General features: G+C 40.6%; 51 protein-coding genes, 1 tRNA gene and 1 pseudogene. 5 read left to right on the forward strand and 48 right to left on the reverse strand.

Going from position 1 to position 41166, the window contains the following annotated elements; genetic code table 11:
• Window positions 1–275 precede the first annotated feature (275 nt).
• On the reverse strand, window positions 276–635 hold the full coding sequence (locus AC2JF7_RS07810) for a hypothetical protein (RefSeq protein ID WP_500728129.1): 360 nt from the start codon (window positions 633–635) through the stop codon (window positions 276–278).
• 150 nt (window positions 636–785) lie between these two features.
• Between AC2JF7_RS07810 and AC2JF7_RS07815 the strand changes: the two genes are divergently transcribed.
• Complete coding sequence (locus tag AC2JF7_RS07815) at window positions 786–1550, forward strand: hypothetical protein (protein ID WP_500728130.1); 765 nt, start codon at window positions 786–788, stop codon at window positions 1548–1550.
• A 40-nt stretch (window positions 1551–1590) separates the two neighbouring features.
• Here AC2JF7_RS07815 and AC2JF7_RS07820 read toward each other — a convergent pair whose 3' ends face one another.
• The 47 genes and pseudogenes from AC2JF7_RS07820 to AC2JF7_RS08050 all read right to left on the reverse strand — a co-directional run bounded on the left by AC2JF7_RS07820 (window position 1591) and on the right by AC2JF7_RS08050 (window position 37056).
• Window positions 1591–2670 carry a GH25 family lysozyme gene (locus AC2JF7_RS07820; RefSeq protein ID WP_500728131.1) on the reverse strand — a complete coding sequence of 360 codons (1080 nt, stop codon included), beginning with the start codon at window positions 2668–2670 and terminating at the stop codon, window positions 1591–1593.
• Window positions 2657–3118 carry a hypothetical protein gene (locus AC2JF7_RS07825; protein WP_500728132.1) on the reverse strand — a complete coding sequence of 154 codons (462 nt, stop codon included), beginning with the start codon at window positions 3116–3118 and terminating at the stop codon, window positions 2657–2659. The genes AC2JF7_RS07820 and AC2JF7_RS07825 overlap by 14 nt, the downstream gene beginning before the upstream one ends.
• A 41-nt stretch (window positions 3119–3159) precedes the next feature.
• Window positions 3160–3411 carry a hypothetical protein gene (locus AC2JF7_RS07830; RefSeq protein WP_500728133.1) on the reverse strand — a complete coding sequence of 84 codons (252 nt, stop codon included), beginning with the start codon at window positions 3409–3411 and terminating at the stop codon, window positions 3160–3162.
• Window positions 3386–3790 (reverse strand): hypothetical protein, encoded by a 405-nt coding sequence (locus AC2JF7_RS07835; protein ID WP_500728134.1) that lies wholly within the window; start codon window positions 3788–3790, stop codon window positions 3386–3388. The genes AC2JF7_RS07830 and AC2JF7_RS07835 overlap by 26 nt, the downstream gene beginning before the upstream one ends.
• A complete protein-coding gene (locus AC2JF7_RS07840) occupies window positions 3768–3926 on the reverse strand; it encodes an XkdX family protein (RefSeq protein ID WP_500728135.1) in 159 nt (52 codons plus the stop codon). The genes AC2JF7_RS07835 and AC2JF7_RS07840 overlap by 23 nt, the downstream gene beginning before the upstream one ends.
• Window positions 3926–4309 carry a hypothetical protein gene (locus AC2JF7_RS07845; protein WP_500728136.1) on the reverse strand — a complete coding sequence of 128 codons (384 nt, stop codon included), beginning with the start codon at window positions 4307–4309 and terminating at the stop codon, window positions 3926–3928. Before AC2JF7_RS07845 ends, AC2JF7_RS07840 begins: the two co-directional genes overlap by 1 nt.
• A gap of 15 nt (window positions 4310–4324) precedes the next feature.
• A complete protein-coding gene (locus AC2JF7_RS07850) occupies window positions 4325–4669 on the reverse strand; it encodes a hypothetical protein (protein ID WP_500728137.1) in 345 nt (114 codons plus the stop codon).
• A 14-nt stretch (window positions 4670–4683) separates the two neighbouring features.
• Window positions 4684–6354: a hypothetical protein gene (locus tag AC2JF7_RS07855; protein WP_500728138.1), complete on the reverse strand. Its 1671-nt coding sequence runs from the start codon at window positions 6352–6354 to the stop codon at window positions 4684–4686.
• Between the two features lie 3 nt (window positions 6355–6357).
• On the reverse strand, window positions 6358–7053 hold the full coding sequence (locus AC2JF7_RS07860; protein ID WP_500728139.1) for a hypothetical protein: 696 nt from the start codon (window positions 7051–7053) through the stop codon (window positions 6358–6360).
• Complete coding sequence (locus tag AC2JF7_RS07865; RefSeq protein ID WP_500728140.1) at window positions 7046–8206, reverse strand: baseplate J/gp47 family protein; 1161 nt, start codon at window positions 8204–8206, stop codon at window positions 7046–7048. The genes AC2JF7_RS07860 and AC2JF7_RS07865 overlap by 8 nt, the downstream gene beginning before the upstream one ends.
• A complete protein-coding gene (locus AC2JF7_RS07870; protein WP_500728141.1) occupies window positions 8190–8564 on the reverse strand; it encodes a hypothetical protein in 375 nt (124 codons plus the stop codon). The genes AC2JF7_RS07865 and AC2JF7_RS07870 overlap by 17 nt, the downstream gene beginning before the upstream one ends.
• Window positions 8565–8939 (reverse strand): hypothetical protein, encoded by a 375-nt coding sequence (locus tag AC2JF7_RS07875; protein WP_500728142.1) that lies wholly within the window; start codon window positions 8937–8939, stop codon window positions 8565–8567.
• Entirely contained in the window at window positions 8936–9862 is a 927-nt protein-coding gene (locus AC2JF7_RS07880; RefSeq protein WP_500728143.1) for a hypothetical protein, read from the reverse strand. The genes AC2JF7_RS07875 and AC2JF7_RS07880 overlap by 4 nt, the downstream gene beginning before the upstream one ends.
• Window positions 9862–10191: a phage baseplate plug family protein gene (locus tag AC2JF7_RS07885; RefSeq protein WP_500728144.1), complete on the reverse strand. Its 330-nt coding sequence runs from the start codon at window positions 10189–10191 to the stop codon at window positions 9862–9864. The genes AC2JF7_RS07880 and AC2JF7_RS07885 overlap by 1 nt, the downstream gene beginning before the upstream one ends.
• The gene (locus AC2JF7_RS07890) at window positions 10188–11144 is read right to left on the reverse strand and encodes a LysM peptidoglycan-binding domain-containing protein (protein WP_500728145.1); all 957 of its coding nucleotides are present in this window, start codon (window positions 11142–11144) and stop codon (window positions 10188–10190) included. The genes AC2JF7_RS07885 and AC2JF7_RS07890 overlap by 4 nt, the downstream gene beginning before the upstream one ends.
• Window positions 11144–16057 carry a phage tail tip lysozyme gene (locus AC2JF7_RS07895; RefSeq protein WP_500728146.1) on the reverse strand — a complete coding sequence of 1638 codons (4914 nt, stop codon included), beginning with the start codon at window positions 16055–16057 and terminating at the stop codon, window positions 11144–11146. The genes AC2JF7_RS07890 and AC2JF7_RS07895 overlap by 1 nt, the downstream gene beginning before the upstream one ends.
• 302 nt (window positions 16058–16359) lie before the next feature.
• Window positions 16360–16974 carry a hypothetical protein gene (locus tag AC2JF7_RS07900; protein WP_500728147.1) on the reverse strand — a complete coding sequence of 205 codons (615 nt, stop codon included), beginning with the start codon at window positions 16972–16974 and terminating at the stop codon, window positions 16360–16362.
• 12 nt (window positions 16975–16986) lie between these two features.
• Window positions 16987–17487: a hypothetical protein gene (locus tag AC2JF7_RS07905; protein WP_500728148.1), complete on the reverse strand. Its 501-nt coding sequence runs from the start codon at window positions 17485–17487 to the stop codon at window positions 16987–16989.
• Window positions 17488–17503: 16 nt separating this feature from the next.
• Window positions 17504–18703, reverse strand: coding sequence for a hypothetical protein (locus tag AC2JF7_RS07910; protein ID WP_500728149.1), 1200 nt, complete (start codon window positions 18701–18703; stop codon window positions 17504–17506).
• A gap of 12 nt (window positions 18704–18715) precedes the next feature.
• A complete protein-coding gene (locus tag AC2JF7_RS07915; RefSeq protein ID WP_500728150.1) occupies window positions 18716–19204 on the reverse strand; it encodes a phage neck terminator protein in 489 nt (162 codons plus the stop codon).
• Entirely contained in the window at window positions 19158–19505 is a 348-nt protein-coding gene (locus AC2JF7_RS07920) for a hypothetical protein (protein ID WP_500728151.1), read from the reverse strand. The genes AC2JF7_RS07915 and AC2JF7_RS07920 overlap by 47 nt, the downstream gene beginning before the upstream one ends.
• Window positions 19506–19533: 28 nt before the next feature.
• Window positions 19534–19806, reverse strand: coding sequence for a PDZ domain-containing protein (locus AC2JF7_RS07925; protein WP_500728152.1), 273 nt, complete (start codon window positions 19804–19806; stop codon window positions 19534–19536).
• Between the two features lie 4 nt (window positions 19807–19810).
• Window positions 19811–20311: a phage virion morphogenesis protein gene (locus tag AC2JF7_RS07930; RefSeq protein WP_500728153.1), complete on the reverse strand. Its 501-nt coding sequence runs from the start codon at window positions 20309–20311 to the stop codon at window positions 19811–19813.
• Window positions 20301–20660, reverse strand: a complete 360-nt coding sequence (locus AC2JF7_RS07935; protein WP_500728154.1) for a hypothetical protein — start codon at window positions 20658–20660, stop codon at window positions 20301–20303. The genes AC2JF7_RS07930 and AC2JF7_RS07935 overlap by 11 nt, the downstream gene beginning before the upstream one ends.
• 8 nt (window positions 20661–20668) lie before the next feature.
• Window positions 20669–21694, reverse strand: coding sequence for a phage capsid protein (locus AC2JF7_RS07940; RefSeq protein WP_500728155.1), 1026 nt, complete (start codon window positions 21692–21694; stop codon window positions 20669–20671).
• A gap of 4 nt (window positions 21695–21698) precedes the next feature.
• On the reverse strand, window positions 21699–22298 hold the full coding sequence (locus AC2JF7_RS07945; protein WP_500728156.1) for a capsid assembly scaffolding protein Gp46 family protein: 600 nt from the start codon (window positions 22296–22298) through the stop codon (window positions 21699–21701).
• A gap of 68 nt (window positions 22299–22366) precedes the next feature.
• Window positions 22367–23248, reverse strand: a complete 882-nt coding sequence (locus AC2JF7_RS07950) for a hypothetical protein (RefSeq protein ID WP_500728157.1) — start codon at window positions 23246–23248, stop codon at window positions 22367–22369.
• The gene (locus tag AC2JF7_RS07955; RefSeq protein WP_500728158.1) at window positions 23190–24881 is read right to left on the reverse strand and encodes a phage portal protein; all 1692 of its coding nucleotides are present in this window, start codon (window positions 24879–24881) and stop codon (window positions 23190–23192) included. The genes AC2JF7_RS07950 and AC2JF7_RS07955 overlap by 59 nt, the downstream gene beginning before the upstream one ends.
• 4 nt (window positions 24882–24885) lie before the next feature.
• Window positions 24886–26187, reverse strand: a complete 1302-nt coding sequence (locus AC2JF7_RS07960) for a PBSX family phage terminase large subunit (protein ID WP_500728179.1) — start codon at window positions 26185–26187, stop codon at window positions 24886–24888.
• Entirely contained in the window at window positions 26153–26710 is a 558-nt protein-coding gene (locus AC2JF7_RS07965) for a hypothetical protein (RefSeq protein ID WP_500728159.1), read from the reverse strand. The genes AC2JF7_RS07960 and AC2JF7_RS07965 overlap by 35 nt, the downstream gene beginning before the upstream one ends.
• A 34-nt stretch (window positions 26711–26744) precedes the next feature.
• Window positions 26745–27959 carry a DNA modification methylase gene (locus AC2JF7_RS07970; RefSeq protein ID WP_500728160.1) on the reverse strand — a complete coding sequence of 405 codons (1215 nt, stop codon included), beginning with the start codon at window positions 27957–27959 and terminating at the stop codon, window positions 26745–26747.
• Between the two features lie 629 nt (window positions 27960–28588).
• Window positions 28589–28659, reverse strand: a tRNA-Trp gene (locus tag AC2JF7_RS07975).
• A gap of 397 nt (window positions 28660–29056) precedes the next feature.
• Window positions 29057–29539: an ArpU family phage packaging/lysis transcriptional regulator gene (locus tag AC2JF7_RS07980; protein ID WP_500728161.1), complete on the reverse strand. Its 483-nt coding sequence runs from the start codon at window positions 29537–29539 to the stop codon at window positions 29057–29059.
• Window positions 29540–29892: 353 nt separating this feature from the next.
• Window positions 29893–30096 (reverse strand): annotated as a pseudogene (ssb, locus tag AC2JF7_RS07985) (single-stranded DNA-binding protein); the annotation flags it as partial.
• Entirely contained in the window at window positions 30084–30281 is a 198-nt protein-coding gene (locus AC2JF7_RS07990) for a hypothetical protein (RefSeq protein ID WP_500728162.1), read from the reverse strand. The pseudogene ssb and the gene AC2JF7_RS07990, both read right to left, overlap by 13 nt.
• A gap of 1 nt (window position 30282) precedes the next feature.
• Window positions 30283–30885, reverse strand: a complete 603-nt coding sequence (locus AC2JF7_RS07995) for a hypothetical protein (RefSeq protein ID WP_500728163.1) — start codon at window positions 30883–30885, stop codon at window positions 30283–30285.
• 14 nt (window positions 30886–30899) lie between these two features.
• Window positions 30900–31058, reverse strand: coding sequence for a hypothetical protein (locus AC2JF7_RS08000; protein ID WP_500728164.1), 159 nt, complete (start codon window positions 31056–31058; stop codon window positions 30900–30902).
• A gap of 19 nt (window positions 31059–31077) precedes the next feature.
• The gene (locus AC2JF7_RS08005) at window positions 31078–31833 is read right to left on the reverse strand and encodes a DNA-methyltransferase (protein ID WP_500728165.1); all 756 of its coding nucleotides are present in this window, start codon (window positions 31831–31833) and stop codon (window positions 31078–31080) included.
• Entirely contained in the window at window positions 31833–32138 is a 306-nt protein-coding gene (locus tag AC2JF7_RS08010) for a nucleotide modification associated domain-containing protein (RefSeq protein ID WP_500728166.1), read from the reverse strand. Before AC2JF7_RS08010 ends, AC2JF7_RS08005 begins: the two co-directional genes overlap by 1 nt.
• Complete coding sequence (locus AC2JF7_RS08015) at window positions 32128–32913, reverse strand: phage antirepressor (protein ID WP_500728167.1); 786 nt, start codon at window positions 32911–32913, stop codon at window positions 32128–32130. The genes AC2JF7_RS08010 and AC2JF7_RS08015 overlap by 11 nt, the downstream gene beginning before the upstream one ends.
• Before the next feature lie 2 nt (window positions 32914–32915).
• Window positions 32916–33881, reverse strand: coding sequence for a conserved phage C-terminal domain-containing protein (locus tag AC2JF7_RS08020; RefSeq protein ID WP_500728168.1), 966 nt, complete (start codon window positions 33879–33881; stop codon window positions 32916–32918).
• Window positions 33882–33895: 14 nt separating this feature from the next.
• Complete coding sequence (locus tag AC2JF7_RS08025; RefSeq protein ID WP_500728169.1) at window positions 33896–34744, reverse strand: ERF family protein; 849 nt, start codon at window positions 34742–34744, stop codon at window positions 33896–33898.
• A 3-nt stretch (window positions 34745–34747) separates the two neighbouring features.
• A complete protein-coding gene (locus AC2JF7_RS08030; RefSeq protein WP_500728170.1) occupies window positions 34748–35629 on the reverse strand; it encodes a DUF1351 domain-containing protein in 882 nt (293 codons plus the stop codon).
• A complete protein-coding gene (locus AC2JF7_RS08035; RefSeq protein WP_500728171.1) occupies window positions 35629–35955 on the reverse strand; it encodes a hypothetical protein in 327 nt (108 codons plus the stop codon). Before AC2JF7_RS08035 ends, AC2JF7_RS08030 begins: the two co-directional genes overlap by 1 nt.
• 258 nt (window positions 35956–36213) lie before the next feature.
• Window positions 36214–36429, reverse strand: a complete 216-nt coding sequence (locus AC2JF7_RS08040) for a hypothetical protein (protein ID WP_500728172.1) — start codon at window positions 36427–36429, stop codon at window positions 36214–36216.
• A gap of 253 nt (window positions 36430–36682) precedes the next feature.
• Window positions 36683–36832: a hypothetical protein gene (locus tag AC2JF7_RS08045; RefSeq protein WP_500728173.1), complete on the reverse strand. Its 150-nt coding sequence runs from the start codon at window positions 36830–36832 to the stop codon at window positions 36683–36685.
• A 2-nt stretch (window positions 36833–36834) separates the two neighbouring features.
• Window positions 36835–37056 (reverse strand): helix-turn-helix transcriptional regulator, encoded by a 222-nt coding sequence (locus AC2JF7_RS08050; RefSeq protein ID WP_500728174.1) that lies wholly within the window; start codon window positions 37054–37056, stop codon window positions 36835–36837.
• A 170-nt stretch (window positions 37057–37226) separates the two neighbouring features.
• On the opposite strand from AC2JF7_RS08050, the gene AC2JF7_RS08055 reads away from it, so the two are divergent.
• From AC2JF7_RS08055 to AC2JF7_RS08070, 4 genes are all read left to right on the forward strand, one after another.
• Window positions 37227–37607: a helix-turn-helix domain-containing protein gene (locus tag AC2JF7_RS08055; protein ID WP_500728175.1), complete on the forward strand. Its 381-nt coding sequence runs from the start codon at window positions 37227–37229 to the stop codon at window positions 37605–37607.
• 2 nt (window positions 37608–37609) lie between these two features.
• Window positions 37610–38026 carry a M48 family metalloprotease gene (locus AC2JF7_RS08060; protein WP_500728176.1) on the forward strand — a complete coding sequence of 139 codons (417 nt, stop codon included), beginning with the start codon at window positions 37610–37612 and terminating at the stop codon, window positions 38024–38026.
• A gap of 91 nt (window positions 38027–38117) precedes the next feature.
• Complete coding sequence (locus AC2JF7_RS08065) at window positions 38118–39773, forward strand: SHOCT domain-containing protein (RefSeq protein ID WP_500728177.1); 1656 nt, start codon at window positions 38118–38120, stop codon at window positions 39771–39773.
• Between the two features lie 115 nt (window positions 39774–39888).
• Window positions 39889–41037 (forward strand): tyrosine-type recombinase/integrase, encoded by a 1149-nt coding sequence (locus AC2JF7_RS08070; protein WP_500728178.1) that lies wholly within the window; start codon window positions 39889–39891, stop codon window positions 41035–41037.
• Window positions 41038–41166 lie beyond the last annotated feature (129 nt).

Consider the following 41166-nt stretch of genomic DNA (forward strand, 5'->3'; position numbering starts at 1 on the left):
ACAAACTCAAATTATGAACTGGTTTTAGTTTGTCCTTTTTGTGTCCCTTTTCAGATTTATCCAAATCAAAGTTTGCCTTTACATCAAGCTTTACAGGCAATACTTGCACTATTGTCAAAATAAATCATTTAATTAAATCATCCCCATGTATAACTGCACTTTACGCTTAACAGCAGTGATTTTTCTTGTTTCTTAATTCGCTTAAATTCACTTTAATTCGTGAAAATCTGAAATTTTTGTCCCTTTTTTGTCCCCAAAATTGTTAATTAATGCGTCTATTCAAATTCAACATGATTAATGTTTTCGAGTTCAACAAATTTATTGCCAACAATTATCTTATCACCATTATACCCTTTTACAAATCCAGAAATCTCGGGCTGCACATTACCATTGTTATCTACCTCTTTAAGTTGCAAATTAGCTATTTTGCCATTCGCATATGCTTGTAGCATAGCCTTACTGATAGCTTCCTGGGTCATTGTTGGTTTCTTATGGTAGACCTTTGCACGCTCCCGTCCATCACGATTAAGCTCTGCTGTGTGGTCACTCAGCATCATACCTTGCCACTTCTTCATACCTCTATCCTGATAGGTTCTGAAAAAATCATCTAGCCGTTGATCGAATTCTTTGCTCATATTATCCCCTTTAACAAACGTGTGTTTGATTAAATATTGTAAAACCAAAGATTGATTAACACAACTTTATTCATTGCTGTAAAATAAAAGTATTTATGATTAGATATGCCAGTAACTGGTTATAGGTTTTAAAGACGAGAGGTAATGCATGTGAACAATGATAATGTGAACAATGATAATGTAAACCAGTATAATGAAAAAACAAATTTAGTTACATCTTCCGAGAAAGTTGAACATTTCTGTGATTGGATGATAACTTGCTCAACGATATTTGGTATTTTTATTACAGCTATAAAACCAGCAATTCCAGAAGTTAACTATTATTACACGATACACCGAATTAAAAATCGGTATTTTTTGCATTTAATCCCAGATACAAAACATGTATCCAAAGAAATATTATTAACTTACGGTATTATAATTGGATTGTTATTTATATCTGGGATAATCAAATATAGATCAAGTAATAATTATAATGTTGACTTATTTAGAGGAATAAACACTATAGCTAATAAAAAGAAAAATAAAATATGGTCTATAGCTATTACATTGGGTATATTCATAGCAGTAGCTATAATTTTGACTTCGTTGGGATTTACAAGTAGTGACAACATTTCAAGTAGACTCTGTTTATTGGTAGGATCTTCCATATTAGTAGCATTTATATTTTTAATCGTTATAGCAGAAATAGCAAATAACTATAAAAGCAAATGGGACTATCTTTTTTCAACATTGTTGTTCGTCATCACTGTGTCGTTATTGACTTTTCCATATATTATAAAGTACGTATTCATTCTTTATCTTATTTTTTACCCTGGATGGGAAGCTATAAATTTTTTAATATTATACTTAAACAAAAAAGTTGAAAACATATTTGAGTTAGAAGATAAGAAAAATTTTGATTCACAAAAATAAGCCACCCCAGAGAAACCAATCTCCAGAGTGGCTTATTTACTTATAGAATGATTTTTACTTTTGCTGCATTAGCCCAGGCGTTATTGCCCGTACAAACCTGCAGGTAACCGTCCTGCATCTTACTTACTTTGAGCTTTTCACCTTTCTTGAATTGCCGTCCCGTCACTGGCCCATTAGGGACAGCATGACCAGCAGCGGGTGCAACCACCTCAACTACTGCATGCATGTTGGGATTAGCAGCTAGCGGGTTGAGCTTCAAGACACCTGTCCGACTATCCACCCACTGGTCCTTACCTAGCTTCAGAAAACCGTCCTTAATTGCCAGCACACGCCAGTTGGTGCCGTACTTAATCATCTTGACCTTCTTATCATTGTTGGGACCACTCCAAACCGTAGCTCCAGCTTTCTTTGTTACTAGGAAACCACCGGTATCTGTTGGATTAACCTTTACACTCCAAACCATTTCATCATCTACTTTCTCTGTCAAATTGTCCGTATGCTTTGACCAGTCATTCTTGCTGCCGTAATAGACGTTCAAGTCCAAATAGCCGCCATATCCTGCCAACTTGCCCGTGGCGGAATACTGAAAGATAGCCAGCTTCTTATTGCCGTTTTTGCCCCAGTGGTTCAAGTGACCATACAGACTGCGCGGATTGTAACCGTACTGCGCATTCATATTGTTGTACTGAGCCACCCACAGGCCATACTTCTTGGCCACCGGGTCCCAGTTATACCGTTTTTCGTCAGCTAGTCCCATGTAGATCAGTGGTTTAATCCCGGTCTTTTGGTAGACGTAGTCAAGCCAAGAATTGGCCCAGCTGACACCACAAACGGCCACCGGCGAACCCTCATAGTCAAGGACTAGAATGCTGCCCTTTAAGTATGGCTTGGCAATCCGGAGGAATTTATCAGCCTCTGCCTTGTAACTGCCGCCACTCGCAAAATGGTACAGGCCGATTAGCTTGCCTGCCTGCCTGGCCGTACCAATTTGATTGGTAAGACAAGGGTTGACATAGCCTATGCCTTCGGTCAGTTTGTCGATGACAAAGGCCCCAGCGATGCGGCGATTGTCCACACCAGCATTGTTGCTGGACTCATCAGTCCCATTAAGCATGGTCATCAGCCCCTACTTCTGTAGTCGTGTCTTGTGCGGGTTCCTGGACTGCCTCTGGGTCAAAGTCCTCGACAGCTTCGGCTGTGCCCTGATCCGTTGCTTCCTTAGTCTTGTCAGTCTTGTCGGCATTGATTTTGGCCACTTCTTGCTCGGCAAATGCCCGGATAATCTTGTCGATGTAGTCCGGCACCTTCAGGCCCTGCTTCTGCAAAGCTTCCTCGACCATGCTGATGACCTTTTCCATCTTCTCGTTGCCCTTTAGACCAGTAGTCTCTGCCAGGTGGACAAAGCCCAGTGTCAGGGTCTTTACGGCTTCAATGTAGTCGTTAGCTGTCTTGATCACTTTATTAGTTGTGGGATGCTTCTTATACCATACCGACCACAAGCCGGACAGCAGCAAGATGACCACTACGGCTCCTGCAAAGCCGATGTACAACATATCTAATTTCATCATTTTAAAATTCCTTTCTGCAAAAAAGACACTAGCTTAACTGCTTAGTGTCCTCTTAGTCTTTCATTTTCTGCTTTCAACTCTTCGATTTGCTTTGCTGCTTCATGATAGCTGCGTTTAAACTCATCCCTTTCACTCTTCAGCTCCTTTATGATGTCGTTGTAGTCAGCACGGTGCGTCTTATGCGAGACTGCAAAGGCGGTAGCCAAGGCCCCGACAAAGACGCCCAGCACTTGGATGAAGTTGGACCAATCGTGCAAGCGACCACCCCTAACTCTGATATGCTGATCTGACAATCAATGCAAAAATAATCAAATCCCCAATTACGCTGTGGGCCATTTGACCTTGCCCAGCATAAATTGCGTGCCAAATCTGTGTTGCTGCAAGCATGCAAATAGCTGCACCGCACAAGATTAACAGCAGGTGTTGCCACAATTTACTATGATTATCTGTCATGGCACAAATTAGCAGTCCTAAGCCAAAAATAAAAACGACCACATCTAAACGTTGGTCGTTCATCGTATTTACTAGCTCGGGTGGCCATAAAAAATAATTACGGTCAATCCAAAGGGATGCACCGATTGCCATTACTCCAAGGCCGGCAAGGGACTGCTCAAAGTTGGCATTGATACTGTTTAATACCCAATTAGTTTTATTCCTTAGCTGGTTCAACATAATCATCACCTGTAATTCTTTTATAAGCATCCTCATCTATAGTTTTATTGACGTAACTCGCGACAACTTCCTTGGTATATACCCCCGTATCAAAGAGATACTTATATGAAGCCTCAAAAAAAGCGGCAAATTTCATTATTTGTCGCCTCCCTTCGTATCAGTCGATTCTGTTGGTACCTCAGTCGATGCAACGGCTGCTTCTGACAGCATACCCACAATCGACCCGATCTGTCGATTTATCCCATTGATTTCTTCTTGAGATAGCTTACTATCTTTTACTTGCTTTTCTAAGTTATCAATTTGGTCTTTCAATTCTCCAATTTGTTGGCCCTGCACGGTGCCATCACCGTCATACCAGCGGTACTTATCCCAGTCGTACATCGGCGTCTTAAAGCTCGGGTCAGGTGCTTCTTCAACATACGGGAAGTTAACCGCTGACTCTTTTGGTGCAAACCAAACTTCATACGGTTCTCCTGGCTTTGATTTATATACTTGTCTAAATTTATTTTCATCTGTCATTTTATTTCTCCTTTGTTAAATTATTGGCTCAGCAGCTCCAAATTCATCCATCTTTATCCATTGCTTACCACGCGTTCCAACTCTTCCTGAGCTGTCACTTACCCACAGCATGCAGTCAACTAGAGCATATTTTTGACCTTTACTAGATGAAATTTGATAAACTAAAGTCTTTTCGGGTAGCTCAACATATGTATTATTAGATTTAACAGTAAATACGAGTTTGTTGTCATCTAATACAAGTTCATAGCAATTTCCTCCCGTATCCTTGCTAAACTTAAAATATTTTGGTAAAAAATCGGACGCTATAAAAGTTTCGCCTCTTACCATCAAGTAATTAACTTTTTTTCCAGTAACTAGCATTATTTATCCCCTTTCTACGATACTGTTACTAATACATCTGGATGAGCTTTTGAGTATGCTAGTCCAGTCTCATAGTCATCAGCATGGTGTACCAATTCGCGATTTTCTACTTGGCCAATGTGGCTATTAATATCAGTGACCTTCTTATCAATCTCGGCTTTAGTGTAGTGATCTGTTTGGACGTTGCCAGCTTTGTCTGACTTGATTCCGTCAACAGATATAACGGCTTTAGCCACCTTTTCAGACAACGCATCATGTGCAGTTTTTGCATCTGCCTTGGTTTCAAGAGTATCTAATACCTTGCTGTCCGCCTTAGTAGCAATTTTGGTTTCTAAAGCATCATGAGCAGATTTTGCTTCTGCCTTGGTTTCAAGGCCTGATAAATCAGGGGCAGGAACCACAATGTTAGCTACTCCTTTACCATCTGGGCTAACTGGAGCGCCATTAACGCTTATCTGCTTTAATTTGCTTAGGTCATCTTTTATGTTGACCCAGTTGACAAACCATGTTGAAGTTGAGCTGACGTTATACCCAGCTCTATACCAGATAGTATAGTCAAACTTGGTTGCCTGAAAGAGAAACTGTTGGTGATACGTCAAGGATCCGCCATTGTTGTCGCCTTGCAAAACAATCATGTAACTTCTGCCGGTATGATACCCTGCTGGAGTCGCTTTAGAAGTGAAATTGAACCCTGTTGCGGAATAATAGACACCCGGTGTGGTCAGTAAGTCAGGATTGGCCTGGCTGTCTACAGCTATTGGATTTGAGATTGTGCTTATATTGGAGATATCCCTATCTGTTAAGACTTTTTCAAAGTCGACCTTTTTGCCACTGCTGTCAGCTCGGCTCCTGACATAGGTCCGCGTGCCCTGGCCGTAGTCATCGATGTAGACGATTTGTTGAAATTCAGTTGCTCCATTCCATTTTGGCACGTTAAAAATCCAACCATAAAGACCACCTGTTGCTTGATCAAAGCTGGGCATTTGTCCGGCTGATTGCACTTTACAGTTTAAAAACTTTGTGATGCCCACGGTTGAGTATGTGTCCAGGTTAATCGTTGTATCATAGATGTTGTTGCCGTCTGGAGTATTAAGTGGGTACAGCGTCTTAGCTTCATCCCTAAGCTTTTTTTGAGCATCGGTCAGATTTTGATTAACATTATCGTTTAATTTCCCTAAATCTTCTTTTGAAGGTAAGGACTTTAGTGCTTCTTTAAATTCATCATGTGACACGCTTTCCGTGTCATTAGTCTTAATTACAACATTTTCAACTGTACCCACTGTGAGATAGGCATAAAGCTTAACTACACCACTATCATCAGTATGCTGCATATACTGTGGGTACTTCAAAGAGCCGAATGCATACAGTACTTCTTCACCTTTGTATAAGACATAAATTCCGACCGTGTTAAGCAAGTAGTCTTCCGTAATTTCATTCTTTTTAAATGGAATTGGAATCTTAACTACATTGTCTTTTACGGCAACTGTCTTTGTGATATCAACGATTTGCTTCTTATTGTCTAAATCAACGATATTAGCAACATCTGCATCCGTGTCGTTGTAATGGACATCGATACTTGAAGCTGCTTTAGTAAATTCAATTTTCTCCTGTCCCCCTAAGGTCGCAACAGAAATCTGTTGTCCTTTGGGGGTGAATCTAAATTTCATCTCTGATTGTTCTGCCATTGTTTATCCTCCCATCGTCCCAAATATCACCGAACTGGTTATTACTCCAGCAGCCAGTCGATATTTTCCTATATATTTCTTTTCTAGCGATAGTTGTGTCTCTGATACACCATCAATAGAATTAGTTGCAGTTAACCCAGCCTCAATGTAAATATTAGCATTGTACTTTTCATTAAATTCTATCGTGTAGAGGCGAACCTCGTCGCCTAAAATGTCAATCAACATCTTATAGAGAATTTCTTCTCTTTTTTTGTTGTCCAAGTATTTGCGCGGCAGGTTGTAAATCCCTAGGCGTTCAGGTTCGCCATCGTTCTTGTCCCTGCGCGTTTCCACGGTGAACTCATTGACATCTGCACCCAACGTAGTAGCAATCAACTTAATAATTGAATTTTCATCATTACCCAGGTGCCGCTTCATCATCATTATGGCAATTTCAAACTTTAAAAAGTCCTCATCACTTTCAGAGGGCGAAACACCCCAGTCCTTGGCAATTTTGCGCAAATCATCTCCAGTCGCATGCCGAAAGTTTTGTGCATCGTAGCTGACCATGATGCGGTCAATAAATTCAATCATGATATCAGCCACGATCTGCAGCCACTTCTGGTTGTTGCTGTCTTCATTCTGCGACATGAAGGCTGGAAACATGTTCCTAATATACTTCGAATAATCGCGGTGATTGTACTCGTTAAAATCATACATTGACTAGCACCTCGATGTTGTTATCGTCGATAACGGCCAGCTCGAACTCATTAACCGGGACATCTTTCAACTCTTTGTTGTCATGGTCTGCACCCAGCTTAATATCGATTGACTTTAAGCCCTCAACCTGCCAGATGTATTCATACAGCTTGCTGAAAAGCACGGTGTCACCCATTTCCAGCAGGGCAAAGTAATCACGGATTTGCTTCCTGATTGCTTGTGGGCCATTTTCGGAGCTGAAGTTCAGATTAGTGTTGACAGTGACCCTGACATAGATTGGTTTAGTTGATGCACGGTCAAAATAGACATCACGCCTGTCGCCGGACAAGTTAGTGACTACTTCGTGAATTTGGCCAACCGTGTAAGCTGGTGCGGGTACAATATTAAAAATACCTTGAGCAATAGCTTGATTAGTTCCACCAAGTGCGTATATGTGCGTCGACTTTGGTGGATTGCCATATTTATCGGTTACCATTGTCCGGTTGGGAATAACCTTAACCTGCTTAACTCCTGGCACTTCATTTTCAAGATAAGACTTGATGCCATCCTCCGAACCGTTCTTCGGGTGGATTCGTTCATTGTAAAGCCGCGCTCGGTAGGCGACATCTGTCTCTTCATCTGCTCCGCCTTGAGCAGCTTTCGGATTAGTGACGCTCTCAACACCGTCAATCACATCCACCTCTAGCGTGATTGTGTTAGGCAGGACGTTGTTTTCGCTGCCTTCTGTATCACTAACCGAACTAATCAGAACAGACCCGTCAGAGCCAATTTCAGCGTTCTCAATGGTATAAAAAAGAAGGTTCTCTTCGGTTGAAAATTGAGAACCTTCTGGCACTTCTGTGCCTGCTTCGCCCGTAACTTTGAGCTTGACCACTGCCGGCGCTGAACTCTTTCTTGGAATGCCATCATCTTGGCCAAACCGGTCCAGATCTTTACCACTTGCACTTAGCAGGTGATTAGCCCAGTCAGTAGCCTGCAGTAATTCCATAAAATCATGCGCTAGTGTGGTCAGTACGCCATTGTCCATGCCAACAATCGAATTATCATCGGTGTTGACGTTATCGCCGTATACCTTACGTGCATTGTCATTAAGACGTTCTCTGATTTCATCTTCGGTTAGTGCCTGGAATTGTCCATTAGTAAGTAATGTCACTACTCTCCCTCCTTTCATTTCCTGTATCTACTGTGACAATGCTGCCATCTGCCATTGCCACTTCAAGTTTTAAATTGAGTAACCTATCGTCAATATCATGGTCAACTGACAGAATTTTTACATGCTCAAAGCTGTCAAAATGTGCTGCTAGGCAGTCTTCGATTTGCTTAAGAATGTAATCTCGATTGGTAATGTTATCTAGAATATCTTGATGAGATAGACCGAAAGCCTTATTCCACTCAAGCTCAGCCAAGTTGGTCGCCAGAGTTAACTTAATTGCCTGGGCCAATTCTTCGTCACTAGTAACCATTTCATCAACAATCGCACGGTCATTATCTTCATTTAATTTAATATCCATCTACAACCTCCCAAGAACGATGCCATCATTTAGACTGTGCATCCTTCTAGTTGCTAGTTTATAGGTCTTTTGGCCCCGATAGTTTTCCAAATCTCGGTCATGAAATCCTAGCAATATTTTATCGCCCGACTTTAACTTCTTATAAATTGGCTTACCGTCTTCAATAACAATTAAACTACTTTGCAGGACCGGACATTCAGTAATAACCGGCCTCTTGCTGTCGTCTGACTGCAAGGGTGCAGGCTGTACATCGGCTACCTTATTGCTACTGTCGTACTTTGTAACCGTTCCAATCATCATGCAGTAGATTCGTGACAGCAGCAGCTGCGGTAGTAACTCATCCATAAATTTAAGGTCAATATTGCGCTTATTCATTTATAAACCTCACAGCTCGTAATCATAGATTCCAAATCATGGCTGCCTGATTTGATGCGATAGAGGTCATCGATCCCCATCGCCTTATCAACCAAACGAACTACTGATCCAGTAGAAATTCTCGGGTCAAGATACATCTGAAAGGATATCCGGTCATCATCATCAAAGGAAGGATGGCCAACTAGCCCAGTTAATTTGGAAATGGTCAAGTTCTCATTGTAAGGATTAGGCTTGTCCCAATTGTCGATATATAACTTGCCTTTGCGGAAATAGATGTGAGCCTTGCATTGCTTGACGATTGACTTAATGGCTGCCAGAGGCTTATTAGAAACCGTATAGCCTTTCTTGTAGACATAGTCATGAGTAAACTTGATATTACTAATCGGAATACCAGCTTTTTTGCTGATTTTCTTAACAATAGTGGACGCCTTTGTTCCTTTTTTGAAGGTTAGATTAACCTTCTTGCGGACTGTCTTTTTAACAATCGTGTACTTGCCATTAGGCTTCTTAATTCGCTTTTTAACAGTTTTGGCTCCACTCCATACTGATATTTTTTTCTTGTCGCCATAATCAGTATCATCTGTAAACTCAACGTCAAGTGTCTTAGTAGCACCTTCATCAACCAACTTATGAACCTTAGTAATCTTGCCTTCTGAAATAACAGCAAATAGGTCATCAGAGCCAGCTTTAACAACAATATGTTCTTTTTCCTTAAAGAGTTTTTGACTTTCTGGAGATAAGTTATTAATGGTAATGGTGTTTTTTTCAACATCACCATCGTCATTAAAATTGATCGTGCCAGTGATAGTAAAGCCATATCCTACTGGTGACCAGTTATTAAAAGAAGGCTTCCTGGACAGATTTGGTAGTATGACCTCGATCTTCTTTCCATAAAAACTAGGTCCATCAACATTTGCTGCCATTAATCATCACCTTCTAAATCATCAATTGAAATAAACACTGTGCTGTTAAAATTGAGCTCGTTAAGCTCAGTCTCATGTCCTGACTCGTCATAGGGGACTAACTGCCAAGCTGGCAGTCTAGGGTCTTCGATACCGAACCACAGTGGCTGATTAAGAACTAATTTATAGTTTAGATAAATCGGTGTGCCGTCTTCGGTAAATAAGTCAACAGAGTATTCACGACTAATCTTGTTGTAGTTAATTGCAATATTGTAGGTCTGGTCTTCAACGTCCAAGTCGAAGTTGTACGGAATACTGTCATTATCAATCTCAATTACATCACGAATCATACTTTGATCACCTTACCTTTTCTGGTCTTGGCTTTTGGATTATCCGCATATAATTTGCTGACTGAGACACCATATTTCTTTGCCACCCGATAAATATTGTCGCCCACTTTCATGTGGTGCACCTTATTTCTTCTTGGGTCACGCTTACTTGCGCTTCCTGACTTGGGAGTCTTTTTACCTTTAGATTTCTTTTTGCTGTAAGTGACCTTGGCAATCTTACGATAACTAAAAGTTAGGTTAAGCTTCAAAACGTTCTGGTCTTTATTCTCAGTAGTCTTTGAAATTGATTGGATGTAGACGTGTTTCCAGTAACTAGAACCGCGCAAGGTTAATTCCTTACCCCACAACTGCCACTTCTGGAAAATGTTGAACTGTGCCTCAAGATCAGCCCTACGAGCTTCTTTACTTGAATTGTCCTCAGCATACAGATAAGCCGTGCAAGAGACGGTCTTATCAGTTCGCCTGGAGTAGTTTGTTCTTGGGTCTGAGTTATCCACTGCTTGGCTTGGTGTCTCTGCCGTATTGGTCTCAGTAGCATCGAATTCACCAAAGAAAATAATTTGGTCAGAACTTAAGTCCGCTAAGTATAAAGCACTCTTAGGTTGACCTAGGACTTGATTAGCTTCTGAAATCTTAGAATTGATACTGCTTAAATTCTTATCCATATTGTCATATGCTTTTTGTTTAGCTAACAACTTGTTTTTGGCTTTATAGGTCTTTTTGACTTTGGCCAATTTTTTATTCTGCGCCTTTAAAGTTTTTTGATACTTACCATACTTCTTTTTGTTCTTTTCCGGAACAACCCTCTTTTTGATTGTCTTGCTACCCTTTTTGACCTTAACTACAGTCTCAAGTTTCTTCATTGACTTTTTAGTTTTGCTTACTGCTTTTAGCTGTTTGGTATATGCCTTCTTAGCTTTAGCAGCATCCCTTGCAATCGTTGGTGCTAGCATTAAATAATCACACCTCCATCATCATTGAAACCCATTAATTCTTGTAGCTTTTCGAACATCTTTTCATTAGCCTGTTCGGCAGCTGCTTTTACATCAGCTTTGATTGCACTGGTATTGCCACCTTCAGCATGCACCTCAATCGTTTGATTGAGTGTGATGTTGCCGGCCTTTTTTGAGTTATTTTTGATGTTCTTGACCGTTTTAGCGTGTGGAATAACCGTGCCACTTACGTCAGGCCGGAACATCTCAATACCATCTTCATTAACACGGACGGTTTCGCCTGCCTTAACATGGCCACCAGTCTTAAGACCACGTAGCGACTTAGCAATCTGCATCGCACCATTGACGTGTGAAGCGTTGTAGCCGCCACGTTCCCATTGACTAGAGAACTTGTTGGCCAAGTTTGCAACCGATCCTTTGCCCTCTAGCACGCTCTTAAAAATTGCGCTGTCTGAACCTTCGCCACTAAGGGCAAACTTCACTTGAACAGCTGGATCGGTCCAACTCTTGCCATTTTTCTTAGCAAAAGATTTCAAGTTAGTTAGCCGGCCGCCTAGCCATTGACCTAAGCCACTTGCACCACCACTGGCATTTCTTGCACCAGTATCAAGGCGAGATTCAAAGAACCAGTTACCTAAGATTGCGGCAATACCGTTCTTAGTGGCTGAATGATCTAGGCCCATTAACGCCTTAGCTAGTGATCTGGCCCGTTGACCAATATCGCCAGTCAGGTTGACGCTACCACCAAGTGCATCTTCACTTAGGTTGTGCTTAATCCAGTTAATAGCCCTAGGGCCTAACTGACTCTTGACTAATTTAGTTAAGTTGCCCGGAATTGAAGACTTGTTGCTATTAGCATTGTGCAAGCCCTTAACTCTGAAGTATTCGTAGCCCATGCTCTTCGGCGTGTCAATTGATGTGACTCGGGCTGATGGTGGCGTTTCGTTGAACATCGTATTATTAGCTTTGTTGTTAATAATACCGACGTGTCCAGCCGCTCCACCGCCATGGCCGTAGATGACTAGGTCACCTGGGACCGTCTTAGCAAAATCATGACCTAGACTTTGAACGCCGCTGCTTTCCTGCATGGCAACCGTGGTTCGACCAATGTTGAGACCGAAGTGGTTTAACGCTGCGGAGACCATACCTGAGCAGTCGTATGCATCAGGGCCCGTTGCGCCCATGACATACTTCTTGCCAGTAAAGTGCTCTTTAGCGTAATTCAAGAAGGCCTCACGTGTACCACCTGCACCGTCGTTAATTAACGAATTAATGTAGCTGTACATCGCTTGATACCACTTGTATCCAGTTGGCTTGGCAGCATTCTTATTAAGACCTGTTAAGCCTTTTTGCAGCTGACTGCTTACTTCTTTGAGCTTACTGGTAAAGTCAGAATTAAAGCCGCTCTTGTAATTAGTTGCATTGCTCTTGGCCAGTTTTGCTAATGCTCCATGAGAGTTCTTACCATTGGCATAGAATGGCAGTAACCCTTGTTGCTGTGCCTGGTAAGTATCTTCACCATTAAGAACACTGTCTCCTTTATGAAGCAGCTTAACCACATTGTTGCCCTTAGGCAGCTCAAAACTGCCGTTAGCGTGGACAATTGCCTCTTGGCGCAATCCTCTAGGGCTGTCATTTAAAACAGCCATATGGGCACGTTCTACGGGGCCATCAGTACCGTTAGCATAATGAACCATGCTTAACACGTGATCGTTACCACCGAATTGGCCTAAGGCCGTATTTATTCCCTTAAAGCCGTGGTTAATCTGTCCGATTACGCCGTTCATAGCATCAGAAGTATAATCGGTCAGACGATTAAGTATCTTGCGGAAATCGTGAGTGATATCCGTCCAAGACTTTGACCACTGTTTCTTTAATTTCTTAAATGAGCTTCCGGTGTCCCCTTCTAACTGGCTAAATTGCTTCTTGTTAGCCTTAACCCTTGAATTAAAGGATTTCTTAGAGTCATTAACAATTGACTTGTTGAATTTCTTGTTTTGACTGATTGCATCATTATGGTACTTATCGCTAACACCTCTGGTGCCACCGAGTGTTGTATTACCTTTGGCAAAGCCCTGAAGAACTAAGCCTTGACCCAGTCCACCACGCATTAATTTCTGCGTGTCTCGAGCATTCAGAATGTGCTCGCCGGCGTGAACCTTGGTAATCTCTGGACCATTGGCACCTAGTAGACGAGCATGACTCCCGTTCACCTTGTAGGCTAACTCAGCACCACCTTCGCCAACTAATGCCATAGCGTTATTGCTGATGTGCCCACCAGCAGCATGAGCAGCTAACTTGGTTGACTTCGGCTTAAAGGCATTTTGAACGTTTTTACCAATATCTGAAATCCAATGTTGAGCGCCAGAAAAATGTTTGCCAAACCATTGATTCATTCCGTCCCATTTTTTGTGGAACCAATCCAGTACATCTCTGACACCTTTTTTAAATCCGTCAAACATGTTTTTAGCGGACCAACCCAAATTCTCTAGACTCCAGAAATTTTTAGGCGGTTTGTTGGAAGTCCAACCTTTCTTTAAAGCCCCCATACCATGGATGACTGTGCCAGTAATGCTGTTATCCCAGATTTTGTGAGACACCCAACCGAGGTTTTCAATCGACCAAAATTTCTTAGGTGGCTTCTTTGACATCCAACCTTTTTGCAGGTTTTTCTGTGCACCTTGAGCGGCTTTGCCAACTTTGTTGAACATGTCATGAGTTGACCAACCCAAATTCTCTAGCGACCAGAATTTTTTAGGTGGCTTCTTTGATTGCCAACCTTTGGTGAACTTGTTGACGGCTTGACCGCCCCACTTGCCGACCACGCCGCCAATTTTAGCGCCAACGGCAGCACCTAGTGGGCCACCGAAAAATAGTCCGATACCACCACCAATGCCTGAGCCGACACCTTTACCGATGTCCTCGCTGCGCTTATCGGCATCATGCCGATTCTTAAAAGCATCTAGAAAACTAGCACCAGCATCAATAGCTACACCTGCACCTGCTGCTACAGTGCCAATTTGACCAGCCTTGGATAATCCTTTAAAACCACCTGCACTGTGTGCCGATTGAAGTAAGCCACTTAAATTACCGGCACCACTACTATCTTTATTAAATAGGCTTTGACCGAATTCCTTAGCGCCTCCATACAAGCCTCTAACCTTGCCAGGCAGCTCTTTGCTAAACTCTACAGTCTTGCTAAATCCTTTAGATAAAGAACTCCCTAACTTTGAGCCAGCGTCATATATTTTAGAACCAAAACCTTTAAGGTTCTTAATAATATCAGGTCCAAACTTGGTGACATTATCAATCATCTTCGAATAGCCCTTACTTACTAGCTCTATAGCTTCGCTAGAACCTTTACCTATTAATTTAACAGCTCCTTTAACACCTTTACCAAGAGTCCTGGTAAAATTGCTGGCTTTTAAGAACCCAGCTGATTTCCCAGTTACACCTTCAATCTCTTTAGTTCCTTTGAGGCCTTTGCCAAAAATGCCAATATTTTTAAATAAATCGACCCCGCCCTTGGCTAATCCTACGAATGGGGAAACTACTGCTTTTGTAGCCTTAACTGTCATCATTGCCACAATTGCACCAGAGATTGCTTCTATTGCCGTTTTATTCTTGGCCAGGTTGTTAATCCCTTCAGCTAGTGCATGGAATGTGCCGCCATGCTTGTCGGCATCTTTACCAATCAAGCCAAATTGTTTACCAATTGTGACAAAGATTCCTGAAAAATCTTTCCAAACTCCTTTACCAACCGCAACAGTCAGATCAAGTATTCCTTTAACGGCAGATGAAATTTCTGTTTTATGCTTATCAAGAGTTCCAACTATATCTGCAATACCGTTACCAATAGCTGTTGCCCCAGCTTTTAATTCGTCTGATTTCAGTAAATCATTCAATGCCTGTAGTCCCGAAGACTTAGCAGTAAATAGCGGGGCTGTCATAGTACCTTTTAGATCCATCCAACGTTCGGCCATTTGCTTCTTCGCACCACCCTGAGTTTTGTCAAACTTTTTAAAAGCAGTGTCGGAGTATTTACTTGCGGCAGACATCCATTCTTGGAACTGACTTTGCGTAACCTTACCTGTCCTTAAAACATTTTTAAGTTGTGTTTCAGTCATACCAGCACCCTTGGCTAATTGAGCATAAAACGACGGTGCGGATTTAGTAACACGGTTTAAGGCTGAATAGGACACCTTACCGTTAGCACCTACACGCATTAGACTAGACGCCAAATTCTCTACCTGAGCACCATCTAGTTTTGAACTATCACCAACGCCAGCAATCATTTTGGTGATATCCATTGCGCCTTTTTTGCCGATAGTTGACCAGTTAAGCATCTTTGCTTGCACGTTAGAGGCTTCCTCGCCCGTCAAATTAGTGTGGTATCTTAAAGACTTAATCTGTTTATCTAGTTTACCGATAACTTTGTCCGACAAACCCATGTTTTGAAAACGGGAATCTATCTTTCCCAACAGACCGTTATATTCCATACCATCAGCGTAGATAGATTTAAACTGTGTACTAATATTACTGAGACCGGTGGTCACGACATTGCCGATTGCTGAAGCTGCGAACGCTTCTCTAAAAGTGTGATGTGTTTTTTTAGCAGCTCCATCGATTTTGTTCAACTTGTTTTCGATTTTATCAAGAGGATTAGCATTAACTTTTTTAACAGTATTATCAAAATCAGAAACTTTATTTTTAGTCTTCGTTAACTCATTTTGATATGTACCCATCTCACGACTAGCTTTAGTCACGTCAGGCATGCTCATCTTTTCAAAAGTTGTATTAAGACCTTTAGCTTTGTTGTCAAGCTGGCTCATGCTATCTAGCAACTTATTCAGAACGGGATTATCAATATTAAAGCCAATCCCAATATCCATCTGTGCAATACGATCGCTCATCAATTCCCTCCTTTCTTTGTTTTTAGCAAAAAAGCCAGCCTACTTTTTAAGTAGACTGGTCTTCATCACTGCCCCATACTTCCTGAGCTATTAAATTAGCCTTTATTCTAAACATTTTTAACGCTGCTTGAGTAAGTACAGCCCGTTTGTCTAAAGACATATCCTCAACTTCCGAAATGCTGGAAGCAAGACCAGCATTGATGATGATAGCATCATCAACATAGCGTTTGGCGAGTCGCTTAATCTTAAGATCATCAGGTACCCATTCGCCATCGTTGTTTATATAGTAAAGGGTTGGCTTATTAGCTTTTGTAAAAAAACCTCTGCAACTCTAATACAATATTTAAGAAGCCACCAGTGTTCAATACTTTAGATACCGCATCTGCAATATTGTTGGCCACTTCGTTAATGTGTTTAGCATCGTCAAAGTCTTCCAGGGCTAAAGTTTTTTTATTGTTGACGGACTTGATGACATGAAGTTCAGTGGCAAAATCAAAGAACTGTTCAAGTTCGTTTGACTCGTTAGCACCACGGGCACTTCTAATCAAGTTAAGCATGTCCTTAACGTTGGTAAAGTGGAATAGGAACTTATGCTTTTCTCCATCATAATCTTCGTATTCTAACGTCTGATCAATTAACTTACTATTCTTTTCAATGTCTTCATTAACATCCTTGAAAGATAAATGCGGAAAGACTAGAGCCTTATCAAGCAGGCCTTCAACCAGATCGCCATATTGAACTATATTGTCACCAGAATTAAGATAATGCTGCAATCTAGCTCGGTCACGACCCCCTAGCCGGCGCATGGTAATGATTTGCTTCTTTTCCTTACCATCTGCATCCTTGTATTTAACTTCTTTCTTGACCTGTCCTTTAGCTGTATCTTCAATTTCTTTGATTACATTTTCTTCAGCCATATCTAACTCCTATTACTTAACCGCGTCTTCGTTAATACCGTTCTCAAGCACAAAAACGTCAATCGTCCATGTCCGTGCAGTAATTGCATTTGACATGTGCCCATCGGGTAGTTTTTGAATTAAACAGCCGTTGAATTCGGCAGTCTCATTCCAGTTGTCGTTAACCATGCGCATATTGAAGGCACTGGTTCCCGAGCCACTTTCGTAATTACCCTGCAGTTTGTAAAGTTGGAACAAAATTTTGTTAGCTAAGCCACCCTCACTAGCGTTGATTGTCAGCGTACCAGTCTTGGAGTGATTGATTACACCGATTGGCGATGCATTATAGTCACTGCCGATAGTTGTATCGTTCTCTGTCTTGGTCCATGAGTATGCTTCCCCGTTTTGGAAGCCAGTCAGCTCAACCGTCTTCACTCCACTCGGTAATTTGATATCAGCATATAGATGCGTAAATCTGGTGTCTTTGAGTGAAAAGACAGTCCCGTCTGGTAAATTAATATTATTTGAAGCCATTTATATCAATCCTCTCTTATTTAGTAATCTCTAAGGTAAGATTTACCTTTTCAATTGCCGTTGCTAAAGTACAAGTAATCTTTGTTCCTCTGAAGATACGGTTCTCGTAATCAGTAGGAGATACGCTGTCACGGCTGGCTGTGGTTACAGTGAACACTGGTTTTCCATTTTCACGGACAAGTAGACCTTTGGTTCCGACTTCAGTCATGACACTGGTCAATTGGGCTCTAAGCATGGCAATTCCATCATTGTCATAAGGTAAGAAATTATTGTCAGTCAAGAAACGCTGCATCTTAACTTGGATTGCATTCTTGATATACTGAGCCCCAAAGCTCTGATCAATATATGTACCATCAATTGTTCTAGAGTTAGATACGACAATATCGCCAGCTTTATTGGTCATTGTCAGACCGTTATTAGCCATAATATCTGCGTATTCGGCTTCGTTCCACTCGTTCTCATCGATATCGGCTAGTCCATGAATTCGCATCCAGTCTAGTGGGATTTTACCAACAGCATATGCTGCAGCTTCTACTTCAGGATATTGGTCAACATTGTTATTGACAAAGACAATTGTATTTCCTAGCTTGTTCTTGACAGTATGTGCAGCTAAGGCATCATGGATTTTCTTAAGATCATCAATCTTGTCAACCGCCGTCACCAGCATTGTCTGTTGATTGTCATAGATGTACTTTCCTACTGCAATAACCGATTTAATATAGTTATCCTTGGCTTCTGTAACCTTGCTTGCATCATTCTTATCATACTCAGGCATTGCCATCAATACATAGTTAGCACCGCAATATAAATTTGGCATCAAGCCTGCTACGTAACCGTCAACGTCAACATTAGTAGTTTCGACTAAGTTAGTAACCTTGGCACCGTCATCAGTAGCTTCTGCTCTCACGTTAGTTGGCTTATTTGGCTTGTTTGTAATTACTGGAACAGTTACGGTACTGTTGCTAACCTTAACAATATCCAATCGTCCAGAATCTTTCTGATTGAAGTATGCTTCTGCTTTCTTGTAGACATCTGAATCCGTGTCGAAGTCAGTTGCTACTTCTTCTGCCTGGTAATATGCTACCCGTTTGTTGTCAGCTTCTTCCGGTTTTACTGGCACTAATAGAAGCGTGTCAATAACCGGACTAAGCGGTGCGTTTTTGATTAAAACGCTAATATTTACGTCAGAATTCCGTTTGGTCAAAATTTGACTCATTTGTTTTCTCCTTTAATTTGTCTTGATATTACTGATATCAATATCTTTAATTTCTTTGTCCCCTTGTGATTTATCCTGCCAGTCATCGACTATTTGCAGCTGCACGTCTACTCCGCTGACACACTCGTAGCGAGTTGCCCACTTCTCGTCCATGTTAGGCATATCGTCAACAGTTAGGACCATTATTCCTTTACCTCTTAGCTGTGAATGCAAACCCAGGGAACCTAGAACCTTGCGCACCGTATTAGCCATGTCAATTGCATCCATGTCATTATCGGCATGTGACTTAACCTGAACCTTCATGGTGTACATTTCCCGGTTAATGTCGGTAAAAGTCTCTTGGTTATACCAGTCGTAGATAAAGTAGGTGTAAAACGGTAACTCTGGCCTGTTTTCTACTTGGTTTTCAGGAATAAAGAAATGATTTAAGACAGGTAACTGCTCTTTCTGAGCTTTAATACCACGAATCAGGGTGTCCATTATTGTGCGGCTGCTCGTCACTAGCTACCTCCTTGTCTTTGGTTAATTGGTAGTAGACTAAGTCTGCATCCGTATTGTCTGCAATTCCTGTCACGGTGTAAGTGATGCCCTTAAGTACATCTGTGACCGTGGTCTCTTTGCGATAACCCGCTGTTCTACTTACCCAAATTGCTTGGTAAATTGGTACATCGCCGCCGCTACCATTTTGAAAGGTGATAGCGGGATTGCTAGTAACGATGATTGGCTCATTAACATCAATGGTCTTTTTGCTACCATGTTCCCAAGTTGTGACTTTTAATGGTCTACTTAACTTCTTAAACATGAAAGCGAAAGATCCGAAGTTAGCAAACTTATTCAAGGTTTACCTTTGCCCCGTTAGTAGTAGCTTCTACACTGGCCTTCTTGGGTGCAATGGGAGCTGCAGACGATACCGTGAATGCTGGAACCGGCACTTTATCAGATACCTGCTTAGTGTTAGTGTCTTGAATTGCTACTAGGTAATCACCTTCTTGTACTGCTGTATCAGCAGCAAGACCCGTAATCTCTACTTCCTTATCGTTTTTTCCTTTGAACAAAATATTGTTCAGGTCATCCTTTTTATAAATCACTGAAATCAAACTCATTATTTTATCCTTTCATTACTTCATATGTGATGCTGTCATGCAGCTTCCCTGTATCAATCAACGGATTGTCAAAACCCTTGTTTGCAACCGTTAGCGGTGCGTTTTTGGGCTTCTTCCATGTTTCAATTGTTTTCTTAAAGTCATCAGCAATACGTTTGCCAAGCCGTTCAAGCAGTTCTTCCGCATTGCATTTATCACGCAATATGTCAGCTATTAACTCGCCAGCATACCTCAGCCATTCGTGCTCCTTATGGTCAATCGTCCAACGAAATGCTGCTCTTGGTGGAATCGTGACCGACTTCAACTTAACGATGCCGCCTTTGCCATTGGGTACTGATAGATATTCACCATTTTTGGGATATATGGTCATCCCATATTCATTCACTCGGGCAATCATCTGCAAAAAGCCATCATCAGTCGGTACACCGATAACTAGCAGTAAATTATTGAGTTTGGTATACTCACTAACCGCTTTTGGTATGTTGTTAAATTGTCTAGTTTGCACTCCACACAGCTCCCTTTTGCGAATCGGCTAAGTAAGGCTTGGTCAAGTTGATATACAACTGCCAGTACGGATTATTGGCCAAGGTCGGAGCAAACATACTTTGTTGTGCCCCGAGAATGGTTGCACTAGCTACATTGCCGTTACTACCTGCTGCAATTGCATAGACAATAGTGCAGGCTAGGTAGGTAATAGCCAATTCGTGTAAATGCGCAGGCAAAATGTCAAGCCGTGCTGCAGCAGTCGCATCATCAATTATGCTTCCTAGTAAGCTATCAGATAGTTCAATCTCAAGATTGCTTGTCCGCTGTTTGACCTTGTCTGCAATTGCCTTCTTTTCTTCTTCCTTCATAGCTAATACTACTTAGAAGACTTTGGTGCAGTTGGAGCTTGTGGACTAGAAGGAGCTGCTGTTTTAACGCCATAGTCGCTAGGAATCGTACAACCGTAAGCAACAATGTTGATCTTGCGCAGGTCATTGGTTGGCTTAAAGACTGGCTTACCTGCAAGTAAGTCTGCACGGTACTTGACCACATCAGTGATACTTGTATCCACACTGGTCCCGACTGGCTGCATAGTAGTGACCCTCTTGTTGATGATTGAGGTCGTACCACCATTCTTGAATTCATCACGGACAACCTTGACACCATCGTTTGGCAGTTGAGATGCATAGGATACTGCACCTGGACCAAACATGTAGATAATCGTCGCACCGTTATCTTGAAGCGGAATACGGTCATCGGTTACAACTTGAAGACCATTGTAAGTTAATACTGGCTTGCCATTACTTGGCTGAACACTTTGAATTATATCCTCTGCTTGCCAGTAGTATGCTACAGCAGAATTAACAACAACTGTCTTAATGTTTTCTCCAACATCACCAATACGAGAAAGTGCTTGCAGCATAGTCGCAACCTTAAAGGCCTTCTCGGAACCAATGTCCACTGACTTAGCATCAGCAATTGTTTTGTTTGCAAATAGTGCTCCCAACACTTGAATCAAGCGTTGATTATCGAGACGAAGCCACCAATCGGCAAATCTGTCTTGGATTTGGCCCGTTACATTTGCCCCAGAAATCAGTTGCCCGAAGTCAGTAGCACCATAGGCCTTGTCCTCGTACAGCTTAATCGCTTCACTTACTCCACTCGTTAACGATGACGTTGTAATGTCATTCTCGTCATTCCATTCTTCCGGAGTGCCATCTAAGTCATTTAAGTACGGCAGTTCAATCATTCTACTTGGTTCCAATAAACGTGGACCTAGGATTGCGTCATTTGTAATTATTCCGGACTTGATAAACTTATTGGTTTCGCTGGACTTTTCATAGAAATAGTCATTCCAAACTTGTGGCTCTTCTAAATATCTTAATTTTGTTAAATCTGTCATTTATTTATCTTGCTCCTTTTTTTAGTTCTTCATATCTTGCTGGATTCTTGCGATGCAGTGCAATTTTTTCGGCAAACGTCATCTCATTAAATTTCTTTTGTTCACCACTAGGATTAAGGTGGTCAACCCCTGCAGGTGGATCTTGCTTGCCCTTGGCTAGCTCACTAACCGTGCTGCTTACGTTTGCCTTTACCGAGTTAACATAGGCTTCAACCTTAGCCTTGGTTTCTCCTTCATCCTTGCCGACTAGGTAGTCTGCAAAGTCGGTCGACAGGTTATTCTTGGCCAAGAGCGAAGTGGCTAGACTACGCTGCTCTTTGGCATTTAGTTCTGCCTCCCGCTTCTTCAGTTCTGCCTCATGCTCTGCAAGCTTCTTATCTGCCAGCTGCTGGTCTGTCATATTCTGTTCATTCTGTTTTTCTTCCAAAGCTTCCTTAACAGCTTGCTTAATTGCTTCAGGTTGCTTGGTTTTGATGTACTCTTCAACAGCATTCTTTGCAGCCTGAGTATTTTTTTGCTTTACATCTTCATTTTCTTGCTGCTTATTCTCTTTAGCCTCATTATTTGAGTTTTCTGATTGCTTTGAATCTAATTCATCCGCCATAACAAATATTCCTTTCTGTTACTCTTTGGCCAATAAGTTTGCGTGATCCTTTCTTTAACGTCTGAAAATCAAAAAGACAATTCCACATCACTATCTCCGTGCGGTATTAATGAACACCTGCAGTTTGGATGAATCGGAATATCGGGTGCATCTTCCAAAACAAAAGGAGACCCTTCTTGGATCTCCTCACATTCTTCACACACACCGGGTTCGACAATCATGTCAACCAGCTGTATATGCTGCTTCTTAAACGCAGCCATCTTTGCTTTATGTACTACACGAGCCGTTTCTGTCCGTAGTAGCCTATCTGTACTAGAAGCCATGGTTCTAACCGCTCGAACGCCCTCACTGTTGACATTCGTGTAATCAAATATCTTAGTCACATCAGCGTGAGTTAACGTGCTAGATAGTTTCTTGTTGATAACTGCTTGTACCTGAGCTGTCATAGCATCACTCTTAAGCCACAAGTCGCTTGACCATGTACGGACATTCTCAGTGACTACTTTCTTAATTTGTTTTTGTGGTACCTTGTAGACTTTTTTAACGTCGCCAACATCCCAGTCAATACGATTATTGATACGTGTTTCTTGTCTGTCGGTAATGGCCAGAAAAGCCACACCAATAATTGCTGAAATTAGGTAGTTACGATTAATTCCTGCCGTCTGAGAATAATAGCGGTAACGAGCTTTAGCGTCAGGCGATAGTTCAACCATGCTAACTTGCTTGACTGCTTGTTTCCACTGGTTCAAGTCCCAGTTATTAACTTTCTGGGTAACTTGAGCAGGGCTTAATCCCGTCTTATCCCCATACTCAGTAATAAAGGCATTGAGGTGATTGGCAATTATTGCTAATGCTTGCCTATAGTCATTCTCAGTCCCGTTGCTATCCTTTTTATCCCGAATCAGCAGCTCCCTTATCTTCGCTTGGGCTTGTTGCATCTGTGTCGTCATTACTCAACTCCTCGTCTGACATCCCAATCTTGGATATATCAAAGGCTTTCTGCTGTGCATCCACAGTTTCCTGGGCCACACGCTGCGCTTCAATCTCAGCATCAACCCCGGTTACAGGCTCAATGTTGTCTTGGATTGTCTCATCACTGACAACACCGGTCTGCTTCAATTTGACCATCTCATCAATGATTTTGGCATCGTTCTTCGGCAGGTTGTTGGTGAAGCTAATCTGAAATTTAGTGACCAGGTCGGGGTTAGTGACCTTATTGGTCAGCTGCCAATAATTGCCCAGCAGTGCTAGTCTTCGCTTGATACCTTTTTCGTATAACGACTTTTGCATCGCAATCTCTTGATCAGTACCCCACAACTTATAAGATAGTGCTTCGCCTGTGGTATTGCCTGAGAAGGCCTCATCGGTCATATCTGGCGTGTTAGTGTCCTTGTGGATATCATGCTCCAAACGCTTCATATAAGTCAGCCATCCGTCAGCATTTAGCTCCTTGGTCAGGTATTTAGCATCGGAAGGGATGACAGTCGTTGAGCCAGTCTCTTCGTTCTCTCTGATTGCTGGCTTTAAGTAAATGATCCTATCATTCGGGTCAATGGCCTTATAAGTAAAGCGTTGGTTGCCTCGCTCGTCATACATCGCCTCGCCATTCTCATCCAAAATAGGCACCTTGGTTGAGGTCTTGATGTCGCCGGAAATCAGCAAATTAGCATTGTTGAAGTTCTCCTGGCTGTTAGCCATTTCTGACATGCTCTTGTCGTAAGCATCAATCGCATCAAGCTTGGACTCCCACGCACCTACGCGGTCAGCGTTGAGTCTGAACTCCGTGATTGGCACCTTGCGGAAATAATGCGTGTCGAAGTTGCCAATCAGCTCCAGACTGTGGTCTAGGCTATCTTCAGCCTTAAAATGTATAACCTCCATGTCCGTATAAACGTCAACGTAGTACATTTTGTGATGATTGTAAGACACATAGTTAAAGTTAACGGCAAATAATGAATGCTGATTAATGGTCGTGTCATAGACCACGAAGGTATTGGCTGGGTCAAGAATCGCAAAGGCAGGGTCATTAGTCCCCTCATGCACGTACATCAGCTCATAGGCTCTACCTGTGTTCATCAAATTAATCGCCATGTTCTTTTCGTGCGAGCTCTCATCATTATCGTCATTGAACTTGTCAACTAAACCCTGAATGTTCTCCTGGTCCGTTTCGGTCACGTCTGGATCATTGAACTGAAAGTCTAGCGGATTGCCAAACTGATAGCCAACCCGAAGGCTAGTAATATACTTGGCGAAGCCGCTGGATATCCGGTTGTCTGCCGTCTTTTTAGTTTTGGTGCTATTCCAGTAGTGGATATCGTTGTCACCGTTGTAGTATCGCTGCAAGGTGACAATCCTAGGCACCTGCTTTGTGTAAAAGTCATGGACGTAGTTGTGCACAAGTTCGGTCAAGTCATCCAAACTAAACAGCGTCTTGGTCCATTCTTCAGCCGGCATCCGGTAAATCTGATTACTTTCAAAGTCAAAATGCGGTCTGTCACCGTTCAATAGTGCCCGTGAGTTTAGTTCCGGATACGGACTAGGCAGACTGCTATCGTGAGCCAGTTTATCATTTGTTGCTGCCATTCATTTACACCCCCATATCGTTTAAAAATCTTACTTGTTCGGTCACTGTGCTCCTGGCCACGCGCTTTGGCATGATGTAACACTCGAAGGCGTATCTCAAGGCGTCCATGGCGTGGTTGTCAGCATCTACTGGCTTATTCAACCAGTTACCATCACGGTCACGTTGGTATGAGTAGGTGTTCAACTCTGAGATTGTGTTCTTGCAATCTGGCTTCACGTGTATCTTGTAGTCTTGTAAGAACGTTATTCCCATCATAATCGAATCTTTTCCCTTCACACACCGCTCAATCTTTCTAATTCCTTTGGCTCTAAGCCACTGGATTAGTCGCCCTTCAGCAGCATCAGCAATGATCTTAGCATTTTGGTAGTGATGCTCACGTAGCCACTTAAGTAGCTGCTCGTTGGTCATCCCATACTGGTACATTTCATCGTAGATATAAATGTTCTTGCCTTCAGTATCAATCACGGCGTTGATTAGTGCGGTTGGATCATTGGTTAAACCGAAGTCCATCCCGTGCGCCACATTGTGATACTTGCGTTGCACTTCGGCAACATCAAAGTCTTCCACCACGACGTTGTTGTAGATTAGCCCCTCAGCAATCCCCCAGTCACCCTCACAGACGATTCTAGCCCGCCTAGGGTTAGTCCTATATAAATCTTCATAACGTGACCTGTCCTGCTCATCTAGCCACTCATTGGTCCTGAATGTTGTCGTTTGAGTAAAAAGGTCATTAACCCTGGTCTTACGGTCAAAGAACATTGACTTAAGCCAATGACGACCTGACCAGGGATTAAACGTGACAGTTATTTGTTTAAAGAAATCAGGGCTGTCATTCGTACCTCTGATACTTTCAACCACAGTGTCAAACTTCTCTCTAGTCTCAACCTCATAAGCTTCTTCTAGCCACAACCAAGACAGCACACCGTGAGGCACAGAAATCGAAGTAATCTTCAACGGGTCATCTAACCCTCTGAACAAAATCTTCTGTCCGGTAGGTTTATACGTAATTTCAGGCATTGACATGTTTAGCGTGAACAAGCTGTCAGCATGAAGGCGACTGATTGCCCAACTTATGTCAGTGTAGGTTGACTGGCGGTTAGTATTTGAATACCTACGAATAACTAAGATATTAGCCCAGGGATATTGCATCAAACGACTAACTAAATTAAGCGCAGTAGTCTTTGATTTCTTGCTACCACGACCACCTTTAACTACTCGGTAGAAGTGTTTATCATTCCAGAATTGAGAGTAGCCCTTACCAATGATTTCATTAACTGTTGGTATCATTGGTGTCGACATTCTCATCATCTTCTTTCTTAATATCACTTATAACAATTGGACGTGTCTCAGTCCTATCTTGGAGTTTTGTTTGACTCTTGTTACGCTCAATCTCACTCCTTAGCTTCCTATCCAGCAGTTTCTCACTCTTAGGAGAACCTTTACGGTCATAATAAACATCAGGCATTAGGCTTTTAGCCATGAAGATTGCTACCGTAGTATCAGGTTCAACAATGTACTTACGTTTTTTAACATGCTTCTTATGATTGCCATTGTCTACCCATTCTTCAATAATGGTTTCTGTTCTTTCGTGGGGGATAAGTTTAGACCTTAGCGTTGCTTCAACCGTGTCTTTTGCTCTTTCACGGCCCTTTTTTATGGAGTCCGCAAAGTCCGGGTATTTTTTAACGTACTCATAAAATGTAGTGGTTTTAATCGGGAGCATATGGTTTTTTGGGTCACAAATATCTTTAATCTGTTCACCATTAGCAATCCATTCTGTTAAATCGGCAAGCATGGCTTTTACTTCTCGCCATTTTGATTTGGTCAAACATTATCATCCCCTTTCTTTTAAGCATGCAGCTCTAATCAGATATCAATTCAGCTTTTTCACCGGTAAATTTTTCCCAGCGGTCAATAATTATGTCAACATATTCGGGATCACATTCCATTACGTAGGCATTACGACCATCTTGCTCACAAGCCATAATAGTTGTGCCGCTGCCACCAAACAGATCTAACACATTGTCACCACTTTTAGAGCTATTTTTAATCAAGTAATCAAATAAAGGTATTGGTTTCATGGTGGGATGCAGGTCGCTTCGTAATGGCTTATCAAAGTGTAATATTGACGTTTGCTTGCGGTCAGAATACCAGCTATGACTGCCATTGCTTACCCAGCCATACAGGCAAGGCTCATGCATCCACTGATAGTCAGTTCGGCTAATAACAATGTTGTTCTTAACCCAAATTAGTTCTTGGTGTATACCCAATCCGGCTTTTTCAGCTGATGTATAGAAGTCAACGCTTTTTGACGAAGCAAACCATATATAGAATGACGCTCCAGACTTCATACTGTTAGCAGCACTAGTGAATGCCTTGATTAAAAATTCAGCAAAGTCATCGTCACTTAGATTATCGTTAGCAATCTCACTGTACTTCCTTACTGCAGAATCTTTTTTATTGATATGCTTTTCAGAATAACTAACATTGTACGGAGGATCAGTGACTAGTAGGTCAGCCTTAGTGCCATTCATCATCTTTTCAACGTCTTCAGCTTTGGTGCTATCGCCGCACATCAGCCTATGCCGCCCCAGCTGATAGATTTGGCCCATCTTGCTCTTGGGCTCTTCTGGAAGCTCCTCATCAAAGCCATCGTCTTTTACTTCTTCATCATCCAATAAATCGTCTAGGTCATCAAAACCAAATCCACTCATGTCAATATCAAGAATAGAGTTGAGCTCTTTGGTTAGCAGTTCCTCATTCCATGTGGCCAACTCTCCTGATTTGTTGTCAGCTAACCGGTAAGCTTTTACCTGCTCCTCTGATAGCCCTTCTGCGTAGACTACAGGTATATTGTCCTGCTTTAATTTTTTAGCGGCCTTATAGCGCGTGTGTCCAGCAATGATTACACCATCTTTGTCCACAACAATAGGCTGCTGCCACCCGAACTCCTTAATAGAATTAGCAACTGCCTCAACTGCTCCGTCATTGTCACGGGGATTGTTCTCATAAGGCTTAATTTTGTCTATTGCTGCATTTTTAACTTCCAACAACTGGGATCCACTCTCTTTTTTCATTTTTTGTATAAAAAAGCACTTCATAAGAAGTGCTCTAATAAAATTAAATCTCTAATACTTTCCCCTGCCGTACTTTCTTTCCCAAATTTTCATAATAAGCTTAAGGACGAATTCAAACAGCAACATAATTGCGCACACATTCATAATGAATGTTGTAAATGGCCAAATACTGCCGCTAAGTGACTGCCAGAGGTAGTTAAGCATGTTTTATCCTCCAAATTGCATAAAAAAAGCACTCACATGAGTGCTAAATATTTTTAATAATTAGTATATTGATTCATTGTGTGTTGACTCAAAAAGTTTTGCCATTTTTTGACTTATCTCTCTATCTATATCTTCCATTAACCTTTTTTTATCTAAACTTCCTTCACTCAATTGGATTACCCGATGCAATTCCTCCGGTGAGATCTCTATAGATAGTTTCATGATATTTCCTCAGCTTTCTTAAAAAATTACGAAACATACCAAGCCTACTAACTTAATACTATTAAATACAGATACTGCGTTCTGTCTAGTCAAAATATGCTTGTAAACGAAAAACGCCCCATAGCTAGACTATGAGGTGTTTTAACGACCTGTGCGTAAATTACAGGCATTGAAACGTTATACTGCCCTACTTTATAGAGCTACACACCACCTAGGAGTCGAACCCAGATCAATTGGTTTGGAGCCAATTGTGCTGCCGTTACATCAATGGTGTATAAGAACGTGCACTAACTTGCTAAATATAACCGAATTGATGTGTTTTTATGAAAATGCAATTTAGCAAACTAAGCACGTCCTGACACGCTCGCTATGAAATTACGTCGGAACTCTTAAAACCAACGTCATAGGTCATCGCATGTCTATTGCGGCAGCAGGAATCGAACCTGCTAAGATACCATTACCGCAGCCTCTATCATATAAATTGTTCTAAATTGTATGAAAGGAGGAATAGTTTAGCGTCGTTGCGGACGATTAATAGCTACTAGGAATTATCCTAATCTTTCGACAATACCATAATACAACGGAAACACTCCGGTCGGTCTCCGCTCTTTCTCCGGTGATTCTCCGCTCAAACTCCGGTCAGTCTCCGGTAAAACTCCGATTTCAAAAATTCATTCAACTACTTCTGTATCTTCAAATACCCTCAAGTCCTCAATCGACGAGCGTTCATGCTTACGCCAGTAATCCATTCGTTCGGCAAACTCAACTAATGCATCGGTTTTTATTTCGTAATAGCGCGATGACTGATACCCTAATCGCTTAAATATTGCTTCGTCAGTCAAATGTTTGATGAAATAAAGATACAGGATAATACCATGCTTGTATTCGCAACTACTAATCGTGTGATCAACAGCGGCAACACAAGTCTGTGCATCTATGTTAATTACTAAGCTCTCATCTTGATGATTTATACCATCATCAGCAGTAACACCTGTAGCGTCTAATTTCGGGCTCGAAATATCCGACATGTGCTTGTTGGCCAGGTTAAGATAGTGATTGAAGTCTTCAGTAAAGAAGTCATTAACCTTTTGTGCTGTTTTGATTTTATTCAACTTCGCTTTTTTAAAAAGACTCAACTCTCTTGCTCCAATCATTATCTATCTCCAACTTATTCTTTGGTATAAGTATGTCCGTGATATACGTACTGATCACCCATTTTAAGCTGCCTCCAGGGAATAGCATTATGTAATGATCCAAAAGTATAGCCATCTACATATCTGTATCTTTCAACAATTATTCTGTATTCATGATAATTCTTAGCATAGATGTGATGCCCCGTATCTTCGTTACTCACTAGGTAGTAGAACCGTGGTTTGGACTTAATGCGATATTTTCCTGCAAGATACCTTACCCTTTTAGCAGGTACGCCTAGCTGATTAACTATTTCAATCACATAGTATCCTTCGTTCAATAAATCGACTATTAAGTCGTCATCATTAATCTTGGATACTCGCTTGCCGTCGTTGTCATCGTACGTCCTTGTCTGAATGCGGCCATCTATGCCAACTAATGATCCTTTGGACGTAAAGTTGCAAAAGTTTTCGGCCGCCTTGCGCCAAATGACACAACTGACAAAGTCCGCTTCTCTTTCGCCGTTTGCGTTAGTAAACTGGCGGTTAACTGCCAACGTAAAAGTTGCTACTGATATTCCTTAAGTATCTCTTTGGCTTCTGTTTCATTTATGTATAAACCCTCATACAAGCAATCTTTTAAGCACTCTCTACTACAATACATTGCTTCTGTTTGATTATCAGTTACATATATAACCGTATCGTCATCTGTTAGCTTTTTTTCACACCAAGTACACTCAATAAATTCTTTACTTTCGTCAACCATACTATTTCCCCTTAATAAACATCGACCACCTTGTGCTTCCTCGGCGATCACCTAGTAACGGCTTCTGGCCAATTACTTTAAAAACCTCGTTAAATTTTATTTGGTTGTTGGACCATTTAAAAATCAAAGTACCTGTAGGCTTCAGGACCCGCATGCACTCGTCAAAGCCCTTTCTGATATAACTCTGCCAGTCATCCTCCGGCAGGCAGCCATACTTCACTTTGAGCCAGCTGCTATCACCTGCTTTGACTAGATGTGGTGGATCAAACACTACTAAGTCGAACGTGTCACTTTCAAAAGGGATGCATCTAAAATCAGCTATAATGTCAGGCTGTATCTTGATTTTCCTAATTTGGCCACGGTCCTTCACTTCATCGCCTGAGTGAACTATATAACTGTTAAAAGTTTTACTGACATATGTTTTAAGACTGTTAATGCTTTCGGAATGTCCAAATGCATATCCTACATCTTCAGATAAATCAATTAAAAAATAGTTATCGTCATCATATGCAACATAATAATAATCGGGTTTTATTATATTTCCTTCAATAATGTCGCCTACTTGAACTTCTTGCTTTGTATTTGTTTGATTAACAATTTCCATTTTTACCACCTGCCTTAACTCTCACCGTTTATAACTCTGGTCCATTTATCAATAACGTCTTCGCCCGGCAACTTCTTGTAAAATTCACCATCTTTTAATCGGTATCCAGGTGGAACATGCCCCACGTACCACTCTTTACCTTCAGTGTCTTTACGCCATACTGCTCGTGCCATAAGTTAAATTCTCCTTGCTTTAAAAAAGTGGAACTTCTGCGTGTTTCAACATTTTATTTTCTGCTTTTTGATACATCTTCTTATCTACTTCAAATCCATAAGCATTTCGATTTAGCTCAATGGCTGCTCTCAATGTTGAACCGCTACCAGCTACAGGATCAATTACTACATCTCCTGGATCGGTAAAAATTTCTATCAATTCTCTTAGTACAGGTATGGGCTTTTGAGTAGGCGCAATTTTAGGATAGCTTCCATCAATATTCCAACTAAACCAGTTTTTTACCATACGTCCACCATTGTTAAATTTGGGTAGCTTATCTCGATACAGGACTAAGGCGTACTCAGTCGCACCAACAATTCTCATGTTAGCTTTTAAGACTTGTGCGGATGTTTTTTTAATAAATACCAATGGTATGTAATGGTTGAACCCATATCGCTTGCCATAATCAATGACCATGCCTAGTTGTTGAAAGGCACAAAAAACAATCATTGCCGGTGCTTTGTTAGTATCTTTAGGTTCATTAATTAACATGTGCGAGCAAAAGTGCATGTACTCTGCAATTCTGAAATCTACGTCTGTGTTAAAGAACGTTGCATTTGCTTTGTCACTTTCGCCATTTTTATTGTCTCCGCCCTTGTACCAAACAGGATTACTGGCATACGCATTATTCGCCAAATTGTAAGGTATATCGGCGATTACCAATTGCGCCTTAGGTATCCCATATCTTTTGTAGTTTTGAAAATTGTCATTAAATAATTTAATTTTAGGTAACATTATTTATCTCTACTGTCATCATTTTTACTCAATTCAATATAATTCAGAATTGCATATCCGGCAGCATCTAGCCAGGTGTCTAACAGACTTTCTGAGTTAACTTCTTGCTTACCGTTAAGCGTTAATTGCTTAATTCGGTTAACTTTATCGATAAATCTAGTCAGCCCCGATATAGCGCCCAATTCATCAAAGGTTTCGCCGAAAGAGTCTCCGTAATCATGATTTTTAGCTATTAAGGTATGCTTAAGCTCGTCGCAAGTCTTAGTTATTATTTCTTCGTTCATTGTTTTTTGACTAGCCATCATAAACCACCATATCCTTTTCGATTAACGGCAATACACCGTGGCGTTTAAGTAGCTCGTATAGCCCTAAGCGTCCTTTTTGTGTCCACTTTGTCCTTACGACGGCCTTTTCTGTGCCGTCAGGTCGCTGAATCATACGGGTCTCTGATTGTGTCCAGCCAAGGTGCTGATACTTTGAGTAGAGAAGCCAAATGCTGCCTTGTCTGAACTGCACACCCAGCTCATGTAGTTTGGTATTCATTGCTGAACCACTCATGCCATAATCTTTAGCAATCACCGTGATAGTCACTAATGCTGGATTGGCTAGGATACGGTCGTAGTAAGTAGCCTTAGGTTTTAGTTCGTTGACCTGCTGTTCAGCAATTAATCTAGCTTCTTTCTCGTTCTTTAGGTCCGTGGCCAGCTTGATAATCATATCGGGGTCAGTCAATACCTCTTCGATTTTTTTTTTGGTCAGGTATGCGCCGTGCTTGTTAATTGTCGGCAATACCTCGCTAGTCACCCACCGTTTAAACCTCTTTGCCTTTGGCAGTTTGCTGCTAAGGATTAAGCTGTATAGTCCAGACTCATTGATCACTGTCTGGTCCTGCTTTCCTCCAAGGGTGTCGAGTTTCACGACCCCCTTTTCATCGCTGTCAACATGGCGATTTAGCGCATCTCTGTAGTTGGAATAGCCAAGTATCTCTGCTACGTCTTTGCCCACAAAGTAAGGTTGACCATCAATGGTCATGGTCCTTACTTGCTGAGCTTCAAAATTAAATAGCTGTAAATCGCTCATTTTCATCCCTCCTGACTAAGTCCGGTTTGCTCTTCTAACTTTTTAAAAGCTTTATGTAAATCTTGGTCGCTAAAGTTAGTCTGATTTTTGGCTTTATACTTGCTCCAGTCAGTGCCTTTCTCAACTCGCTTTTTAGAGCTCGGCGCTCGCTGATATTGACCCGGTCTAAGTGGCTTTTGCGTAAGGTAGCTTTCAAACTTATCCTCCCGGAAGAGAGTCCCAGGCTGCAGGTAGCGCTCGAATTCGGTCCCTAGCCATTCAGCGCACTTGATGTCAATGACTTTCTTAAAGTCGGCTAGGGTGTACTCATCATCTAGCCTGGCGTTAATAAGACTTCTCGTTTTTCTAGTCGTCGGTCTGAAGCTCTTACCCGTTTTTTGATTAAGATATTCAACGACTGCTTTAATAATTGCCGAATTGTCTTTTTTCTTGCTCTGGGTTTTAGGTTGTCCTGCTTCAGCAGGACTGTCTATATTCTTCTGTGTAATCTCTTGTGTAATCTTATGTGTAATCTCTGGTATAGGTTGGTTGTTTTTCGGTATATCGATGTGCAGTTTTTCGGTACATCGATTATCCGTTTTTCTGCTATTCGAATATCCGTTTTTCGGTGCATCGATGTGCAGTTTTTCGGTATATCGATTGGCAATTTTTTCCAATCGGTCATAATTGATGCGGTACCACTTTGTCTTATCAAATTTTGCCCGATTGTAGTTTCCCGATATGATATAGCCATCTTTTTCAAGGTCTGAAAAATAGTTTTGTAGCGTCCTCTCTTTTATCCAAGAAAATTGCTCATGCCAAGCCTTTACTGAGTTGTAAACCCACTTGTGGCCATCTTGGACATTGGTAGATTTCTGTAGCCAGTAGTGTAGCTGTTGTAAGACAAGTGCCTTATCAGCACTACCCAGTTCTTTCGCCAAGCTAGGCTCAAACAGCATAGGCGGCTCTGAGATTAACAAGTTACCCATCAGTTAGCTCCTTTCTACAGAATATTTGTAAATAGATCTTGTTCATTAGGAACTTTGCCTTCATCAGTGATGTCATCATGATTACCGTCAACTAGTTCCTTGATTTCATCATCAGTTTCTGGCTTTTTAGCTTGTGGTTTATGCTCTGCCTCATGTTTCGCAGGTTCTTGTTTTGAACTGTTATCCTTGATTTTTTCTATTTGCTTATTTACGTTGTAATTATCAATAAACTGCTTAATTGCGGACTTTGTTTGCGGGTCTTCCTGGTTTAAAAGCCATTCTTTAGTATCTAGATCATGATTTTCCAGGTAATCGTTCCAGACATCCTTTAGTAAACACATACGACCATATACATTCACTTCATAGGTATCTAACTCATGCTGATCTAAAATCCTAACTTGTTTCTTTTGTGGTTCAGCTTTAAGGCCCTTTGCGTCGGTATCGTCTTCACTAGCAATACCGAAGGCTGCACTTAAGCTGTATCGCTTGGCGTAGCTGATAAGTCCAGCTGTTTGCTGAGCATCATCACTTCTGGAGTTTTTAAACCAGACCTTGTCAGCAATCATGGCACTACCAGTAACATCAACCATTACGGTTTGAACGCTTATCCCGTCTGGGCTATTTTCAATATCAAAGTAATAGCCGAATTGAACGTTGCCCTCTTTGTCTGTTACCTTATTGCAGGCATCGACAATTGCTCTGTCTACCGCTGCCAAATCAGCATACTTGTAGCTATATGTATTCCCTTTCCTCGTTGCAATATCAACCGTTTTTTCTCTTCTTGGCTGTTTAATCTTGCTTTTTACTTGAATATAATGTTTGGCCCATGAGGCACGATCTTCTTCTTTACCGATGAATTGCATGATTTACACCTTCTCGCATTTAAAACCCATATCTACCAGATATTTGAACAACTGATCAAATTGGTACTTTGAGCCACCTATTCTAATTTTTCTTTTCTTAGTCACTAAAATAGCTGTATAGTATTTGCCCTTGACTTCTCCCGTTTCAGGGTTAATTGCCTTACCATTCTTGTTGGTGACGTTTAACTGCTTCCTGTGCTCACTGTGGTCGCGCTCAGCTGCCTTTTTAACGTCTTGCGCGTAATTATCCATTTCAGTCAAAACTTTGCTCAAATCGTCTCTATTAAGCTGCTCCAGCCAGTGCTTTTCTGGCAGATGCAATTCTTGGGCTTTAACAGTGACAATTTTGACGTTCTCAACAAACTGCCGTTTTTGCTCCAGCAAAAAGTTAATCTGTTGCTTTACATCTTTTTCAAATGTCGCAAACGCATATGTCTTGTTGCTCCACTGTGGCTGACGTTCAATATCATCAGGACTAACTCCTGCTTCCTGGCACCATTCAGTAATGCGCTTGTCATTTTGCTCTTCACGCTCTTGCTTAGCATGGTCTTCATAAGCCTTAATTTGCCGATCAATATGACTCGTGGCCACACTTACATCGCTCAGGAGCTCCTTGATTTGACTTTGAAAATCATTAATCGGCTTATTGGCTGCTCTAACAATGCCAATTTTTTTCTTGTTAACTGCTTCTTTTAGATGATTAAGTTGAGCCCTTGTTTCTTTAGCAGATTTAAGATTTTTAGGTGTGACGTCATATTGAGTAAATTGATCTCTCAATGAACCTACCTGGGCCTTTAATTTTTCGTATTCCGGAAAGTCGATTTTTGCAGGTGAATATGCAACTCCGTATTTTTTGCCATTTAAAGTAATTAAATCTTCAGCCATCAGTAGTCACCTCTCATCCCTTCGAAGTAGTCATGCGCATCAGACCACCAAATATCGTCATCTTGGCCAGCTTCTGCTATAGCCTCTTTTAAATCAGGTACAAACCAGTCTGTTTTGGCGCAATACTGATTAATTCCCATTCTGCATGTTTGGTCGACTACAAAGTGCTTCCAGTCCAGATAGGTGCATTCAGAATCCCCGACAGTAACGATTTGCTTGTTTACAATCGCCGTCCCTATTCCCGATGCAGCCAAATCTTGCTGCTTTTCATATTGCAATCTATCTGTTATCGCTTTTACCTGTTCTTTGCTATAAACGTACAACATGGTATAATTCTCCTTAGAAATATCTTTTGGTATATTCGTTATTAGTCCGATTGCAGTCGGGCTTTTTTGTTGCTTTTAAATTGTCCCTGGCAGAAATACGGGTAGTGACATTATGTAAATCCCGTAAGCCATAAATGCTATTGCTAGCAGTAATGAGACGATCAGCGAGCTTCTCTTTCTCAGTTTTATGTCCGTGTAATTGTCTAAAATGTATTGCCATTTTCTTAGTATCCTTTCCATTCCATTACATCCTCCACTTCATTCCATGCCCATTAATTCTCGTTTTTTCTTTTCGCTTCGGCTTTCAATAAATTCTTGCCACCGGTCAGCCTTGATTAGTGTATGGCGCAATCCATCCAGAATTACGGCATCGCTAAACTCTGACAGCAAGCATTCATTTCTACGTTGATAAAAAGTGGTGTTTTTATAATCGTATTTTTTCATCACTTCTTCTTTGGTTAGAATTGTTTCCATCTGTCTCACCTCCTTTAATACGATTATTTGTGTCTGATTTTTATCAACATGACAAAAATCACAACGTTAAAAACAAAATTTAAAATAGTAAAAACTTCGTTAAGCACTTCCTTCAAAATACGCTCCTTTAGTCTTCTCGATCCGCTTTAATCAATAAAATCAGTATTGCTATGTCTACTAAGCAATTAATGAATTCAATCATTTTCGTCCCTCCATCCTCTTAAATCGTCTAGGTTGACTCCTAACGCATCAGCTATCTTGCAGGCATTGGTAAATGGCATGTCAGCACCTTTTTTATTGGATGAAATAACTTTTCCATCGCCAACTTAACTGCATTCCAGTCTGACGCTGACAAGCCATCAAGTGCATTAGCAATTTGAATTACTTTCTCTTTTTTTATCATGTTCATACTCTCTTTTCCAGTTTTACTGTATTGGACGATAAAAAAATAATATCGTCAAATTTCACATTAAACACTTTCTCTATTTTCTTAATTATTGGAACAGAAGGATATGTTCTTCCTTTCTCGTAATTAAGCCATGTAAACTCGCTAATACCAACAGCTTTAGCCGCTTCAGCCTGTGACATTCTTTTTGTGGCTCGAATAGCTTTAAGTGTCAATTTCATATGCTCATCTCCCTTTTTCAACTTTATATTTTATATTATATTCCAGTTTTACTAGATTGCAAGCTTTTTTACAGAAATTCTGGTATTAATTTCAAAAAAGCTTTAAAATATTACAGTAAAAATATATAATATCAGTGACATAGTAGAATGTTCTATTAAGGAGAGACAAAATGCCAAATAGCAAAGTACCAAATAGAAACAAACAAATATTGGCAAAAAATTTAAAATATTATGTCAGTCGAAGTGGCAAAGAACGCGCTACTATTGCTAATGACTTGGGAATAGCATATACAACTTTTTCATCTTGGTGCTCCGGTGTTAACTATCCTAGAATTGATAAAATTGACAAAATGGCAAAATATTTTGGTATAAAATCGTCCGATCTAATTGATGAACATACGGATAATTCCAACGAAAAAACAAATAAAACTGAATTAATCGATTTAAAAGAAGAACCCAAAGTCATTGCTTATGGCGGAAAACCAATCTCTAAAGAGGACATGGAAATTATCAAGGCAATATTAGAGCGGCATTTGAATGGCGGCGATTAGTAATGGAAGAAGACTTAACCAAGTATCTTTTTAAATATGCTAGCAACCATGGAATTACTTGCACATGGCAACCGTTGAGTGATCATAAGCCGGCTTATGCAATAGTTAATTACAACTTAATAATTGTCAACCCAAATTGGTATAGACAAGAAGAGATACCCTTCATAATCGGCCATGAAATAGGTCACGTTTTAAATGGTGACATAATTTGCAATTGTCAAAGTCGTTATGCTGTCTATCCTTGTGAGTTAAAGGCCGATAGACTTTCATTTAATCTAATCTTTGATTACTCTTTAGGGTATGGTAGTGTGATAACAGAGCCTGGAACATTCATTGAACAATATGGCATTCCAGTGAGAATGCTTGAGTATGCAGTAACCGTTTTTGCTAAGAACAAAAATCTGCTGCTAGAAGCTTAATTTTTTGCTTTTATAAAAGCGCTATAAATAGTTAACATGCAAATATATAGTAAAATTTAAAGTATCAAATATTTAACAAGGAGTATCATTTATGGCAAAGCAATGTACGCTATGTAAAAAGAAATTAGGATTTTGGTCTATTGAACATACTTTAAAAGACGCTGTACTTTGCGATGACTGCTTTTCAAAAGGTAATTTCTATCGTGGTACCAGTCAAAGAAAAATGAGTGAGTTTATTGAAACCCAAACCTTTGCCGAAGTGCAAGAATTAATTGCTAATCCTGAAAAATTAGAAAAAATTAAATTGGAGCTTGCTCCTGAAAAACATCCCATGGTTAATAGAGGAGAATGCAGTTTTTGTCACCGTCAAATAGGGGCTTTAGATTTTAAACATACTCTAAAAGATGGTTTGCTCTGTGAAAATTGTCCTGCGGGTAAGAAAATATTCGATGAAATTGATCGTAATCGTATCAAAATGAAGCAATTTTTAAAAACTAAAACAGTTGCTGAAGTGCAGGAGTTAATTGATAATCCAAAGCATCTAGAAGAAGTTAAAAAAGAAATCTTATCAGTTGAACAACAAAAGGCGCAAGCAAAATCTACCGAAAAAAGTTCTACAAAATTAGAAACATCAAAAGAACAATCCTCAGATTCTAAAAATATTTGTAGCATATGTAAAAACAAAATAGGATTTTGGTCTACTTCACATACTTTGAAAGATGGCCAATTGTGTGATGATTGCTTACTAAAAGGTAATTTTTTTGGTAATGCCGATAGTAAGAAAATGAATTCTTTTTTAGCAACTAAAACCGTTGCTGAGGTTCAAAGTTTAATCAATAACCCGAAAAAATTGGATCTTATTAAGGCTGAAGTTGCACCTAAAGAACATCGCAAAGGACCCAAAGCAAAATGTGCGCTCTGCAATAAAAACATTTACCGGGGCGATATCTCTTTACAGTTTCAAAATTCATCATTTATTTGCATAAATTGTATTAGTAAGTATAAATTCTCTAAAAATGGTTTATATTCTGAGCCATTAAATAAAGCTGTTAGCTGGGCTGACAAGCATACTATCAATGATTTGAAAGAATATATTGATCAAGGAAAGAATTTTAACGATATATCTTCAGACATGGACAAGTTTCAAGCTGAAATGGATGAGTTCAAGAAACACTCAATCAAGTATTCGCACTACTATATTTCTGTTGAACAGCGGAGAATGCTAATTGGTAAAACCCTACTAACTGATCCTAAGTTTGTTGAAGCAGATGACATTGTCTCCTATCAAGTTAACGAAAAAGGTCATAACGAGCATAAGCACCATACCTTCGCCAGAGCTACAGCTGGTGCTCTCGTGGCAGGTCAAGCTGGTGCAGTTCTTGCAGGTGTCACCGGTGGTAAGGATAAAGAATTCATTGATCACATCGGTTTAATCATTACCCTAATAGACGGTAGCAACTTTGAAGTCAAGTTTCTGCGAACTAAAACCAAGGCTGATAGCTCTATCGTGAGGAGCTCCTATTCTGAACTACAAAACCTTATATCAATCATAGATGCCTGGAAAGCACAACCCACTACAGTTAATCAGAGCGTTACTGCACCTGAAGAAACAGTCACGGTCTCCTCTCAACAAGAGAGTTCCACCGATATCCCAGCAGAAATCAGGAAGTACAAAAGTCTTGCTGATGATGGAATTATCACGCAAGAAGAATTTGAAATTAAAAAGAAACAATTGTTGAGTATGTAATTTGGACAACAAAAAGCCTCCGGAGGAAATATGGAAATCCTGGAGGCTCTTATCTAGGTATAATAGCGGTCGCTATTACATTGCCTATTTTTCATAATTTTAGGGAGCAAGCATTATGGTTAGGTACTACTCGCCACAAGTGACTCCACTTGATAATGGCAAATTCCACTATTCAATTCGCTACCGTGACCCCTCTTTCAAAGGAATTAAGAAAAAGTCAGTAACAATTGCAAAGAATACTACCTTTGCTCGTAGTAATGCCGAAAAAATCGTTAAGCAGAAAATCCAAGAACAATTGTCTGAGTATTCATACGAGCCCATTACCTTTGATGAAATAGCTGTCAAACTACGAGATCATTGGGAAAAACAAGGATTAGCTTACAAAACAGTTAGAAGCTATGAATCAACACTTAATATTATCACCAAGGAATTTGGCCAGTTAGTAGTTGCCAATGCAACAGCTGTCCAAATTAATCGCTTCCTTAACGACTTGCTATATAAAGAAAATTTGTCAAATAGTACAGCACATATCTTCTTTAACATTTTTTCAAAAATATTTGATTATGCTAAACAATTTGGTTATACCAAAGAAAATATTATGCAAGACGTTAGAATCAATTATAAGGATGAAAAAGCTAAGAAGCGGTATCGTGTAGAAAACTGGTATCTAACAGATGAAGAAGTTAAGATTATTATAAACTATTGCCTAGACAAAAAGCGAACCGACTATGCTGATTTGTTTTTCTGGCTTTATCTCACGGGAATGAGAATTGGTGAAGCATGTGCCATGCAGGTTAAAAACATTCACTTCAAAGGAACAACCTGTTACGCAGATATTACTGGAACAATGATTTCCAAAGTTGGCCAAGGTGAAGTTAAGCAAAACACAACCAAGACCGCTAGAAGCCACAGAACAATTGCCCTATCCTCTCAGGCAGTTGATATTTACCAAAGAAACTCAAAAAACAAAAAGCCAGGTGATTTTATTTTTACCAATAAGAACTCTAATAAAGTAATTGGCAGTAGAGTTGCAGAAACTTATCTTAAAAGGATGCGCCCACACATCAACATCAACAAACGGATTACGTCGCATATTTTCCGCCACTCTCACGTTTCTAAACTTGCTGAAATGGGTTTCCCCCTAAGCGTTATTTCTGAGCGTGTAGGTCATGAAAGTGAGGGTATCACTCGTCAAATTTATCTCCACATTACTGAAAAGACTCATCAAGAATACGATGAAAAAATTAAAAATATGCAATTTTAAAAACAAACTCAAATTATGAACTGGTTTTAGTTTGTCCTTTTTGTGTCCCTTTTCAGATTTATCCAAATCAAAGTTTGCCTTTACATCAAGCTTTACAGGCAATACTTGCACTATTGTCAAAATAAATCA

The sequence above is a fragment of the Lactobacillus sp. XV31L genome, from assembly GCF_059900865.1.

Coding starts and splice junctions, on each gene's coding strand:
- AC2JF7_RS07850 (WP_500728137.1), bottom strand. CDS start 4,669: ATGCTAGTTACTGGAAAAAAAGTTAATTACTTGATGGTAAGAGGCGAA.
- AC2JF7_RS08050 (WP_500728174.1), bottom strand. CDS start 37,056: ATGAAATTGACACTTAAAGCTATTCGAGCCACAAAAAGAATGTCACAG.
- AC2JF7_RS07935 (WP_500728154.1), bottom strand. CDS start 20,660: ATGAAGGAAGAAGAAAAGAAGGCAATTGCAGACAAGGTCAAACAGCGG.
- AC2JF7_RS07990 (WP_500728162.1), bottom strand. CDS start 30,281: ATGGTTGACGAAAGTAAAGAATTTATTGAGTGTACTTGGTGTGAAAAA.
- AC2JF7_RS07870 (WP_500728141.1), bottom strand. CDS start 8,564: ATGGATATTAAATTAAATGAAGATAATGACCGTGCGATTGTTGATGAA.
- AC2JF7_RS07960 (WP_500728179.1), bottom strand. CDS start 26,187: ATGAGAATGTCGACACCAATGATACCAACAGTTAATGAAATCATTGGT.
- AC2JF7_RS07880 (WP_500728143.1), bottom strand. CDS start 9,862: ATGGCAGCAAATGTTGATGGACCTAGTTTTTATGGAAAGAAGATCGAG.
- AC2JF7_RS08030 (WP_500728170.1), bottom strand. CDS start 35,629: ATGGCTGAAGATTTAATTACTTTAAATGGCAAAAAATACGGAGTTGCA.
- AC2JF7_RS07940 (WP_500728155.1), bottom strand. CDS start 21,694: ATGACAGATTTAACAAAATTAAGATATTTAGAAGAGCCACAAGTTTGG.
- AC2JF7_RS07875 (WP_500728142.1), bottom strand. CDS start 8,939: ATGAATAAGCGCAATATTGACCTTAAATTTATGGATGAGTTACTACCG.
- AC2JF7_RS07945 (WP_500728156.1), bottom strand. CDS start 22,298: ATGGCGGATGAATTAGATTCAAAGCAATCAGAAAACTCAAATAATGAG.
- AC2JF7_RS07820 (WP_500728131.1), bottom strand. CDS start 2,670: ATGACCATGCTTAATGGGACTGATGAGTCCAGCAACAATGCTGGTGTG.
- AC2JF7_RS07955 (WP_500728158.1), bottom strand. CDS start 24,881: ATGGCAGCAACAAATGATAAACTGGCTCACGATAGCAGTCTGCCTAGT.
- AC2JF7_RS07810 (WP_500728129.1), bottom strand. CDS start 635: ATGAGCAAAGAATTCGATCAACGGCTAGATGATTTTTTCAGAACCTAT.
- AC2JF7_RS08040 (WP_500728172.1), bottom strand. CDS start 36,429: ATGGAAACAATTCTAACCAAAGAAGAAGTGATGAAAAAATACGATTAT.
- AC2JF7_RS08020 (WP_500728168.1), bottom strand. CDS start 33,881: ATGGGTAACTTGTTAATCTCAGAGCCGCCTATGCTGTTTGAGCCTAGC.
- AC2JF7_RS08025 (WP_500728169.1), bottom strand. CDS start 34,744: ATGCAATTCATCGGTAAAGAAGAAGATCGTGCCTCATGGGCCAAACAT.
- AC2JF7_RS07900 (WP_500728147.1), bottom strand. CDS start 16,974: ATGGCTGAAGAAAATGTAATCAAAGAAATTGAAGATACAGCTAAAGGA.
- AC2JF7_RS08060 (WP_500728176.1), top strand. CDS start 37,610: ATGGAAGAAGACTTAACCAAGTATCTTTTTAAATATGCTAGCAACCAT.
- AC2JF7_RS08000 (WP_500728164.1), bottom strand. CDS start 31,058: ATGGCACGAGCAGTATGGCGTAAAGACACTGAAGGTAAAGAGTGGTAC.
- AC2JF7_RS08035 (WP_500728171.1), bottom strand. CDS start 35,955: ATGTTGTACGTTTATAGCAAAGAACAGGTAAAAGCGATAACAGATAGA.
- AC2JF7_RS07970 (WP_500728160.1), bottom strand. CDS start 27,959: ATGAAAAAAGAGAGTGGATCCCAGTTGTTGGAAGTTAAAAATGCAGCA.
- AC2JF7_RS07885 (WP_500728144.1), bottom strand. CDS start 10,191: ATGATTCGTGATGTAATTGAGATTGATAATGACAGTATTCCGTACAAC.
- AC2JF7_RS07825 (WP_500728132.1), bottom strand. CDS start 3,118: ATGATGAAATTAGATATGTTGTACATCGGCTTTGCAGGAGCCGTAGTG.
- AC2JF7_RS07905 (WP_500728148.1), bottom strand. CDS start 17,487: ATGGCTTCAAATAATATTAATTTACCAGACGGGACTGTCTTTTCACTC.
- AC2JF7_RS07995 (WP_500728163.1), bottom strand. CDS start 30,885: ATGGAAATTGTTAATCAAACAAATACAAAGCAAGAAGTTCAAGTAGGC.
- AC2JF7_RS08070 (WP_500728178.1), top strand. CDS start 39,889: ATGGTTAGGTACTACTCGCCACAAGTGACTCCACTTGATAATGGCAAA.
- AC2JF7_RS08010 (WP_500728166.1), bottom strand. CDS start 32,138: ATGATGGCTAGTCAAAAAACAATGAACGAAGAAATAATAACTAAGACT.
- AC2JF7_RS07835 (WP_500728134.1), bottom strand. CDS start 3,790: ATGTTGAACCAGCTAAGGAATAAAACTAATTGGGTATTAAACAGTATC.
- AC2JF7_RS07855 (WP_500728138.1), bottom strand. CDS start 6,354: ATGGCAGAACAATCAGAGATGAAATTTAGATTCACCCCCAAAGGACAA.
- AC2JF7_RS08015 (WP_500728167.1), bottom strand. CDS start 32,913: ATGAGCGATTTACAGCTATTTAATTTTGAAGCTCAGCAAGTAAGGACC.
- AC2JF7_RS08065 (WP_500728177.1), top strand. CDS start 38,118: ATGGCAAAGCAATGTACGCTATGTAAAAAGAAATTAGGATTTTGGTCT.
- AC2JF7_RS08055 (WP_500728175.1), top strand. CDS start 37,227: ATGCCAAATAGCAAAGTACCAAATAGAAACAAACAAATATTGGCAAAA.
- AC2JF7_RS07895 (WP_500728146.1), bottom strand. CDS start 16,057: ATGAGCGATCGTATTGCACAGATGGATATTGGGATTGGCTTTAATATT.
- AC2JF7_RS07950 (WP_500728157.1), bottom strand. CDS start 23,248: ATGACGACACAGATGCAACAAGCCCAAGCGAAGATAAGGGAGCTGCTG.
- AC2JF7_RS07925 (WP_500728152.1), bottom strand. CDS start 19,806: ATGAGTTTGATTTCAGTGATTTATAAAAAGGATGACCTGAACAATATT.
- AC2JF7_RS08005 (WP_500728165.1), bottom strand. CDS start 31,833: ATGTTACCTAAAATTAAATTATTTAATGACAATTTTCAAAACTACAAA.
- AC2JF7_RS07890 (WP_500728145.1), bottom strand. CDS start 11,144: ATGCTAGCACCAACGATTGCAAGGGATGCTGCTAAAGCTAAGAAGGCA.
- AC2JF7_RS07910 (WP_500728149.1), bottom strand. CDS start 18,703: ATGAGTCAAATTTTGACCAAACGGAATTCTGACGTAAATATTAGCGTT.
- AC2JF7_RS07920 (WP_500728151.1), bottom strand. CDS start 19,505: ATGTTTAAGAAGTTAAGTAGACCATTAAAAGTCACAACTTGGGAACAT.
- AC2JF7_RS07840 (WP_500728135.1), bottom strand. CDS start 3,926: ATGAAATTTGCCGCTTTTTTTGAGGCTTCATATAAGTATCTCTTTGAT.
- AC2JF7_RS07845 (WP_500728136.1), bottom strand. CDS start 4,309: ATGACAGATGAAAATAAATTTAGACAAGTATATAAATCAAAGCCAGGA.
- AC2JF7_RS07980 (WP_500728161.1), bottom strand. CDS start 29,539: ATGATTGGAGCAAGAGAGTTGAGTCTTTTTAAAAAAGCGAAGTTGAAT.
- AC2JF7_RS07860 (WP_500728139.1), bottom strand. CDS start 7,053: ATGTATGATTTTAACGAGTACAATCACCGCGATTATTCGAAGTATATT.
- AC2JF7_RS08045 (WP_500728173.1), bottom strand. CDS start 36,832: ATGATAAAAAAAGAGAAAGTAATTCAAATTGCTAATGCACTTGATGGC.